Origin of the sequence: Aliivibrio sp. 1S175, from assembly GCF_001690985.1 — a bacterium.
GTDB lineage: Bacteria > Pseudomonadota > Gammaproteobacteria > Enterobacterales > Vibrionaceae > Aliivibrio.
On the sequence record NZ_MAJS01000012.1, the window covers coordinates 1 to 57,671 of the forward strand.

The 57,671-nt window shown below is 37.6% G+C and carries 41 protein-coding genes, 6 tRNA genes and 1 riboswitch (1 of these 48 running past the window's edge); of the genes, 28 read left to right on the plus strand and 19 right to left on the minus strand.

From position 1 onward, the window contains the following. Positions 1-214: 214 nt before the first annotated feature. Both A6E06_RS06095 and A6E06_RS06100 read right to left on the minus strand, forming a co-directional pair. Complete coding sequence (locus A6E06_RS06095; protein WP_065592937.1) at positions 215-2,023, minus strand: DUF3413 domain-containing protein; 1,809 nt, start codon at positions 2,021-2,023, stop codon at positions 215-217. A 19-nt stretch (positions 2,024-2,042) separates the two neighbouring features. Continuing rightward, positions 2,043-2,270, minus strand: a complete 228-nt coding sequence (locus A6E06_RS06100) for a YejL family protein (RefSeq protein WP_065592938.1) — start codon at positions 2,268-2,270, stop codon at positions 2,043-2,045. 76 nt (positions 2,271-2,346) lie between these two features. Between A6E06_RS06100 and yejK the strand changes: the two genes are divergently transcribed. Beyond that, entirely contained in the window at positions 2,347-3,363 is a 1,017-nt protein-coding gene (gene yejK, locus A6E06_RS06105) for a nucleoid-associated protein YejK (RefSeq protein WP_065593002.1), read from the plus strand. 141 nt (positions 3,364-3,504) lie between these two features. Further along, entirely contained in the window at positions 3,505-4,695 is a 1,191-nt protein-coding gene (locus tag A6E06_RS06110; protein ID WP_065592939.1) for a chemotaxis protein, read from the plus strand. Between the two features lie 122 nt (positions 4,696-4,817). Here A6E06_RS06110 and nhaC read toward each other — a convergent pair whose 3' ends face one another. Beyond that, positions 4,818-6,254 carry a Na+/H+ antiporter NhaC gene (gene nhaC / locus A6E06_RS06115; protein ID WP_065593003.1) on the minus strand — a complete coding sequence of 479 codons (1,437 nt, stop codon included), beginning with the start codon at positions 6,252-6,254 and terminating at the stop codon, positions 4,818-4,820. Positions 6,255-6,877: 623 nt separating this feature from the next. Between nhaC and asd the strand changes: the two genes are divergently transcribed. Beyond that, positions 6,878-7,993 (plus strand): aspartate-semialdehyde dehydrogenase, encoded by a 1,116-nt coding sequence (gene asd, locus A6E06_RS06120; RefSeq protein WP_065592940.1) that lies wholly within the window; start codon positions 6,878-6,880, stop codon positions 7,991-7,993. A gap of 105 nt (positions 7,994-8,098) precedes the next feature. Here the strand turns inward: asd and ansA are convergent, their stop codons facing one another. Together ansA and sppA are read right to left on the minus strand one after the other, a co-directional pair. After that, a complete protein-coding gene (ansA, locus tag A6E06_RS06125; protein WP_065592941.1) occupies positions 8,099-9,112 on the minus strand; it encodes an asparaginase in 1,014 nt (337 codons plus the stop codon). 92 nt (positions 9,113-9,204) lie between these two features. Further along, complete coding sequence (gene sppA, locus A6E06_RS06130; RefSeq protein WP_065592942.1) at positions 9,205-11,061, minus strand: signal peptide peptidase SppA; 1,857 nt, start codon at positions 11,059-11,061, stop codon at positions 9,205-9,207. A 220-nt stretch (positions 11,062-11,281) separates the two neighbouring features. Between sppA and A6E06_RS06135 the strand changes: the two genes are divergently transcribed. From A6E06_RS06135 to A6E06_RS06150, 4 genes are all read left to right on the plus strand, one after another. Beyond that, on the plus strand, positions 11,282-13,285 hold the full coding sequence (locus A6E06_RS06135; protein ID WP_065592943.1) for an NADPH-dependent 2,4-dienoyl-CoA reductase: 2,004 nt from the start codon (positions 11,282-11,284) through the stop codon (positions 13,283-13,285). Positions 13,286-13,381: 96 nt separating this feature from the next. Further along, entirely contained in the window at positions 13,382-15,322 is a 1,941-nt protein-coding gene (locus tag A6E06_RS06140; protein WP_065592944.1) for a DNA topoisomerase III, read from the plus strand. Between the two features lie 87 nt (positions 15,323-15,409). Beyond that, entirely contained in the window at positions 15,410-16,234 is an 825-nt protein-coding gene (locus A6E06_RS06145; RefSeq protein ID WP_065592945.1) for a DUF5718 family protein, read from the plus strand. Between the two features lie 124 nt (positions 16,235-16,358). After that, entirely contained in the window at positions 16,359-17,831 is a 1,473-nt protein-coding gene (locus tag A6E06_RS06150) for a sensor domain-containing diguanylate cyclase (protein ID WP_065592946.1), read from the plus strand. 16 nt (positions 17,832-17,847) lie between these two features. On the opposite strand, the gene dusC is transcribed toward A6E06_RS06150, so the two are convergent. Continuing rightward, positions 17,848-18,795, minus strand: a complete 948-nt coding sequence (gene dusC / locus A6E06_RS06155) for a tRNA dihydrouridine(16) synthase DusC (protein ID WP_065592947.1) — start codon at positions 18,793-18,795, stop codon at positions 17,848-17,850. 55 nt (positions 18,796-18,850) lie between these two features. Next, positions 18,851-19,381, minus strand: coding sequence for a type II secretion system protein (locus tag A6E06_RS06160; RefSeq protein ID WP_065592948.1), 531 nt, complete (start codon positions 19,379-19,381; stop codon positions 18,851-18,853). Between the two features lie 102 nt (positions 19,382-19,483). Between A6E06_RS06160 and A6E06_RS06165 the strand changes: the two genes are divergently transcribed. Further along, on the plus strand, positions 19,484-20,098 hold the full coding sequence (locus A6E06_RS06165; RefSeq protein WP_065592949.1) for an SEC-C metal-binding domain-containing protein: 615 nt from the start codon (positions 19,484-19,486) through the stop codon (positions 20,096-20,098). 140 nt (positions 20,099-20,238) lie between these two features. On the opposite strand, the gene dsbB is transcribed toward A6E06_RS06165, so the two are convergent. Continuing rightward, entirely contained in the window at positions 20,239-20,754 is a 516-nt protein-coding gene (gene dsbB, locus A6E06_RS06170; RefSeq protein WP_065592950.1) for a disulfide bond formation protein DsbB, read from the minus strand. Between the two features lie 69 nt (positions 20,755-20,823). After that, positions 20,824-22,419, minus strand: a complete 1,596-nt coding sequence (nhaB, locus tag A6E06_RS06175; protein ID WP_065592951.1) for a Na(+)/H(+) antiporter NhaB — start codon at positions 22,417-22,419, stop codon at positions 20,824-20,826. A gap of 451 nt (positions 22,420-22,870) precedes the next feature. Between nhaB and fadR the strand changes: the two genes are divergently transcribed. Continuing rightward, a complete protein-coding gene (gene fadR / locus A6E06_RS06180; RefSeq protein ID WP_065592952.1) occupies positions 22,871-23,713 on the plus strand; it encodes a fatty acid metabolism transcriptional regulator FadR in 843 nt (280 codons plus the stop codon). A gap of 517 nt (positions 23,714-24,230) precedes the next feature. On the opposite strand, the gene A6E06_RS06185 is transcribed toward fadR, so the two are convergent. Then, entirely contained in the window at positions 24,231-24,635 is a 405-nt protein-coding gene (locus A6E06_RS06185; protein WP_065592953.1) for an H-NS family nucleoid-associated regulatory protein, read from the minus strand. A gap of 244 nt (positions 24,636-24,879) precedes the next feature. Then, positions 24,880-25,062: riboswitch (Lysine riboswitch) on the plus strand. Positions 25,063-25,140: 78 nt separating this feature from the next. On the opposite strand from A6E06_RS06185, the gene A6E06_RS06190 reads away from it, so the two are divergent. The 15 genes from A6E06_RS06190 (at position 25,141) to nspC (ending at position 40,470) form a co-directional block, all read left to right on the plus strand. Further along, positions 25,141-26,727: a Na+/H+ antiporter NhaC family protein gene (locus A6E06_RS06190; RefSeq protein WP_065592954.1), complete on the plus strand. Its 1,587-nt coding sequence runs from the start codon at positions 25,141-25,143 to the stop codon at positions 26,725-26,727. Between the two features lie 107 nt (positions 26,728-26,834). Further along, positions 26,835-27,611 (plus strand): nucleotidyltransferase domain-containing protein, encoded by a 777-nt coding sequence (locus A6E06_RS06195; protein WP_065592955.1) that lies wholly within the window; start codon positions 26,835-26,837, stop codon positions 27,609-27,611. 3 nt (positions 27,612-27,614) lie between these two features. After that, on the plus strand, positions 27,615-29,984 hold the full coding sequence (locus A6E06_RS06200; RefSeq protein WP_065592956.1) for a DNA polymerase II: 2,370 nt from the start codon (positions 27,615-27,617) through the stop codon (positions 29,982-29,984). Between the two features lie 240 nt (positions 29,985-30,224). After that, positions 30,225-30,869, plus strand: coding sequence for a UvrY/SirA/GacA family response regulator transcription factor (gene uvrY / locus A6E06_RS06205; protein ID WP_065592957.1), 645 nt, complete (start codon positions 30,225-30,227; stop codon positions 30,867-30,869). Then, positions 30,869-32,695, plus strand: coding sequence for an excinuclease ABC subunit UvrC (gene uvrC / locus A6E06_RS06210; RefSeq protein ID WP_065592958.1), 1,827 nt, complete (start codon positions 30,869-30,871; stop codon positions 32,693-32,695). Before uvrY ends, uvrC begins: the two co-directional genes overlap by 1 nt. A 45-nt stretch (positions 32,696-32,740) precedes the next feature. Further along, a complete protein-coding gene (pgsA, locus tag A6E06_RS06215) occupies positions 32,741-33,295 on the plus strand; it encodes a CDP-diacylglycerol--glycerol-3-phosphate 3-phosphatidyltransferase (protein WP_065592959.1) in 555 nt (184 codons plus the stop codon). A 316-nt stretch (positions 33,296-33,611) separates the two neighbouring features. Continuing rightward, positions 33,612-33,685: transfer RNA gene (locus A6E06_RS06220), tRNA-Cys, on the plus strand. A gap of 22 nt (positions 33,686-33,707) precedes the next feature. Continuing rightward, positions 33,708-33,783, plus strand: a tRNA-Gly gene (locus A6E06_RS06225). Between the two features lie 110 nt (positions 33,784-33,893). Further along, a tRNA-Leu gene (locus A6E06_RS06230) sits at positions 33,894-33,980 on the plus strand. A 32-nt stretch (positions 33,981-34,012) separates the two neighbouring features. Next, positions 34,013-34,088 (plus strand) — tRNA-Gly (locus A6E06_RS06235). Positions 34,089-34,198: 110 nt separating this feature from the next. Further along, positions 34,199-34,285: transfer RNA gene (locus A6E06_RS06240), tRNA-Leu, on the plus strand. Positions 34,286-34,316: 31 nt separating this feature from the next. Next, a tRNA-Gly gene (locus A6E06_RS06245) sits at positions 34,317-34,392 on the plus strand. A 766-nt stretch (positions 34,393-35,158) separates the two neighbouring features. Then, on the plus strand, positions 35,159-38,047 hold the full coding sequence (locus tag A6E06_RS06250; RefSeq protein WP_065592960.1) for a pyridoxal phosphate-dependent class III aminotransferase: 2,889 nt from the start codon (positions 35,159-35,161) through the stop codon (positions 38,045-38,047). A gap of 13 nt (positions 38,048-38,060) precedes the next feature. Next, complete coding sequence (locus A6E06_RS06255; RefSeq protein WP_065592961.1) at positions 38,061-39,305, plus strand: carboxynorspermidine synthase; 1,245 nt, start codon at positions 38,061-38,063, stop codon at positions 39,303-39,305. A gap of 31 nt (positions 39,306-39,336) precedes the next feature. Continuing rightward, positions 39,337-40,470, plus strand: a complete 1,134-nt coding sequence (gene nspC, locus A6E06_RS06260; protein ID WP_176713274.1) for a carboxynorspermidine decarboxylase — start codon at positions 39,337-39,339, stop codon at positions 40,468-40,470. 41 nt (positions 40,471-40,511) lie between these two features. Here the strand turns inward: nspC and yccS are convergent, their stop codons facing one another. Beyond that, positions 40,512-42,680 carry a YccS family putative transporter gene (yccS, locus tag A6E06_RS06265; RefSeq protein WP_065592963.1) on the minus strand — a complete coding sequence of 723 codons (2,169 nt, stop codon included), beginning with the start codon at positions 42,678-42,680 and terminating at the stop codon, positions 40,512-40,514. Between the two features lie 196 nt (positions 42,681-42,876). Between yccS and helD the strand changes: the two genes are divergently transcribed. Continuing rightward, positions 42,877-44,940 (plus strand): DNA helicase IV, encoded by a 2,064-nt coding sequence (gene helD, locus A6E06_RS06270; protein WP_065592964.1) that lies wholly within the window; start codon positions 42,877-42,879, stop codon positions 44,938-44,940. A gap of 78 nt (positions 44,941-45,018) precedes the next feature. Here helD and A6E06_RS06275 read toward each other — a convergent pair whose 3' ends face one another. Both A6E06_RS06275 and torT read right to left on the minus strand, forming a co-directional pair. Beyond that, entirely contained in the window at positions 45,019-45,474 is a 456-nt protein-coding gene (locus A6E06_RS06275; protein WP_065592965.1) for a methylglyoxal synthase, read from the minus strand. 67 nt (positions 45,475-45,541) lie between these two features. Beyond that, entirely contained in the window at positions 45,542-46,537 is a 996-nt protein-coding gene (gene torT / locus A6E06_RS06280; protein WP_065592966.1) for a TMAO reductase system periplasmic protein TorT, read from the minus strand. Positions 46,538-46,611: 74 nt separating this feature from the next. Here torT and torS point away from each other — a divergent pair, with 74 nt between their 5' ends. Beyond that, on the plus strand, positions 46,612-49,488 hold the full coding sequence (torS, locus tag A6E06_RS06285) for a TMAO reductase system sensor histidine kinase/response regulator TorS (protein WP_065592967.1): 2,877 nt from the start codon (positions 46,612-46,614) through the stop codon (positions 49,486-49,488). 127 nt (positions 49,489-49,615) lie between these two features. After that, on the plus strand, positions 49,616-51,256 hold the full coding sequence (locus A6E06_RS06290) for a methyl-accepting chemotaxis protein (protein ID WP_065592968.1): 1,641 nt from the start codon (positions 49,616-49,618) through the stop codon (positions 51,254-51,256). Positions 51,257-51,336: 80 nt separating this feature from the next. Here A6E06_RS06290 and A6E06_RS06295 read toward each other — a convergent pair whose 3' ends face one another. From A6E06_RS06295 to A6E06_RS06320, 6 genes are all read right to left on the minus strand, one after another. Continuing rightward, entirely contained in the window at positions 51,337-51,969 is a 633-nt protein-coding gene (locus A6E06_RS06295; protein ID WP_061013845.1) for a DUF2057 family protein, read from the minus strand. 72 nt (positions 51,970-52,041) lie between these two features. Further along, positions 52,042-52,632 (minus strand): porin family protein, encoded by a 591-nt coding sequence (locus tag A6E06_RS06300; RefSeq protein WP_065592969.1) that lies wholly within the window; start codon positions 52,630-52,632, stop codon positions 52,042-52,044. A gap of 156 nt (positions 52,633-52,788) precedes the next feature. Continuing rightward, entirely contained in the window at positions 52,789-53,538 is a 750-nt protein-coding gene (pstB, locus tag A6E06_RS06305) for a phosphate ABC transporter ATP-binding protein PstB (protein WP_065592970.1), read from the minus strand. 74 nt (positions 53,539-53,612) lie between these two features. Next, positions 53,613-54,467 carry a phosphate ABC transporter permease PstA gene (gene pstA, locus A6E06_RS06310; protein ID WP_012550648.1) on the minus strand — a complete coding sequence of 285 codons (855 nt, stop codon included), beginning with the start codon at positions 54,465-54,467 and terminating at the stop codon, positions 53,613-53,615. Between the two features lie 4 nt (positions 54,468-54,471). Continuing rightward, positions 54,472-55,398: a phosphate ABC transporter permease subunit PstC gene (gene pstC / locus A6E06_RS06315; RefSeq protein WP_065592971.1), complete on the minus strand. Its 927-nt coding sequence runs from the start codon at positions 55,396-55,398 to the stop codon at positions 54,472-54,474. A 75-nt stretch (positions 55,399-55,473) separates the two neighbouring features. Continuing rightward, positions 55,474-56,295, minus strand: coding sequence for a phosphate ABC transporter substrate-binding protein (locus tag A6E06_RS06320; protein WP_065592972.1), 822 nt, complete (start codon positions 56,293-56,295; stop codon positions 55,474-55,476). 422 nt (positions 56,296-56,717) lie between these two features. On the opposite strand from A6E06_RS06320, the gene A6E06_RS06325 reads away from it, so the two are divergent. Further along, positions 56,718-57,671, plus strand: partial view of a GGDEF domain-containing protein gene (locus A6E06_RS06325; protein WP_065592973.1) — the start only. Its footprint extends 1,164 nt past the window's final position; 954 of the gene's 2,118 nt are visible here — the first part of the coding sequence; the start codon lies at positions 56,718-56,720; its stop codon lies off the right edge, out of view.

Here is a 57,671-nt window from a genome sequence, read left to right on the forward strand (position 1 = left end):
GCCATCCCTCCAATGCCGAGCATAATAGGGGTTTCTGATTTTATTGTAAAGCATAAAATGAAAAATAACGTCTGACTGCACTATTTTTGTTCGTTATGCTTTGTTTTTAACTTATTAAGCTGTTTTTCTATATAAAACAGTGGGTAGTCAGCATCTGATTTTCTTTAATTGCAGATATAAAAAATCCCTTTATAAGAAAGGGATTTTTGATTTATTATTTTTTAGGATGATAAAACCGTTTTAATTCTGAAATGCCTTGCATTAACAAAGACAATTTTGGTTTGTCATCGGCTAGGCGATTATAGTTTTCGTCGTAGACTTTATAATTACCAAAAGTATCGATCACTACCGTATTTTCATTTGTGATTAACGCGATGTTTTTTCTATCGCCAGCGAGTAACCAATTTCGCTCATTATCCTGAGTAAATAGATTCAAACCACTGCTGTAGCTTTCAGATGGCGTAGTGGTACTTAAAAAGGTTTCCATTAGCGTTGGTGCTAAATCTAAATGGCTTGATCGAGTTGTTATTAATTCAGGCTCTACTTCAGGCCAATGGATTAGCATAGGCACGCGTAATTGATACTGGCTAAAGTTAGTGCTTGCTCCCCAACTGTTTGTGTTGGTTTCATCAAACTCCATTCCGTGATTTGAGGTAATAACGACAATCGTTTTTTCCCAATCAGGAGATTGTTTTAATGCCTCTAGTACCATTTTTAATTGTTGATCTGTTTTTTGTACCGCTTTACGGTAATTAATCTCAAACACATCTTCATTTGAATTGGTTGTTGAAATTGGGCTTGTTGCATCATATTCAGACACTGAGGTTAGTTCTAAATAACTAAACCACGGTTGATCTTCTGTTTGCGCGCTAAACCAATCATTCCATGCTGTGATTGCTTTTCCATCATTCATATTCACGTTGGATTCAGCGATTTCACCGTTGGTGAAAATAATTTGTTTATAAAGTGAAGAATTAAAATTATCACCACTGAATAAGCCAAAAGAGTAATTACGATTATGTAATTCAGCTAAAATAGGAGACTCAATATTTGAATTCCTAAAATTATCTACGTAATTTCCAGGAAGACCATAGAAAAGCCCAAATAGGCTGGTTGGGTTATTGCTTGCGCTGTAATGATTATTGTAGTTTAAATTATTTTGCGCAAAGCGGGTTAGATTTGGCGTATCTGTATGGTTCAAGGTATCAGCACGAAGACTATCGATCATGATGATTTGTAAATTATAACCCGTTTGTTTTGCCTTGAATTTAATCGACTCTAACGGATAACGCATTGCTTCTTGAGCTCCGCCTACTCCTTCTTCTTGAATTTGTTTTGCTAAAGCATCACGGTCGATAAAGCCGTGTTTTTCTAAGAATGAACGAGCAGTCATTGGATATGACAGCGGGAAAGTGGCACGTTGAGCTGTTACTGGTCCATAAGCAGATGCATCTGCCCATGTATGAATTAAATGGCTGCCAATGAAGGCAACAGAAAACAGAATAGCAAAAGGGCGACCTACGTGCTTATGAGCTAATTTACGTAGCTTATTCCATACCCATTCAGATAAAGAAAGCTGAAGTAGGAACATCACAGGTACGAGAATGAATAGATATTGCCATTGTGTATTTAAATTCGATTTATCGTTATTCAATAACATATCCCAAACTAAAGGGGTGATATGTAAATGAAGGGTTTGATAAGCGTAGGTATCAAGCAATAATAATGTCATACCAGCGGTTGCTATAATGACACTTAATATCCGCATTAAGCGCTGGGATGGTGTAATAAAGGTTAGGGGAAATAAGACGAGAATATAAAACCCGAAGACTAAAAAACCAAAATGACCTATCCAGTTTAATACTAGATAGGTCTGCCCAAGTAGCGTTTCAGGCCATGGTGATTGCGATATATAACGTGTGCCAATAAGCATTGCAGCAATGATATTGAAAAAGCTGAACCAGTGACCCCAAGTAATTAACTTGGAGACTTTGTCGCCGTAGGTATTTCCGCTATCAACCATGGTAATTGAATTCTCGCTCTTAGTGAGTTTTTGGTAAATCTAATGAGCTAAGCAGTGCTTGAGCAAATTTTTCAGCGATAATTTTACGCTGTTCTGCTGGCACTTCTTGGTTTAGAACATTAGTCGCAATGTTACCAACCAACATTAGAGATAGATCTGCAGGAGAACGATGTTTATCTAATACATCGACCATCTCTGTTAGCATTTGTTCAATTTGTTTGTTGCTGTATTTAGAAGTAATAGCCATAAGTCTTTTCAGTTAATGATAGTGAAAGCGGCTTATGATAACCTACTATGTACGTCAACTAAAAACCTTTTCTATTATGAGTTTAATCCTTTCAAACGTAATTTTACATAAATTAGTAAAAAATGAGCAAGATGAGCTTGAAGTTTGTCTACGAAATCAACTTCTTGAGAATGAAGAATTTACTGAAGCCCTAGTTTCTGAGCTGCACAGAGTGTTTAATTCAAAAGCAGGTAAAGGTTTTGGTATTTTCAAGACTGAAAGTGAATTTGGTCACTGGTTAGGTTCTGTTCGTAAGAATGAAACCCCATTCTTAGAGTTTAGTAATAAATCAGCAGAAAAGCTGAAATCTGAGCTGATCAAATACCCATTTGCTGAAGAAGGTATTTTAGTTATCGCTGAATATCGTTCACTGGCAACGGAATATTTGTTTGTCGCTGTATTACCATCAAACGAAAGTATGAAGGTAACGGATCAACTAGATATTAGCTCTACTGATTACCTTGATATTGCCAAAATGGACATCGCAGCACGCATTGATTTATCAACATGGGAAACAGATTCAGACTCTAATCGATACCTTACTTTTATTAAAGGTCGAGTGGGCCGCAAGGTATCTGATTTCTTCTTAGATTTCTTACAAGCAGATGTTGGTATGGATACGAAGGTTCAAAACCAAGTATTAATGCAAGCAGTTGAAGATTTCTGTGCTGATGAACGGTTAGAGAAAGAAGAAAAACAGCAATACCGTAAGCAAGTATATGATTACTGTAATGGTCAGTTACAAGCTGGTGAAGAGTTAACGGTAAAAGAATTATCAGGTGAACTACCAACATCTGAATCGGGTTCTAATTTCTATCAATTTGCTGAAGAGCAGGGTTATGAGTTAGAAGAATCTTTCCCTGTTGATCGTACGGCATTACGTAAATTAACTAAGTTTGTGGGTGCTGGTGGTGGTTTATCCCTGAACTTTGATGCGATGTTACTGGGAGAGCGTGTTTTCTATGATCCAGAAACAGATACATTAACGATTAAAGGCACTCCGCCGAATTTAAAAGATCAATTAACACGCCGTTTAGGTTCTTCTGAATCATAGATGGTATGTATTTGTTTATGTCATAAATGTGAAAATAGCGGTATTTTTATCGTAGATATTAACTATCTAAGTTAATTTTTTTTTACAAAATGCTACCCTATCTATTCTTAATTATCATAATTTGGCTAGGTAGGGTTGTTTATGAAGCACACCTCAAAATTCTTTTCTATATTTCTATCTTTATTTGTACTTAATGGGTGTTCTTTACTTGAACTTAAAATTGAATCCCAATCGGAGCCTCTCACAACCGCGGAGTTAAATACCCGTATTTTAACTCGTGCATACAGTAAACATTTCTTTAGTGAAGTTGAATCCGCCGCAGACGAAATCTCAGCGATGTATCCGAAAGACGATACCTTGCATCAATCTTATGTCTTGTTGTGGAAAATACACGCAGAAGAGGGGTTACAACATGCAGCGTATCAAGTGTCACCGACTATTTCGTTAATTGATACATGGGTCTTTGCCGCTCAAATGGAGCAATTCTTTTCTGATGATGGAAAGGGGGCTGATGTATTTGAAGGGAATATTGATTTTAAAGCGAGTCAATTACTGCATGTCGACATTGAGGCATTAGCGAAGAAGCTATTACCAAGTTCTGAATTTAATGAAGCAAAAGACTTTATCGCACAATTTGTTGCAGATCACCCATTTGATAGCGTCGCCATGAGAAGAACCCCTGCGCTAAAAGCATGGCTAGCCGATCAAAATATTGATGAGACAGAAGCGGTAGCAACGCTTGGTTCAATGCCTGAAGCGCTTGGTGATGTTTCTGATCAACTTAGTTTAGTCTCTGAGCAAACACCAAAAATCATGACATGGAAAGCTCAGCTTATCGCGATGAACAGCAATCTGAATGGCGATGACATTAATAAAACAATGGAAAGCTTACGAAATACATCGGAGTCATTCCAAGATTTTGTCAATAATAATCCAGAATACATGCAAAATTTAGCAGAACAAATGAGTTTGCAATTACAGCCATTATTGGATGATTTAGACAATAAAACAGATGATAAGTTAAACCAGTTAAGTGCAGAGCGTATCGCTTTGGAAGCCATGGTAGCAAGAGAGCGCCAAGAGCTGGTTAATATGGTAGAGAGAGAACGAAAAGCGATTGCAGTAATTGTCTCTCAAGAGCGAGAGAAGTTCACTCAAGATCTTGACCAAGTCTCACAAGATGTGCTGACGCTTGCGATGGATAAAGTGATTGATTTGATTAAGAGCACGATCATTTACTTTATCTTGTTCATCTTGGCTATTTTCTTTGCGCCTTTAGGCTTAGGTTATTTCTTAGGGAAACGAGCGGCAGTAAAGAAAACAGTGGTATAAAAATCACAATGATGACAAATATCATGCAAAAGTAAATCAGATACAATAGACATAAAAATGCCAGTGGTTGAATTAACAATCACTGGCATTTTTCTATTTAAAACAGAGTCGTTCTATTTTTATTATGCAGTTTTTGTTTCTACTGCAATAACCTCATCTGTTTCTTCTGTGGTAATAATTGGGTCGCATTTATCAACAAACCAGCCCATGTAAGACGTAACAATCGTTACGATAATACATACAAAGCTTAACCACATGAACGGTGCGTAAGACAGTGTCGCAACACCTAAAATACTTGCCATGTAGATACCGTTATCACTCCACGGAACCATACCAGAGGTTAGCGTTCCGCCGAACTCTGCGTTGCGAGATAAGTTTTTACGTTTGTAGCCTAGGCGGTCGTAGTTTTTCGCACAAATCTTTGGTGTAAGGATAAGTGATACGTACATTGCAGAACCAAAGATGTTACCAAAGAAGGCTGTCGCAATCGTACTTGTCGCAAGTGAACCAGGACCTTGAACTCGTTTTTCGAATATTTTAGCAACTGTTTCTAGTACGCCTACTTTATCTAGCAGGCCACCAAAACCTAAACCAAAGATAATCACCGCAACAGAACCTAGCATTGAAGACATGCCACCACGATTTAAAATTGAATCAATGAAACCAACACCTGATTCAATTGAATATGGAGCCCACGCTGTATTAAATGCGGTTAAGAAGTTGATGTCTTGAACCATCACAGCCCAGATAATTCCTAGCAATGAGCCAAAGCTGATCACAGGGAAAGAAGGCATACGCATTGCTAATAGACCAAGAACAATAACCACAGGAACGAATGAGAATGGGGTGATAACGAATTGTTCTTCCATTGCTAAAATTACAGAATCTACTTGGCTCATATCCACATTACCTGCGAAATGGAAACCAAAAGCAGTAAACATAATACCAGTAATGATGTAACTGATAAGGGCAACAGGAAGCATGCCTTTAATATGCTCTACGACTTCAACACCAGACATAGAAGAAGCAAGAATTACAGAATCAGATAGAGGTGACATTTTATCACCGAAGTAACAACCTGAAAGGATAGCACCTGCAGTAATTGGAGCTGGAACACCAAGTCCTTGACCAATCCCCATCATAGCAATACCAGCGGTACCAGCAGCACCCCAAGATGTGCCCGTTGCGAGTGCTGTTAATGAACAGATAATCATCGTTGCAAGAAGGAAGATAGATGGGTGAATGGCTTTTAAACCATAATAAATGATGGTTGGAACAATACCACCAGAAATCCAAGTACCTACTAAAGCACCAACAGCCAAGAGAATTAATACCGCTCCTAGTCCATTGGAGATGCCGTTTAGAGCTGCTTTTTCTAAAGATTTGTAATCATGACCTAACTTGATACCTAATGTAATGATAATGAACCAACCAATATAAAGTGCTAATTGGATAGGTAAATCAAGTTTAGCCGTGAATGAAAAGGCAAGAAGTAGAAATAGCCCTAAAGAAATAATTACCTGCGTTAGCGAAGGTAATTTTGTCGTTGCTTGCTTCATGTATAAAGCCTCTTTTTTGTATGCATGAATAAAATTCATACGATAAGGGATTGTGTTTCCTAAACGAGATGCACTTTACCTTATGATCAACAATAGATCGATTAAGTATGACTTATTTGTGATTTTCATCTCTAGCACTGTTAAGTTACTCACTTTAAAGTGAATAAATGGTTAAATTTTGTAATTTAAATGCAATGTGTTTGAATTTAACGCGATGTTAATCATTTATTTAATGTTAATTTTAAGTCATTTTTGTGGTTATTATTTTTATAATTAGGCTCTTTTTTAGAGTAATCGTTTGCTTTTGTTTTTATCTGTGATGTTTTATGAAGTGTAACGGGATATTTTTATAATCAAATGTTGGTTTTTGAGAGGTTTGTTTTATTTTTTATAGTTAAAGATTAAAAAATAACTTTTATTTGACGGTAATGTGAATGAGATGACTAAGTTAATTTTAAAAGTGTTTATATTTTGCGCGTTAATAGAAGGTAAGGAGTCTCTAATGAGAAGAAATATGATGCATAAAATAAATAAAATACAACAAATAGTGCTTGAGATTTTTTTCTGTTCATCATATAGATGGAGTAAGCACTTTTTATTTTATTAATTACAGGGAGAGTACAATGAGAGTAGGTTTAGTCGGCTGGCGCGGAATGGTGGGTTCAGTATTAATGCAGCGTATGGTTGAAGAGCGTGATTTTGACCATATTGATCCTGTATTTTACACCACATCACAAGTCGGAATTCCAGCACCAAACCTTGGGAAAGATGCCGGTTTACTGCAAGATGCTTTTGATATTCAATCGTTATTAAAATTGGATGCAATTATTACCTGTCAAGGTGGTAGTTATACTGAAAAAGTATACCCAGCACTTCGTCAAGCAGGTTGGAAAGGCTACTGGATTGATGCCGCGTCTACATTACGTATGAAAGATGATGCGATTATTACGCTTGATCCAGTGAACTTTGATCAAATTCAACAAGGTATTCATGCAGGTACTAATACGTATGTTGGTGGTAACTGTACGGTTAGCTTAATGCTAATGGGTCTTGGTGGCTTATATAAAGCGGGTTTAGTTGAGTGGGTGAGTGCAATGACGTATCAAGCAGCTTCTGGTGCTGGTGCGAAAAATATGCGTGAGCTAATTTCTCAAATGGGCGTAGTGAATGATTGCGTGACATCTGAACTCGCAAACCCTTCAAGCTCTATTCTAGATATTGATAGAAAAGTAGCAGAGACAATTCGTTCTGATTCTTTCCCAACCTCAGAGTTTGGTGCTCCATTGGCGGGTTCGTTGATCCCTTGGATTGATGTGAAGCGCGAAAATGGACAGAGTAAAGAAGAATGGAAAGCAACCGTTGAAACCAATAAAATCCTTGGTCTACAAGATTCTCCAATTGCGATTGATGGTACGTGTGTACGTATTGGTGCAATGCGCTGTCACTCACAAGCACTGACTATTAAGCTAAAACAAGATGTACCGATGGATGAGATTGAAGAGATCATCGCAACGCATAATGATTGGGTTAAAGTTATTCCAAATGAGCGTGATATTACTGCTCAAGAGTTAACACCTGCAAAAGTAACAGGTACGCTATCTGTTCCTGTTGGTCGTTTGCGTAAAATGTCGATGGGTAATGATTTCTTAAACGCCTTTACCGTCGGTGACCAATTACTATGGGGTGCAGCAGAGCCACTTCGTCGTACATTGCGTATTATTCTTAACGAAAAGAAATAATCTCTGAGTAGAATTAATAGCATTAGTTTATAGAACAAAAAAGGCTTCCCATGAGAATATCAGGGAAGCCTTTTTATTATAACAAGATAACCTTGTTACAAGATTTTAGTGAGTTAACTCGCCACGTAAACTTTGCTGCATCATGGTACGCATGGTTTCATAAGGCAAATCTTTACTTAGTAGGTAGTGAAGTTTAGCTAGTGCAGCTTCAGGGGTCATATCATAACCGCTGATCACTCCTGCATTAGCAAGCGCACAACCTGTTGCGTAACCGCCCATGTTTACTTTTCCTGATAAACATTGAGTTAAGTTTACAACGACAACGCCACGCTCAGAAGCCTCTTTTAATTGTGCTAAAAGCTCTGGGTTTTGTGGTGCATTACCGACACCAAAAGTCAGTAATATCATGGCATTCACAGGTTGGCGTAATGTATTTTTAATCACTTCCGCTGAGATACCCGGGTACATGGTTACGACGCCGATAGGTTGTGGCGTAATATTATTAACCGTAAATTCACCTTCTGGCTGTTTATTGATTTCTGCACCGTTGATTTGGATATTAATACCCGCCTCAAGTAATGGGGGTAAATTTGGAGAAGAAAAAGCGTCAAAACCATCTGCATGAGATTTTGTACTGCGATTACCACGGATTAATTTGTTATTGAAAAATAAGGTTACTTCATTAATTGGGTAATTAGCCGCAATATGTAATGCGTTTAATAGGTTGCTTTGGCCATCTGAGCGAAGTTCAGCAAGAGGAATTTGAGAACCCGTTACAATCACTGGTTTTCCTAGATTCTCTAGCATGAATGAAAGAGCTGATGCTGTATAGGCCATGGTATCCGTACCATGAAGAATTACAAATCCGTCGTATTTATCGTAGTTAGCACGAATATCATCTGCAATACGTTGCCAATCTTCTGGCGTCATATCAGATGAGTCAATTAATGGCTCATATTCGTGAATGGTGAAAATAGGCATTTCTGCACGGTGAAACTCAGGCATTTGCTTTAATTGGTGCTGCATAAAACCTGATGCTGGAACGTAGCCATGATCATCAGATTTTAACATGCCGATTGTGCCGCCTGTATAGGCGATGTAAATGTGTTTTCTTTCCATAATAACAACGGTACAGAGTTATGGGAGGTGGTGCGATTATACTGGTGATTAGACATAAAGAAAGCCCGACATGTGTCGGGCTCGTCATGCTTTTACAGATTACTGCAATTGAGGCAGAACAGATATTGCCCTTTTGGGTCATTAAAGTTATTTAACGTGTTAACATCTGTTACAACTTTGCTGATGGTTGGTTGCAATGCTTCTGGTGCTAACGAGAAAAGCTCTGTTTTTATATTAGCGCTAAAGCTCATGCTTAGTTCTTCAAGGAATAGCTCCATTGGAGATAACGGCTCTTTAACCCAATATAAATTATATGATTCCATATTAGCGAGTTGAGCGGCTGCTTGAACGGCATCATCAAAGTCACCTAGTTGGTCAACTAATCCATATTTAAGTGCATCTTTGCCGGTCCAAACTCGACCTTGCGCTACTTTATCAACCGCTTCTAGAGACATATCACGATGATCGCTAACCAGTTTAATAAAGCGGTGATACCCATGCTCGATACCCAGTTGCATTACTTGGGCAACATCATCACTTAATGGTCGAGTTAAACCAACACCATTAAACGGAGAAGTAGAAATACCATCGTTATGGATCCCCATTTTATCTAACCCTTTTTCAAAGGTTGTTAAAATACCAAAGATACCAATAGAGCCAGTAATGGTTGTTGGTTGGGCAATGATTTTATCGGCACTTGCAGAGATCCAGTATCCACCAGAGGCAGCAACACTCGACATAGAAATAACAACAGGTTTGCCAGCTTCCTTTAAAGCATCTACTTCATTACGTATTACTTCAGAGGCGAATGCACTACCGCCAGGGCTGTCAACGCGAAGAACAACGGCTTTTACTTTATCATCTCCACGAGCTTGACGAAGTAGGGCCGCTGTTGAGTCTCCACCAACAGTGCCTTGGCGTTGAGTTCCATCCATGATTGGTCCACTTGCCACAACAATAGCGATATCTTGAGCATCAGGGATAATCGTAGGACGCACACTTGAACGGTAATCGTAGTAGCTTATTTGCTTAAAGCTGTCGTATCCATTTGAGCCAAATTCGGCAATCATATCTTTACGAACTTCTTGGCGAGTCGCTAGCTTATCAACTAAACCAAGCTCAACCGTCATTTGTGACAAGTCCCCATTGAGTGTCTTTAATTTTGCAATGAATTGATCCATTGGCATGGTTAACGTTTTAGCATCAATTTGTCGATTAGTTGAGACATCATCTAAATACGCATCCCATAATTGGTTTAACCAAACAGACGTTGATTCTTTTGCAGCATCAGACATGTCATTGCGAAGATAAGGTTCAACAGCCGATTTATAAGTACCCACACGGAAAACATGAGTGGATACGTTTAGCTTCTCTAATAGCTCTTTATAGTAAAGAGTATATGCACCGTAACCACGCAATAAAACGGTACCATCAGGCGCCATAAATACTTTATCTGCATAGCTAGCTAGATAATATTGACTTTGATTGTAGTAATCACCAATCGCATAAACCGGTTTTCCTGCAGCTTTAAAGGTATTAATCGCTTTTGCAATGTAACGAAGCTTGGTTAAGCTAGTTTCATTCATCTCTTTTAAATGAAGAACTAAGCCAGATACATTGTCATCATGAGCAGCAAAACGGATGGTATCGACAATATCAAATAACACATTTTCTTGTGATTTTTGACTGCCTAATAGATCAGACGTTACTCGCTCTAATGGCTCGCGAAATTTACTTTCTTCAACGATTGGTCCTGCTAAATCAAGAATTAAGGCTTTCTTCTCAATCTGCTGAGTTTCAATATTATGTTCATCGTTACTTAAAAAAGTGAACGCAATCAACCCTATGAGGCCGAGAAAAAATAGATTTAAGACCAGTTGACGCGTAAAGGAAAGTAACTTCCATACCGCTTGAAAACATTTTGCTATGAAGTGGAATAACCCTTTCATATTGTTCCTTATTATTAGTTTAAACTCTGTCTATATCCTACTCTAAGAGATAAGGAAAGTAACTAGATGAAAGAGTTCTAAATGAGAATTAGTTTTATTAAGAAAGTATAAGACCAAAAGATTTGATGAATGTTGCATATTTGTGAAAACTTAATTGTAGCAGAAGCCGATAACTATTATTCTGGTCAGACCACAATAATTATAAAAGCGATGGATTGTTATGACGTACCCACACCTTTTTCAGCCGCTAGATTTGGGATTTACTCAGTTAAAAAATCGAGTCTTAATGGGATCGATGCATACTGGATTAGAAGAAAGTAATGATGGATTTAAAAAGCTATCAGCCTTTTATGCTGCACGAGCTAAAGGGGGTGTAGGCCTGATTGTTACTGGTGGATTTGCTCCTAATTTTCGAGGACGTTTAACACCATTTAGTGCTCAATTTAGTTCTTCTGGAGCCGCAGATAAACATAAAGCACTTACAACCGCCGTGCATGATAATGGCGGGAAAATTGCTCTTCAATTGCTCCATGCTGGCCGTTATGCGATGCATCCACTTGCGTTAAGTGCTTCAGACATACGATCCCCTATTGGTATGTTTACACCTTCCCAAATGAGTGAACGTCAAATTAATAAGACGATCCGTGATTTTGCAAATAGCGCATATTATGCCAAACAAGCCAATTATGATGGTATTGAGGTTATGGGGTCAGAAGGGTATCTGATTAATCAGTTTATCTGTGCACGTACCAATATGCGCTATGACGATTGGGGCGGAAATTATCACAATAGAATGCGTTTTCCATTAGAAATAGTCAAAGCAATACGAGACAAAGTTGGAACGGACTTTATTATAATATTTCGTTTATCAATGCTTGATTTAGTAGAACAAGGCAGTACATTTGAAGAAGTCGTTGAGTTAGCTCAAGCCTTAGAGAAAGCCGGTGTAACTATTTTAAATACAGGTATCGGTTGGCATGAAACAAGAATTCCAACGATAGCAACGCAAGTGCCACGTGCCGCATTTAGCTGGGTAACCGAAAAATTGAAAGGTAAGGTATCTATTCCCCTAATTACTTGTAACCGTATTAATACACCTGAAGTTGCTGAGCATATATTGGCATCAGGGCAAGCTGATATGGTGTCGATGGCTCGTCCATTTTTAGCGGATGCAGAGTTTGTTAATAAAGCAGAGCAAGACAAATCAGAATTAATTAATACGTGCATTGGGTGTAATCAGGCGTGTTTGGATCATGTATTTAAAGCGAAGAGGGCGACTTGTTTAGTTAATCCACAAGCCTGTTATGAAACTGAATTAGTTTTAGACCCTGTCAGTTTAAGTAAGTCCATTGCGATTATTGGAGCTGGAATGGCTGGATTATCGTGTGCGACGTCGGCGGCAGAACGTGGTTATCAAGTTACGGTATTTGAGCGTAGTGATCGTATCGGTGGTCAATTTAATTTAGCGATGCAAATCCCAGGCAAAGAAGAATTTAAAGAAACGATTCGTTATTTCTCTAACAAAATTGATCATAAAAATATTATCGTCAAACTGAATTATAACGTTGAGTTGGATGAATTACGTCAGTTTGATGAAGTGGTTGTTGCAACAGGGGTTAAACCAAGAACACCACAATTAGAAGGGAGTGATCACCCAAAAGTGATTGATTATCAAACTTACATTAAAACGCAACCGACATTGGGTCAGAAAGTGGCAGTTATTGGTGCGGGTGGGATTGGGGTTGATGTTGCAACCATGATTACTGAACCAGAGAACACCACTCTTGATGAATGGCTGAAAGATTGGGATATCGATAAAAATATAGAATTTGAAGGTGGCCTCAAACCCCAAGAGAGTTACCAAACAACACGAGAAGTGTGGTTAATGCAACGCAGAAAAGGCAGTGTAGGTAAAGGGCCAGGAAAAACAACCGGTTGGATCCATAAGCGGACGTTAGAAAAACGTGGCGTTCATATGCTGGCCGGTGTTGAATATCTTAAAGTGAATGATGAAGGGTTATACATTCGCCAAAACAATGAAGTTAAATTATTAGATGTTGATCATGTCCTGATGTGTGCAGGGCAAGTCTCTGTAAATGAGTTAGTTGAAATATTAACGTCTGCTGATATTGCTCATCATGTTATTGGTGGTGCTGAGCATTCCGGAGAACTTGATGCGAAACGAGCTATTCGTCAAGGTGTCGAGTTAGCTGCGAAACTTTAAGTCATACCAATTTCAACAAGTTAGATAACAAAACTTGATAACTGTCTATTCATACAGGTATAGTGCTGATGTTATTCACAACATCAGCACTTTTTTATGTCACGATTATTTATTGCAGAAAAACCAAGTTTAGGCCGAGCGATTGCCGCCGGTCTGCCAAAGCCACAGAAGAATCAACAAGGTTACATTGAATGTGGCAATGGGGACATTGTTACGTGGTGTATTGGCCACTTGTTAGAACAAGTAGAGCCTGATGCTTATGATGATAAATATAAATCGTGGCGTATGGAGCATTTACCTATTGTTCCAGAAAAATGGCAACTTCGTCCAAGAAAATCCTCAAGTAAGCAACTTACTGTTATTCGGAAATTACTGAAAACAGCGTCTCAAGTCATTCATGCGGGTGATCCAGATAGGGAAGGTCAGCTATTAGTTGATGAAGTATTAGATTATTTAAAGTTGTCTAAAACTAAAAAAGCAGCCACTCAGCGTTTATTAATCAGTGATTTAAACTTACCTGCGGTGAAACGTGCATTAACGTCAATGCGAAGTAACCAAGAGTTTATTCCTCTCTCTATCTCTGCCTTAGCACGCTCTCGTGCTGATTGGTTGTATGGCATGAACATGACTCGTGCTTACACCTTGTTAGGCCAACGTGGTGGTTATCAAGGTGTCTTATCCGTAGGACGTGTACAAACGCCAGTGTTAGGCTTAGTGACCCGTCGTGATGAAGAGATTGCTAATTTTGTTCCTAAAGCGTATTTCACATTAGAAGCATTAATTCCTTATCAAAACCCTCAGTTGAATGATGGACAAGCGTTTGATATTCGATCGAAGTGGAAACCAAGTGAAGCGTGCCAACAATGGCAAGATGAAGAAGGGCGCGTGCTCAGTCTTAAATTGGTAGAAAATGTAGCTCAGCGAATTGCGAATCAACCAGCAATCGTAACCAAAGCTGAAAATAAAGAAACCAAGCAAAATGCCCCTTTGCCCTATTCTTTATCATCACTGCAAATTGATGCGGCTAAGCGATATAACTTAAGCGCTCAACAAGTATTGGATGCGTGTCAGGCGTTGTATGAAAAGCATAAATTAATCACTTATCCGCGTTCAGATAGCCGTTACCTACCTAAAGACCATTATAAGCAACGTGAGCAAGTGTGTGCCGCCATTGGCAATAACGATACGCAATTATCAAGTGCTGTAACTAAGGCTGATCTGACTCTAAAGTCACGAACTTGGAACGACAGTAAGGTTGATGCACACCATGCAATTATTCCTACTCCGAAATCAAGTGGTTCGGCGGGGCTTTCTGGCTATGAAGAAAAGATTTATCATCTAATTGCTCGTCAGTATCTCATGCAATTTTATCCTGCTGCTGTCTATGCAGAAGCTGAACTTGTGTTTGATATTGGAGGTGGTGTATTTGTGGCGAAAGGCAAGCAAATGTTATTTGCAGGGTGGCGTGTTTTGCTGGGTAAATCTCAAGCACAAAATAGTGATGATGTAGCGCACAAGGTGCCGCCATTAAAAAAAGGGGAAGTACACACCTGTCGTGAAGGTGAAATTAACCACAAAATGACAGAGCCCCCTAAGTATTTTACGGAAGCTACGATATTGCAAGCGATGACAGGAATTGCACGCTTTGTTGAAAATAAAGAACTGAAAAAAATTCTAAGAGAGACTGATGGATTAGGAACTGAAGCAACGAGAGCGGGTATATTAGATACCTTATTTAAACGCCAATTGTTGCTTCGTAATGGAAAAAATATTCATGCCAGTGATGCAGGGAAGGGCCTAATTAATGCTTTACCTAATGAAGCAACTTACCCAGATATGACCGCAAATTGGGAGTTTCAACTGCAAGGAATGACGGAAAAAACCTGTTCTTACCGTCCGTTTATGTCTGAATTGGAAACGAAGGTATTAAACTTTATGCAAGGGGTGCAGCAAGGCCCGGTGCCTGATTCACTAAAAACGCTGAAAAGTTCATCAAAGCCTCAGTTTAAGCGGCGTAGAAAAACAAAGAAATCATAAAATTAGATCCGCATCATCGCATAATATAAAAGAATAAATTAAGGTGCCTTCTTGAATATTACTATTAATAGAATTTAAGAAGGCAATATGACTTTTAAGCATGTAATTGGTTTTGGTGTGGCAGGAAACTTTGCTGGGCATTTAGAGCAAGCGGGAGAAGCAACTGATTTTTTAAATGTTAAAGTTGAAAATGCAATTCAACCTAAAGCTTTATTCCCTTTTTATATCCCTTCGGCAAATGCTGGCTTTTTATCTCAATATCCACTTTCTTCTGATTCAATTATTCCGCCAAATGATGCTGATAATTTACAAATAGAGCCAGAAGTTGCTATCGTTTTTGATATTACATATCAAGATAACAAAGTGGTTGCTTTAACTCCCGTAAAATTTGCAGCGTATAATGATTGTTCTATTAGAAAGCCCAATGCGAAAAAAATCAGTGAGAAGAAAAACTGGGGTGCAAGCACAAAAGGGATCTCTAAAAACTTTATTGAATTATCCTCTTTCACAAAAGGGTGTGAATTAGATACTTACCGTATAGCTAGTTTTCATATTAGAAACGGCCAAGTGAATCGATATGGAGAAGACAGTGCTGCGATTGATTACAGTTATTTTCATGAGCAATTAAATGATTGGATGATTGATCGTATGAATAATCAAAAAGATGAGGGACCAGCTGAAAATCTGGCTCTTTATTTGTCTGATGCTGATTACCCTCAGCAAACGATTATTAGTATTGGAGCGACTCGATATACCCCATTTGGTGAAACTAATTTTTTACAATCAGGCGATGAAAGTATTGTTGTTGTGTATAACGGAGATAAATATAATTCAAAAGATATTGAAGATATGGTGAGTAAGAAACACTTTGCTACACTAGAAATATCAGTATTATCTCAGATAGTTAGATAAGTTAATCGTTCTTATTTTGACGATTATATTCTGTCATATCAATGTAAAAGGTCTTGTTTTTACAAGATCTTTTACAAAAATATAGGTACTATAGTCTGTTCATTTTGTGTTAAAGAATTTATCTATGCCAAAAACAAATTTAAAATATATTTTTATGATCCCGACACTATTTCTAGTGCTGATCTTAAGTATTGTTTTAAATAACCACATTAGCTCGGTTCAAAGACAAGTGAATCGGGAATATGACCGCATTATTGATTCTTTGCAGCGTTCCATAAAAGTAATGGTTTCTCTTGATTATAATTTATCTCAATTATACAAACAGAGTACGGGAAAATTTTATAATCATAATATGAGAGTAGATGAGGATGCTGGATTATGCATTATTCATCCTAATAATGATATTGAAGCGGTTATGGATACTCAAGAGGTCTCTGTTCCTGAAACGAGGTTAGATTATAGCATCGCGGGAATTACAGAATTATGTGATCCTCAATCTGAGCTATATAAATTAGCCTCTAAAAAAGTGACGCTTGCCCCTGTTATTTCTTTTATTCATGATTATGAAAACTATCTTCATGGTATTTATTTTATCTCTAAATATGAATACATTATATCCTCCCCAAGAGTCATCGCAGAGAATTTGTCAAAGCAAAGCCTAGAGACTATCTATTCTCGACCATACTGGAAAAATAGTATGAAAAATGGGAATGCAAAAGATATAACCTTTACTCCTCCTTATACAGATGCTTTTTTTGATGGATTAGAAGTACTGACCTTTTCAACACCTATTTATTACAAAGATTTATTTAAAGGTGTATTAGTTATAGATTTGTCGGTAGATAAATTATTGCATTCAGACAATGAAATTTCAAAACATATTCAACTACTCGACAGTGATCAATATGAACGTTTTGAACAATATAAATTTATGCAACCAATTACGTTGAATGACACGAATTTTACCTATTTTCTATACTATAAAAATTCGATAGAAGAAGAGTTAATCGGTTTTATTTTGCATGATGCAAAGACATTAATTTTAATTTTAGTTACTTATATTCTTGCTGTTTTATCAATGTTTTATTACCAAAGCCGATTATCTCATCGATACTATCGAGACTTAGCAAAACAAGATCCTATGACCGGTCTTTATAATCGACGAGGTTTTGAAATAAGTTTGAAAGATCGTGTCGTTAAGACATTTGTCGGTTTTGCGTTATATGACATCGATGATTTTAAACAAATTAATGATGTATTTGGTCATGATGTTGGTGATGATGCCATTAAATACGTAGCTAAAATTTTGAATAAAAGCGTTCGAGATAGTGATATTGTTTCCCGGTTTGGCGGTGAAGAATTTGTTATTTGTATTAATGCAGACTCGCGGGCAAGTTTAGAAAATATTTGTGAACGAGTGAGAAAATCAATTCAAGATTCATCCGGTAAAGTCGTAACTGGTGGTTTTACTGTATCTGGAGGGGTTGCTATTATCGATTCTCATCAAGATTTCTCGTTTGAAAAAGTGATAAAGAAAGCGGATGATTTACTTTATAAAGCGAAAGAAGACGGAAAAAACCGAGTTTATTTCTCATAAACTCGGAAGTTAACTATTAGCTGACTTTTTCTAATTCTTGATATAAACGAGCAACGATGGGTTCTGGTTTTTTATGGCTTCTAATATCCATAAAAATATCTTTTGCTTCAGAATATTCTTGACGAAGATAAACTAGCCATTGTTTTACTCGATTAGAGTAATATTGACCTTTATCTCCAGCCATTTGTAACTTTGAGTAATGAATCAGCAATGCGATCACTTCTGGCCATGGCATTGGAACATGGTTATGTTTTACGACATTACCCAAATTAGGTACGTTAAAAGCGCCTCGGCATACCATTAATGAATTAATACCAGTTGCTTCAATACAACGTTGACCATCTGCATAATTCCAGATTTCCCCATTGGCAATAATAGGAATATCTACTTTTTGGCGAACTTGGTTGATGTAATCCCACTTAATTTCTTCTGCTTTATAGCCATCGACTTTCGTTCTTGCGTGAATAGTTAGTTCATTTGCACCTGCTTGTTTAATCGCATCTGCAATAGCAAAGCACTCTTCGGGCTTTTCCCAGCCTAATCGGATTTTTGCAGTTACTTTTTTATTACTAGGTACTGCATCTCGACAAGCTTTGACAATTTGATAGATTAATTCAGGATCTTTTAAAAGTGCAGCACCACCACGGCTTTTATTAACCGCTTTGGCTGGACAACCAAAATTTAAATCAAGACCGTCAGAACCAAGATCAATTGCTCGTGCCGCGTTTTCTGCCATCCAATTAGGTTCTTGTCCTAATAATTGCAGACGAATAGGGGTTCCAGATTTAGTTTTACTGTCGTTATGTAATTCTGGACAAATTCGATGGAAAACATGAGGGGGTAAGAGTTGATCAACGATTCGAACAAACTCAGTCACACAGAAATCATAATCATTAATCTCTGTTAATAGCTCACGCATTAGATGATCGAGAACGCCCTCCATAGGGCCTAGTATTACTTGCATATCCCACCTCTTTTATTGGAGGTGGGATTGTAGGGGGAAAGGTAGGGGATGTCACTTATTTTGATTTATTATAAAGTTTCACATATGTTTCCCCTGTACTTGGAGAGTAGAAAAGCTCATTTCCAGTTGACGTTGAATTGTTATAATCACTGACATATGAATAGAAGCACTCATTAGAGGCGGTATACCCATATTGAATGTCAGCTTGAATATTAGTAAAGGTATTATAAGGTTCGATACTTAAATCTTGATTTAATAGAGCATTCCAAAGTTCACCGCAACCTTCCCCCGTAATTATTCCATAATGTGTGGTACCCAATGGAAAGCCTTCATTTGATGGGTAAATAGTTTTGTCAGCGAAAATAACGCCAACCGCTGAACTTGCAGAAGGCTCACCTTGTAAGACCCATGCCTCATTATACAAGTTTACAGCAGCAGTGAAGGCGGAAAATACCCCTGCGGCTCTAGATTCATGAGCATCATCTTGTAGATTTAAAAACTTGGGAGCAGCGGTAACCGCTAAAATCCCCAAAATTACAATAACAACAACTAGCTCAATTAAAGTAAATCCTCGATTTTTTTTCATAGGTTTCTCGACAGCAAAATAAAAAATAATAACGGCACTTAGGCTCTAATAATTATTTACGTTATACTACGCCGAAAACTTAATTTCGGAAGTGAATCAATCATGAAATATCAATTAATTACGTTAGATAGCGTTAATTTAGACTGTTCAAGTCTCTTTCTTGAAGGTGTGGTACTTGCTGCAAATATGGCAACGAAGCCATTAGCTCCAGAAGCATGGTTAGGTGACATAATCGGTGCAGATAACGCGCTTGAAATGATCAAACCGATTTCACAGCAAATTGAGCACCAATATTTATTACTTAAACGTAATGAATACGAAGTGACCGAAATCGTTAATTTTGATGATCTTGAAGCGGTCGCTGACTTTGCTGAAGGTTTCATGACATTATGGCCAACGGTTGAAGAGTTATGGGCTGATCTTAAGGTAGCTGATGGTACGATGCGAATGCTGTCTGCATTACTGACGACTATGATGCTTGCCGTTGACGAAAAAGAAACTCATCGTCAAATGGCAGAAACCGGAATTGATACCCCTCCAACGCTAGAGCAGATGTTACCTAAAATTGATTTTATGATACAAGAAGTAGCAATGGCTGCGGATGAATACCAAATTGGTTATAAAGGCCAAAAGGTAAATCCATATAAAGATGTGGGCCGTAATGATGCTTGCCCGTGTGAAAGCGGTAAGAAATTTAAAAAATGTTGTGGTAAATAGCTACATTTATATTTTTCTTCTTTAAATAGAAAAGCCATCTGGTAATCATTACCAGATGGCTTTTTTGTTACTTCAATATAATACCAATTAACATAAGAACCTGATCATTATGGTTAATATTAATGAGTATAACTTTTTAATTACGCACGTTTCTTATTGAAAAATTGAGCAATAACAAAAATTGTTAAAGCAACAAGGTTACTCGCAAAGATAATGACTAACCATTGCGGCATTGTTAATGTTAAGAATTGCCAAACAATTTTACTGCAATCACCATACGCTTCAAACATCCAAGGGGCCCATTTGTTCAGAGGGGCCCATGATGGAAATGTCACAAATAAATCACAAGTGGCAAAAGGTGATGGGTTCAGTTGAAAATCAACGTGTTGCATGGCTAGTTTTAAACCCCAACCGGCACTTACTCCCCAGGCAATGAATCCACACCAACGAATGACTATATTGTTTGGGTTAAGTAAACCAATAATAGCGGCCCCACCAATTCCCATCATAGCGACACGTTCATAGATACACATAACACAAGGTGGCAATTTCATGACATGTTGAAAAGTAAGAGCCGCGGCTTCAAAAAAGGCAATACATAAAAGCAACAAAAGCCATGATAGGCGAATGCGAGAGAAATAATTAAGGGTTTGCATTTTTATTCCTTGTAAAAATAAAGGCCCCGTATAAACAGAGCCTTTTCTATCAAAAGTGGTTATACCTTATTAATGACCACTAGAAACTGCAGAAGTTGCACTTTCTATTACACCATGTGTAATCCATCCTAGATCGTAGAACATTGCTGTCATCGGTTCAAGGAAGAACATAATACCGAATAAGCCAACAAGTGCTAATACAATAGTATATGGTAAGGCCATCCATACCATACGTCCGTATGATAATTGGATTAATGGTGCAAGTGCTGATGTTAATAAGAATAAGAATGCAGCTTGTCCATTTGGAGTGGCAACAGAAGGTAGGTTTGTACCTGTATTAATCGCGACAGCTAATAAATCAAACTGGTCACGAGTAATTTGGCCATCTAGCAACGCACTTTTCACTTCATTAATATATACAGTACCAACGAATACATTGTCAGAAACCATAGATAGCAAACCATTAGCGACATAGAACAAGGCAAGTTGTGCGCCTTTATCTTCAACAGCGAGTACTGAATCAATAATTGGTTTAAACAACTCTTGGTCAATAATTACAGCAACAATCGCGAAGAAAACAGCCAATAAAGCGGTGAAAGGTAATGCTTCTTCAAATGCTTTACCCATTGAATGTTCTTCGATTACGCCAGTAAATGCCGTAGCTAAGATAATAACGGATAAACCGATAAGTCCAACTGCTGCTAAGTGGAGTGCTAAAGCAACAATTAACCATACAGCGATAATTGCTTGAACAATGAGTTTGGCATTATCAATATTAGTGCGGTTTTTTCGTTCTTCAGATTCATATTCTTCAAGAATATTTCGTACATTAATGGGTAATTTTGTTCCGTAGCCACAGATCCCAAACTTTTCAACGGCAACACAAGTTAGCATGCCACAGATAAAGACAGGAGCGGTGATTGGTAGCATTCGGATAATAAATTCACCAAACATCCAACCTGCTTGGTCTGCGATGATTAAGTTTTGGGGCTCACCAACCATTGTCATTACACCACCAAGAGCCGTACCGACACCTGCGTGCATAAGTAAACTGCGTAAAAAAGAACGGTAGTTTTCTAAGTCATCACGAGATAACTCATCAGTTACGTTAGAGTCACAGGTATGATCGTGTGTGGGTGTACCACCTTGACCTGATGCGACTCGGTGATAAATCGCATAGAAACCAACGGCGACACTGATAACAACAGCGATTACAGTTAGTGCATCAAGAAAAGCAGATAAAAATGCAGCGGTAAAACAAAATGCAGCAGATAACCCTGCCTTTGATTTGATACCAATCAGTATTTTAGTAAATATAAACAGAAGCAATTGCTTCATAAAGTAAATACCGGCAACCATGAAAACAAGCAATAAAAGTACTTCAATATTAGCAACTAATTCATGTTTAACTTGTTCTGCACTTGTCATTCCAATCGCTATAGCTTCAATCGCTAATAAGCCACCAGGCTGGAGTGGATAACATTTTAACGCCATTGCTAAAGTGAAAATAAATTCAACAACTAATAGCCAACCCGCAGTAAATGGGTCTACGAAAAAGAAAACCAGAGGGTTAATGATTAAAAAGGACAGTATTGCAAGTTTGTACCAGTCGGGGGCTTTACCAAGAAAGTTTTTGATAAATGCATTCCCTAGCGAAATAGACATGTGATGCTCTCTACATTATTACGTTGGTTATATAAAATAAGGGCAAGTAGGGAGTTGATAATAATCGTCTAACATATTGTTATTATTTAAAATAAACAACTATTTAGAAAAATAACAAAAAAAACTAAATTTTACTATTTTGCCAAATAACTACCTAAACATACTTAACCCTAAGGTAAACGGTTGAACTTTACTCTTTATAAATCAATAGTCAATATTTGGAAATAGGTAAATTGATCAAAATGTGCCTTTGGTCGGTTTTATGAGTAAAACCGATAGAATAGATAAACAAAAAGGGTTATTTAGTATTGATTTTTCAGAGTGATTAGTTCTTAGAAGTGGAATAAATGTGTATAAAATAGAGAGTTGAATTAATAAGTGGTTAAGAAATTATTGATCTGGTGGTATGATGAGTAAAGTATTTTATATAAAGAACGGATTGTAAACTTGTATGGTTATTAAGGCAAAAAGTCCTGCAGCATTTGCTGAAAAATACATTATTGAAAGTATTTGGAATGGTCGTTTTCCACCTGGTTCAATTTTACCTGCAGAGCGTGAACTTTCAGAATTAATTGGTGTAACTAGAACGACATTACGTGAAGTACTTCAACGTTTAGCTCGGGATGGATGGTTAACAATTCAACATGGTAAACCAACTAAAGTAAATGATTATATGGAGACATCAGGTCTTCATATTTTAGATACATTAATGACGTTAGTTGATGCTAATAATGCGACATCTATTGTTGAAGATCTATTAGCGGCTCGAACTAATATTAGTTGTATTTTCATCAGACAAGCATTTAAAACGGATAAAGAAGGGTCTTTACGCACCCTTGATCGTGTTATTGATTCTTGTGAACAACTTTTAGCTGCTGAAAATTGGAATGCATTTATTGATGCTTCTCCTTTTGGAGCAAAGCTTAAAGCTGAAATCAAAGAAGATAATGAAAAAGATCCAGCGAAACGTGAAGAGATTTTAATTGCGAAAACATTTAATTATTATGATTATATGCTTTTCCAAGGTGTAGCATTTAAATCTGGCAATCAAATATATGGCTTGATTTTTAATGGTCTTAAAAAGCTATATGCTCGAGTGGGTAGTTACTATTTTTCAAACCCAGAAGCTCGTGAACTTGCCTTACAGTTTTACCGTGATTTAAAGCAGATTTGTGAAGAAGAAAGAAAAGATGCGGTTATGCCAAGAATGCGTCAATATGGTCTTGAAGGTAACCTTATTTGGAATGAGATGAAACTAAATCTCCCAAGTAATTTCAGAGAAGATGATCGTTAATCTACTTTTCTAGCAGCACATCAAAAGGCAGGTATCATAACCTGCCTTTTTTACATCTGCAGTTTGTTAATAAGGCAACAATAGACGTAAAAGTACAACTTAATATAGTGCAATGATACATAATTAGTTTACATATATTCGCTATATAAATTCTAAAGCATTGAGGTTGCTAATGGATTCATTGTGGGTACTACGCAGGTTGTTGCATCTAATGTTAAGAGTGACAGTTTATTAATGATTTATCGGCTTATTTACTGATTTAATTTAACGCCAAATGTTATGTTACAGCTGAAATCAGCGATGTGTATTTGAAAGAAAATCCAGAGAATAGTTCAATGACAGAACATACGACAGGTTCAACTGGAAATGTTGGTATAGCATACGTCTTCTAACAAGATAAATAGCAATTACAAGGTGAAAAGATATAATTTATTTGAAATTGCTTTGAATAATAAGTTAAATAAAAAAGGCGATTCTATTAATAGAACCGCCTTTTTATATAGAGCTTGTTTATTGATTAAACTAAAAACTCTTCTAAATCTGCACCAGCATCAAGTTGAGTTTGAAGAGCTGATGGAGTACGGCCTTGACCTGTCCATGTTTTTTCTGCGCCAGCATGATCTAAAAATTTATATTTAGCAGGGCGAGGAGCGCGTTTTTGTTTAGTTTTTACAGTAGTAGAAGACATTGTGTCTAATAGATCTTCTGGAGCTATACCACTTTCGATCATCATTTGACGAAATTCTTCAAGTTTCGCTTGTTTTTCAGCAAGTTGAGAGCGTTCTTCTGCTTCTGATTCTTGACGTTCAGCGACAACTGATTGCAGTTTTTCAAGTGCTTCTTCTAATTGTTCAAGTGTCATTTCACGAGACAATACACGTAGGCTACGTAGGTTTAGTAGTGTTTTAATAGTATCAGACATTTTTGGTCCTATATTTATTTTGATAATAAATTAATTATATAACATTGTAATAATATAACAAATTTTTTAATTAATAAATAAAAACAATCTTAATGACAAGAATATTAAAAGTGTATTTCCTCTTATAGAGAAAGTTGTAATTAAATATTGATAGGCTACCCATTTGAGTGGTCTGGTGTACTAATGTTAAAATACACATATATAGTATTGCAAAATTGTGTTCAACCCGTACAATGGTCGCACCTAAACGGGTAGAGGCGCACTGCCTAAAAGTAAATTGTCATAGGGTGATTCTGATGACGGCAATTGAAAGGAGTCAGTGCCGAAGTTAATTACGTTAATCAAACGTATTAGCTGGGGTTATTTTGAAAAGGAATAACACTGCCATAGTCAATTTATTTTTTAACTATGGAGCGCTACTGTAGGGAAATGTTTTTCTATTCACTTCCTTAGCGGCACCGCCGTATCTGCAGTAGATCTCCAACCAAACTGGTTGCTGTAGATCATGAACTTAGCTGATTTTTCAAATTCTCCGATATCAATATTGCCCCCATTAGTTGCTTTGGGCTTGGCAATTGTTACTCGCCGAGTACTACTTTCTCTTGGTGTGGGTATCGTTTTAGGCGCAATTCTGCTGTCTAATTACTCCATTTCTGGCACTGCGTCTTATACTTTTAGTTCTGTTAAAGGTGTTTTCATCGATGGTGGTTCTATTAATTCTTGGAATATGAGTATTGTTGCTTTCCTTATTTTATTAGGTATGACAACAGCGTTATTGACTCTTTCTGGTGGTACTCGTGCATTCGCTGAATGGGCACAAACAAGAATTAAAAGTAAACGTGGTGCAAAACTACTTGCTGCTTCTCTTGGTGTCTTTATTTTTGTTGATGATTATTTTAATAGCTTAGCTGTTGGTTCAATATCCCGCCCTGTAACTGACCGTTTTTATGTTTCAAGAGCCAAGCTTGCTTATATTCTAGATTCAACTGCCGCTCCAATGTGTGTATTAATGCCAGCTTCAAGTTGGGGTGCTTATATCATTACTATTATTGGTGGTATTTTAGTTTCACACGGCGTGACTGAATATTCGGCATTAGGTGCCTATGTTCGCCTGATCCCTATGAACTTTTATGCTGTGTTTGCACTATTAATGGTATTCGCTGTTGTTTGGTTCCAATTAGATGTTGGCCCAATGCGTGATCATGAAAATGAAGCCGCGCGTGGTAATGGATTTGATGATCAAGCGGTTAATGCGGAATCTAAAGACTTAAATGAAGAATTAAATATTAAGGAAAGTGAAACAGGTAAAGTATCTGATTTGATTTTCCCTATTATCGTACTTATTGTGGCAACTATTTTCTTCATGATATACACGGGTGGACAAGCATTAATTAGTGACGGCAAAGAATTTAATATTCTGGGTGCATTTGAAAATACGAATGTTGGCGCGTCACTATGCTACGGTGGTTTAATTGGTTTAGCCGCTTCATTAGTTACTGTGTTTCGTCAGGATATATCACTAAAAGACATTGGTATGACAATGTGGATTGGTGCGAAATCGATGTTTGGTGCAATCTTAATCCTATTCTTTGCATGGACTATTGGTTCTGTCATTGGTGATATGCAAACTGGTTCTTACCTATCTAGTCTAGCGCAAGGTAGCATTGGTATTCATTGGATCCCAGTAATTCTATTCCTATTATCTGGTCTAATGGCATTTAGTACAGGTACTTCATGGGGTACATTCGGTATTATGCTTCCAATTGCTGGTGATATGGCTGGTGCAACCGACATTACGCTTATCTTACCTATGTTAGGGGCAGTATTGGCGGGCTCTGTATTTGGTGATCACTGTTCACCAATTTCAGATACGACAATTCTATCTTCAACGGGGGCTCGTTGTAGTCATATTGACCACGTTGCAACTCAATTACCTTATGCATTATCAATTGCTGCTGTTTCTGCGGTTGGCTATATTGCGCTTGGTTTTACCGGTTCTGTATTGATGGCATTCCTTGCTTCTACCGCTGCCTTTATCCTTGTTTGTAGTGGTTTAATGGTTCTGTCTAAAAAGCGTACAGTAACAGCGTAAGCGTTTTTTAGTTATAAATTAACCGGTCATCATGGCCGGTTTTTTATTGCTTTTTATTCCTTAAATCGCGATCATAACCCTCTTGTTTACACTGATTGGAGTGCTTTGTGTCTCGTTATACTTTACCTAATATTGATAAACATTCACCCTTTCAAAAAGAATTCGAACCTGCCATTCAAGATCTTATTGTTCATGTCCGCTCAGCTGTGCCTAAATCGATTCATAGTATTTATCTATATGGTAGCGTAGCAAGGCGTGAAGCAATTTCTGGACGATCTAACTTAGATGTAACCTTGATTACAACGGTGCCCTTAACCAATAAAGAACAAACCTTAATTAATACCATTAAAATAAGGTTTCAATCGAAATACCCGCAAATCACAGGGGTTACTTTTACTATTGGTGAAGTAACTGAAGTATTGCAGCTAGAATCAATATTCAGTTGGGGCTTTTGGCTTCGTCATTGTTGTGTTTGTATTTTGGGTGATGATTTATCTACTCGATTTGGTGATTTTGAACCCAGCTGGGAAATCGCAAAAAATATGAATATAGACATACAGGAATGGCTACAGGTATACACAAAAAAAATATCAGTGAGTACCAGCATTAATGTTCAAGTTGAACAACAAAAAACGATAGCCAAAAAATTATTACGAAGTTGCTACTCTTTAGTCATGCATAGAGATAAAGGTTGGTATGATCATCCTGTGCTTTGTGCTCGAAAATTTTTGGAATATTATCCAGAAAAACAAACTGAAATTGAAAGGGTCGTTATGTTATTAAAAGGACGTAAAATCCCTAAACGTTCAACCATTGCCTTATTAGAAGAGTTTGGCGGTTGGGTTGTCAGTGAGTTTAATAAAATTGAAAGAAGAATAGGGTAAGCATTGAATTCATATCAGAGTGGCTTTTTACTTACTCGACAAAATAAAGAGATAAACTCTAATACTTTGATCGACTTATGGGTTAAATGTGATGACCACATCGCACACTTACTGGTTGAGAATGAACAAGCCGTTGCCTTTATTTTACAAGAACGCTTATCTGAATATGAATCTTTATTGAAATCAGAGAATATTCCTTATCTTATTAAGAATATTCAATTAACAACTTTTCACCACCAACCAGTTGTAGGTCTTTACTTTTCAACAACTCAACAAAAACGTCAAATGAGTCAGTTGATTGAACAAGCTGGTTTACCTATTTTTGAAAGTGATATTCGATTAGCTGATCGATATTTAATGGAGCGTTTTATTTGTGGTGGCTTGAATTTTGTAGGCTCCGCGATACAAAAAAGAGGCTATGTTGAATATCGTAACGTTAAAATAAAATCAGCTTCCATTTCACCTCAATTCACAAAAGTGTCGCTTGATATCGAATGTTCTGAAAAAGGTATTTTATATTCAGTAGCGCTGCATAGTGACTTAGATTCTCGAATTATTATGATCGGAGAGCCAGAGCATTCAGATCTATCTATTCAATGGGTTGATAATGAAAAAGCCCTGTTACTCGCTCTTGAGCATTGGTTCCAGACATTTGACCCTGATATTGTGATTGGTTGGAATGTTATTAATTTCGATTTCAGATTATTAATCCAACGAGCGAAATGGCATAACCTAGCTTTTCGAATAGGTAGAGGCAATAGCACGTTATATTGGCGAGATTCAGATAAAAATCGTCAACAAGGTTTTCTTTCTTTTCCAGGAAGAGTGGTGCTAGATGGCATTGATGCACTTAAAACCGCGACGTATCACTTTTCGAGTTGGTCTTTAGAATCAGTAGCGCAAGAGTTACTGAATGAGGGTAAATCGATACATGACCCAAGTGATCGTATGGGGGAAATTAATCGAATGTATCGTGAAGATAAGCAATCACTCGCTAAATATAACCTACAAGATTGTATTTTAGTTACCCGTATCTTTGAATTAACGCATTTGATTGAATTTGTTATTGAACGAACCAAATTAACTGGCGTGGAATTAGACCGTGTAGGAGGATCTGTTGCTGCTTTTACTAATTTGTATTTACCAAGGTTACATCGCTCAGGTTATGTCGCGCCTAACTTGGAAAGTGAAAATTGGATAGCAAGTCCTGGAGGCTATGTTATGAATTCAAAGCCAGGGTTGTATGAGTCAGTACTCGTTCTTGATTTTAAATCACTATATCCCTCAATCATTCGAACATTTAGAATCGATCCTCTTGGATTAATTGAAGGATTAAAGCAAGAGATAGGAAAAGAGCCTGAGCAAGCGATTGAGGGGTTTAGAGGTGGGCGTTTTCATCGAAAAAAACACTTTTTACCTGCATTAATTGAATCTTTATGGTCAGCTAGAGATGAAGCAAAGCGCAATAATGAAAAAGCTTTTTCCCAAGCGATTAAGATAATCATGAACTCTTTTTATGGCGTTTTAGGCTCATCAGGGTGTCGATTCTTTGATCATCGATTAGCATCTTCAATTACGATGCGTGGGCATGAGATCATGAAAACTACTCGAGAGCTAATTGAAGAAAAAGGCTATGAGGTTATTTATGGCGATACGGATTCGACATTTGTTACTTTAGGAAAATCGATATCATCAAAAGAAGCAGATGATATTGGGCAGAGTTTAGTTTCGCATATTAACCAATGGTGGACTCAACATTTAACATCAATTTACAACATTGATTCAGCCTTAGAAATTGAATATGAAACGCATTACCGTACTTTTTTGATGCCAACGATCAGAGGATCGGAAACGGGGTCAAAAAAACGTTATGCAGGATTGATAAGGAATAATGGCAAAGAAGAGATTATTTTTAAAGGATTAGAGACGGTAAGGACTGATTGGACACCTCTGTCACAAACGTTCCAAAAAGTACTATTTGATAAAGTGTTTCATCAACAAGAAGTCAAAGAGTATGTTCGTACTTATGTGGATGATACGAAATCAGGAAAGTTAGATGATCAATTAATTTATAGAAAACGGTTAAGACGAAAGCTAGATGATTATCAAAAAAACGTTCCTCCTCATGTTAAAGCGGCGAGATTAGCTGATTATCATCGTCAAAAAATGGGGAAACCACCTCAATATCAATACGGTGGCTGGATTGAATATATTATTACAACATCAGGACCTGAACCGATAGAATTTCTAAGGAGTCCAATCGATTATGATCACTATGTTGAAAAACAATTAAAACCCATTGCAGATGGGATCCTTCCTTTTATAGGATTAGATTTTACGCAATTATCAGCATCGCAATTAGGTCTATTTTAACGAATCTTTTTATTGTATATTAATATCTGAGAGTGGAAATTTACTTCCTTATTTCATATACTTATTTTTTTTATACGTGATTGGTATAGATAAATAGGACCTAAAGTCAATACTATTTTAATAGTAAAACTTTGCGTCTTAACGCATAATCAATACGAGACAGCCTTATTTTTTAAGGTAAAATAGAGCATAAAATTCACCTCAATCGAGGTAGCGGTAAATTAAGTCGGAGTGTCAGTTGTGATTAGAGTTTTCCTTGTAGATGATCATGAGCTGGTTCGCACAGGGATTAGACGTATTCTTGAAGACGTCCGTGGAATTAAAGTAGTAGGGGAAGCTCACAGCGGTGAAGACGCCGTAAAATGGTGTCGAACAGAACAGGCAGATATTGTTCTAATGGATATGAACATGCCTGGCATTGGTGGCCTAGAAGCCACGAAAAAGATTTTACGATTCAATCCAGATATGAAAGTAATAGTATTAACTATTCATACTGAAAATCCATTTCCAACGAAAGTAATGCAAGCTGGTGCTGCTGGTTATTTAACGAAAGGAGCAGGCCCAGACGAAATGGTTAACGCTATTCGAATGGTGCAAAGTGGACAACGTTACTTGTCTCCTGAAATAGCGCAACAAATGGCATTAAGTCAATTTACGCCTGATTCTGAAAACCCATTTAAAGAGTTGTCAGAACGTGAATTACAAATAATGATTATGATTACTAAGGGCGAGAAAGTAACGGATATTTCCGAACAACTGAATTTAAGCCCAAAAACAGTAAACAGTTATCGTTATCGATTATTCAGTAAATTGAGTATCAGTGGTGATGTAGAATTAACTCATTTAGCTATTCGTCATGGTATTTTAGATGCTGAGACATTGTAGTGTCTTCTTTTGATTCAACTGCTTTCTTAAAATCAGTAACTCATCAGCCTGGTGTTTATCGTATGTATAACACTGAGGCTGACGTTATTTATGTAGGTAAAGCCAAAGATTTAAAAAAACGATTATCTAGTTATTTTCGTAGTAATATCCCTTCAGAAAAAACTAAAGCGCTTGTTACTCATATTGCTCAAATAGATGTAACGGTAACACACTCAGAAACCGAAGCTCTTATACTAGAGCACAATTATATTAAGCAGTATTTACCTAAATATAATGTATTGCTTAGAGACGATAAGTCATATCCTTATATTTTCATTTCGAATCATCAGCATCCTAGGATCTCTATCCATCGCGGAACGAAACGAAAAAAAGGGGAGTATTTTGGTCCTTATCCAGATTCTGGAGCGGTAAGAGAAAGCCTACACCTTATTCAAAAACTTTTTCCTATTCGTCAATGCGAAGATTCTGTCTATGCAAACCGCCATCGACCTTGCTTGATGTATCAAATTGGGCGTTGTTTAGCGCCTTGTGTAAAAGGAATTATCAGCGATGAAGAATACAAAGAGCAAACTGAATTTATTCGTTTATTTTTGCAAGGGAAAGACAGACAAGTTATTCAAACACTAGTAGAACAAATGGAAGACGCAAGTCAGTCATTGAAATTTGAAAAAGCAGCTACGATCCGAGATCAAATTCAAGCGATGAGACGAGTACAAGAACAACAGTATGTATCTGATGATAGTGGTGATGATCTTGATGTTCTTGGTTTTGCTATAGAGAATGGGTTAGCTTGCATTCACTTGTTGATGATTAGACAAGGTAAAATTTTAGGAAGTCGTAGTTTCTTTCCTAAGATCCCGGCTAAAACAGAAAAAGATGAAGTATTTCTAAGCTTTTTGACACAATACTATTTAAACCATTCTCAAGGTCGAACGATACCGAATAGAGTGGTGACAAGCTTCGAATTCAACGGTGATAGTTTAGAAACGGCGCTAACCGAGCTCTCTGGGCGAAAGGTTATTTTTCAGTTAAACCCGAAAGGAATAAAAGGGCGATATTTAAAGCTAGCAGATACGAATGCGTTAACTGCATTGACGAGTAAATCTAATCATAAGCTAACTATTTATCAGAGATTTAAACAGCTTGAAGAGGCATTATCTTTAGCGTCGATCCAAAGGATGGAATGTTTTGATATTAGCCACACAATGGGAGAGAAGACGGTTGCTTCGTGCGTTGTTTTTAATCAGGAAGGACCAGTAAAAGCAGAGTATAGGCGGTATAATATAACTGGAATAACCGGAGGGGATGATTACGCAGCGATGGCTCAAGTACTTGAACGTCGTTACAGTAAACAGCTTGATGTGGATAAAATTCCAGACATTGTCTTTATTGATGGCGGTAAAGGGCAGTTAAACAGAGCTTATGATGTTATCTCTAAGCATTGGGATGATTGGCCAAAACAGCCTCTTTTGCTGGGTATCGCAAAAGGGGTGACACGTAAACACGGGTTGGAGACTTTGGTCAAAACGTCGGGTGAAGAATTTTCAATGCCAAGTGATTCACCTGCTTTGCATTTAATTCAACATATTAGGGATGAAAGTCATAATCACGCGATTAGTGGTCATCGAGCACAACGTGCGAAAGTAAGAAAAACCAGTACGTTACAAAATATCGAAGGGGTTGGTCCGAAACGAAGACAGGCTTTATTGCAATATTTAGGTGGTCTACAAGAATTAAAAAGTGCAAGTGTTGAAGAAATAGCCAAAGTGCCTGGAATTAGTCATTCTTTGGCAGAAAAAATACAGGATGCGTTGAAACACGGGTAAAAAAAGCGCACCATAGGATCAGCCGACCAAAATTTAAGAATTATTATGCGATTAACGATACCAAATATACTTACGTTTATTCGACTAGCACTTATTCCAGTGTTTGTTGTTGTTTTTTACCTACCTTATGAATGGTCAGCGGTTGCTGCTGCAATGGTATTCTGGGTTGCAGGTTTTACAGATTGGTTAGATGGATTATTAGCAAGAAAACTCGGTCAAACTTCTCGTTTTGGTGCTTTTTTAGACCCTGTCGCTGATAAAGTAATGGTCGCAGCGGCTTTAATTTTGATTACAGAGCATTATCATTCTGTTTGGATTACTATTCCTGCAATAACAATGATTGGACGTGAACTTATTATTTCAGCATTGAGAGAGTGGATGGCTGAAATTGGTAAGCGGGCAAGTGTTGCGGTGTCGTGGGTAGGTAAAGTAAAAACGGTTTCTCAAATGTTTGCTTTGTGGGTTTTGATTTGGCGTTATGATGATTGGATGGTGTGGGTTGGCTATGTTGCACTTTATGTAGCGACAATTTTAACCTACTGGTCTATGGTTCAATACCTAGCTGCAGCAAAAGATGATTTGCTTAATGCAGATGATTAGATAGATAATCGAGATGAAAAGCGAACTTTGGTTCGCTTTTTTTATATCTTAAAAATAAACCACGCATAGTGATCTGATATAACAAGCTTTTGTATTAGTATTTTCTTTAACATCAACATCATTTTTTCAATTATCTTGTTCCTTAAGCTGGTTGAAGAGCTTGTTTTCGTTTGTTTTATATTCATTTTGAGTGCATTTTATTCAAACGAAACAAAAACACAAAAATAGTGTTGACTCTAAGTGCTGAATCAGTAAAATGCGTCCTGTACCCAAGAGGAAGGCAGCAAATAAGCCGCTAGATAGCTTGGATTACAACGGCGCCTTGGCAGAGTGGCTATGCAGCGGATTGCAAATCCGTGAACCTCGGTTCGATTCCGGGAGGCGCCTCCATTCTCTTTTAAAGAGAAGACTTGCGACACTAGCTCAGCTGGTAGAGCGCAACCTTGCCAAGGTTGAGGTCACGAGTTCGAGCCTCGTGTGTCGCTCCAAATTTTGTAAAAAGTAGTCAAGTAACATTGGCAGACTGCTTAAAAGATGGTGTCTAACCCGCTTTATTATAAAGCGCATTGGTTGGGAGCATCGCAATAAAGAATTGCGTGCCCTGGTGGTGGAATTGGTAGACACAAGGGATTTAAAATCCCTCGGCGTTCGCGCTGTGCCGGTTCAAGTCCGGCCCGGGGCACCATCTATTAAAGTCTATATCGCAAGATATAGCATGCGACACTAGCTCAGCTGGTAGAGCGCAACCTTGCCAAGGTTGAGGTCACGAGTTCGAGCCTCGTGTGTCGCTCCAAATTTGTAAAAAGTAGTCAAGTAACATTGGCAGACTGCTTAAAAGATGGTGTCTAACCTGCTTTATTATTAAAGCGCATTGGTTGGGAGCATCGCAATAAAGAATTGCGTGCCCTGGTGGTGGAATTGGTAGACACAAGGGATTTAAAATCCCTCGGCGTTCGCGCTGTGCCGGTTCAAGTCCGGCCCGGGGCACCATCTATAAAGTCTATATCGCAAGATATAGCATGCGACACTAGCTCAGCTGGTAGAGCGCAACCTTGCCAAGGTTGAGGTCACGAGTTCGAGCCTCGTGTGTCGCTCCAAATTAAGAAGCCCAATCAGAAATGGTTGGGCTTTTTGACGTTTGTAGCAGAGTAAGAAGAGGCTCGACTCATGACCTCAATAACTATCAATTCAACTGGTAGAGCGCAACCTTGCCAAGGTTGAGGTCACGCCTAGCACCTCGAAGATCGGGAGCCTCGTGTGTCGCTTTAGTTTCTTTAAATAGAAAGTAGAAGCCCAATCAGAAATAGTTGGGCTTTTTGACGTTTGTAGCAAAGTAGAATAACGCTATAGATTGCCTTCAATTAGAATAGCTTATTTGGTAAAGGCCATTATTTATTAATAGTAAGATCTAAATGATACTTCTATTATGGAAAATCATTGCCATGTTATGAACAGATATGTTATTTTCATTCACAATCTCGGAACCGTTCTGGGGGAGACGCGTTTTACTATCAAATGAAATAGTAAATACGTAGGGTAGGTATCAACAAGGTTATTGTTGATAGAAGGGATACTAGTGACAAAATGTCACGTTTATGGGAAACCCAACAGTGAACGAATTTAAATTACACACCACAATCCGCTTTATCTTTCCAATCTGTCCGGTTCTTGAAGCTGGAAGCATTACTGAACCTTGAATCTTTGAAAAATCATAGCCATCACTTGGCTTAATTTCCATAAGCACATTGCTATGGAATGCATTTTTACATCTTAACTTTTCTCACTTTTAGTTTTTGGCATTATTTTGTCAAAAAAAGAGCACGGGTAAGTTAAAGGAATATATGATTTTTCAAGGTTAGAAAAATGAGTACACTTTTTGATGTCAATACTGACATTGTAATACCAAAATTTTCAGTTGAAACTCCTATTGTCGATGAGCTTTATGACTTAACTCCAGATCATAATGTCGTTGAACAGTCTGAAAATGAATCCAAAGTACGATCATATCCTCATCGTTTTCCTATAGCGATACAACAAGCGTGTGGTGCATTGGTTGAGGATACTCGGGGCCAAATTTATTTAGATTGTCTTGCGGGAGCAGGTACACTCGCATTAGGTTATAACCACCCCGAAATTAATCAAGCACTAAAGGATCATCTAGATTCAGGGTTACCGTACCAAACACTAGATATAACCACTCCTGTTAAAAATAAATTTATTCAACGGGTAAAATCATTCTTACCTTCTTATTTCTCAGAGTCCTCGGTTATTCAATTTTGCGGACCTTCCGGTGCCGATGCTGTAGAAGCGGCAATCAAGTTAGCAAAGCAAACGACAGGCCGAAACACTATGTTTGCTTTTCGTGGTGCTTATCATGGTATGACTAATGGCACGATGGGGTTAATGGGGAATCTCGGAACAAAAGCTCGTCGAACGGGATTAATGTCAGAGGTTCATTTTATGCCATTCCCATACGACCTTCGCTGTCCTTTTGGTATCGGTGGTGATGCAGGTGCAGAAGCGAGTATTCGCTATATCGAACGTTTATTAAATGACGATGAAGCTGGAATTATGAAACCTGCAGCCATGATCGTTGAACCAATTCAAGGTGAGGGTGGTGTTATTCCAGCGCCCGCATTTTGGTTAAAAGAATTACGCAGAGTCTGTGACGAACATAATATTCTCTTGATCCTTGATGAAATTCAATGTGGTGTAGCTAAGTCTGGGTACAACTTTGCATTTGAAGAGTCAGGGATCACGCCTGATATTCTTTGTCTATCAAAAGCAATTGGTGGTGGATTGCCAATGTCATTGCTTGTCTTTAACAAGACGATAGATACTTGGAATGCAGGAGAGCACACGGGAACCTTTAGAGGAAACCAGCTTGCTATGGTATCAGGGTCAAAAGCATTAGAGATAATACAACGTGATAGTTTAGTTACTAAGGCACAAGTTGTTGGAGAATATTTTAAAAAAGGATTACAAGCAATTCAACAGCGAGTCAGTTGTATTGCTGAGGTGCGTGGTCGTGGTCTGATGTTGGGTGTCGAGATCCAACAAAGAGACGGAAGTAAAAATAAATTTGGAGAACCAAACAGTGATGGCGAACTCACATTAGCTATTCAACGAGCTTCCTTAGAGCGTGGGCTTATGATTGAAAAAGGAGGCCGAGATGGGTCAGTTCTTCGCTTCTTACCGCCTTTAATTATTAGTCTTGAGCAAATAGATTTTGCGTTAAAAGTACTAGAAGAGGCCATTGTTTCACTCTCGCCTGAAGTTCAAAATGAGCAAGAGCCTCAAGACAGTTGGAAGCCGCATTTTATCCAAACTGGTGAAGGAGGATCTGAGCAATTCCTCACGATGTTAAATCACACCAACAAAGCATTGTCTTCTGTGTTTGAAAAGATAGATAAGCCTTACTCTGGACTTGAACCAGCACAGCTCGAACAAGCAATCCATAACGTTGATTTAGACAGTAAGCCACATAATTTGCGTGATGTTATTGATAGCACAATCGATTTGGTAGTCAAAAACGCCATCATTGTTCAGCATCCTCACTGTATTGCTCACCTTCATACGCCTCCATTATTACCAGCTATAGCTGCAGAGGCGATGATAGCCGCTTTAAACCAATCAATGGATTCTTGGGACCAAGCTTCATCTGCAACTTACGTTGAGCAAAAAGTGATTAATTGGGTTTGTGGGAAATACCAGTTAGGCCATAAGGCAGATGGTGTTTTTACTAGCGGTGGTACACAAAGCAATTTAATGGGATTACTGCTTGCTAGGGATTGGATTGCCGACAAAATAAGTGATCATTCAATTCAACAAATGGGCTTACCTGATTATGCGGATAGATTACGAATTATATGCTCTAAAAAATCACATTTTACTGTCCAAAAATCGGCCTCTTTATTAGGTTTAGGAGAGAGTTCAGTATGCAGTGTTGACGCTAATCATAACGGTACAATTAATATTAATTCATTAGAAAAAACGCTGAATGAATTAAAAGAAAGTGGGCTCATTCCCTTTGTATTAGTAGGAACCGCTGGGACGACGGATCATGGTGCTATTGATGATTTATCCGCTCTTGCAGACTTAGCTCAATCACAAGGTATGTGGTTCCATGTTGATGCCGCTTATGGGGGAGCATTGGTATTAAGTCGTCATAAGAAACGTTTGAATGGTATTGATAAAGCAGATTCGCTCAGCGTTGATTTTCATAAACTATTTTATCAAACCGTTAGCTGTGGTGCGCTATTAGTGAAAGACAAATCACACCTTGGTTATTTATTGCATCATGCAGAGTACTTAAACCGAGAAGAAGATGAAATGCCTAATTTAGTTGATAAATCCATTGCTACAACGAAACGATTTGATGCGCTCAAAGTCTTTATGACAATGCAAAGTGTTGGGCCAGAACAGCTCGGTAAAATGTACGATCATCTGTTAGAACAGACACAAAAAGTCGCTGAATTAATTACTCATCGTGAGGGGTTTGAATTACTGGAAACACCTTCATTATCAACCATATTATTTCGTGTTAAAAACTCAAATATCAAAGATTTAGATAAGTTTAATAAAACATTGAGAGTTGAAGCGTTAATTCGTGGAATCGCAGTATTAGGTGAAACTGTCGTGGGTGAAAAAACAGCGTTGAAATTCACCATATTAAATCCATGTTTAAAGATCAGTGATTTTGAATCTTTATTAGAAAAAATTGAAAATTTAATAATTGAATTAGAAAAATAAGGGTAAAACGATAATGTCTATTCTACAAATTGGCGCCGGTGGCGTTGGATGGGTAATTGCACATAAAGCAGCTCAAAATAATGACACGTTAGGTGATATCACGATTGCTTCTCGTACCATTGCAAAATGTGAAAAGATCATCGAATCGATTAAAGGTAAGAACAACCTGAAAGATACGACGAAAAAACTAGAAGCAAAAGCCGTAAATGCAGATGATATTGACGCACTTGTTGCTCTTATTGAAGATGTTAAGCCTGATCTTGTCATTAATGCCGGCCCTCCATGGGTAAATATGTCAATTATGGAAGCGTGCTATCAAGCACAAGTCTCGTATTTAGACACATCGGTAGCTGTGGATTTATGCTCAGAAGGACAACAAGTGCCTGAAGCCTATGATTGGCAATGGGGTTACCGTGAAAAATTTAAAGACGCCGGCATTACTGGCATTCTAGGTGCAGGTTTTGATCCCGGCGTAGTCAGCGTATTTGCTGCCTATGCCGTTAAGCATCTGTTTGATGAGATCGAAACTATTGATGTAATGGATATCAACAATGGTGATCACGGTAAAAAATTTGCAACCAATTTTGACCCTGAAACTAATATGTTAGAGATCCAAGGAGATTCTTTCTATTGGGAAAATGGAAAATGGAAGCAAGTTCCGTGTCATACACGTATGCTTGAATTTGATTTCCCACATTGTGGTAGCCATAAAGTCTATTCAATGGCACATGATGAAGTACGTTCAATGAAAGAGTTTATCCCTGCAAAACGGATTGAATTTTGGATGGGGTTCGGGGATACCTACTTAAATTATTTTAATTGTATGCGTGATATTGGCTTATTAAGTCCTGATCCACTGACATTGCATGACGGTACGGTTGTTCAGCCTCTACATGTATTAAAAGCGTTATTGCCAGATCCAACGTCCCTTGCTCCTGGTTATACAGGGTTAACTTGTATTGGAACCTGGGTGCAAGGTAAAAAAGACGGAAAAGAGCGCAGTGTGTTTATTTACAATAATGCCGATCATGAAGTGGCATATGAAGACGTAGAGCATCAAGCGATTTCTTATACTACAGGTGTACCTGCAATTACTGCAGCATTACAATTTTTTCATGGTAAATGGGCAGATGCTGGTGTTTTCAATATGGAACAGTTAGATCCTGATCCGTTTCTAGAAACGATGCCAACAATTGGCTTGGATTGGCATGTGCAAGAGCTAGTGCCAGGGCAAGCAAAGATCAACACGTTAAAATAAATCAGTAGAGAACATAATCATGAGAGCTCAATTGAATAAGAATAACTTAAAAACACCTTATTTTATGATTGATGAAAAGAAGTTAGTTGCTAATCTTGAAGTAGCTAAACGATTAAAAGAGCTATCAGGGGTCAAGTTAGTATTGGCATTAAAATGCTTTTCGACGTGGGGCATATTTAGCATCATTAAACCTTATCTTGACGGTACAACAAGCAGTGGTCCTTATGAAGTCAAATTAGGTAATGAGACTTTTGGTGGTGAAACCCATGCTTACAGTGTGGGCTACAGTGAAGATGATGTAAAAGAAGTCGTCGATATTTGCGATAAAATGATCTTTAATTCGCAATCGCAACTTGCAGCTTATCGCCATTTAGTTGAAGGAAAGGCATCAATAGGACTTCGCTTAAATCCCGGAGTCAGTTATGCAGGCCAAGACTTGGCTAACCCTGCTCGTGAATTTTCACGTTTAGGAGTACAAGCTGATCATCTCGATCCTCAAGTGCTTGAAAGTATCAATGGTGTTATGTTCCACATGAATTGTGAAAATAAAGACGTAGATGCATTTTCATCATTATTAGAAGCAATTTCAGATAAATTTGGTGCTTATCTCGATAAGTTAGAGTGGGTAAGTTTAGGGGGTGGTGTGTTCTTTACATGGCCAGACTATGATGTTGAAAAATTAGCATTGGTTTTAAAAACGTTTTCAGAGAGGCATGGAGTACAACTCTATCTTGAGCCAGGCGAAGCGATCATTACAAAAACCGCGGATCTTGTTGTGAGTGTGGTCGATATTGTTGAGAATGGTAAGAAAACAGCCATAGTTGATTCTGCAACAGAAGCACATCGTCTTGATACCTTAATCTATAATGAACCAGCATCAGTATTAGAGTCTTCTGAGAATGGGAAATACAATTATGTGATTGGATCTTGTTCATGTTTAGCGGGAGATCAGTTTTGCGAAACACAATTTGAACAACCATTAGAAATAGGCCAAAAGCTGCACCTATTAGATAGCGCTGGTTATACCATGGTGAAGCTAAACTGGTTTAACGGTTTGAAAATGCCATCTATATACTGTGAGCGAGCCAACGGTCAGATTGAAAAAATGAATGAGTTTAGTTATAACGATTTCAAACGCTCATTATCACAATGGACAGTTAGTTAACTGTAATTAATGCATATAACAATGGCAGTATATTCATACTGCTATTTTTTTTCAGAAACCTGAGTGCCTAATATCGTAGATAAAGAATGCATTTCAGGTAGGATTTGATGCATTAAATGCAGTTGTTGTAATACCATTCTTACAGAGTCCTCATCTTCATCGCGCCATTCAGATAATCGTTTCTCAATGCTTTCTTCTGCCATAATATTTAATTCTTCATTACAGTCAGAATTCGTAAACTGACATTGGATTTGGTTCAGATGTGAATGAATAATACGGTGTGATTCAGCAACCAATTGATGAGTTTCTTCATCTTTTAATCGTGTTCTATGGGCACCAAGTGCAGAAATATAGCTAAGCATCGCATGACATAGGCAAAGAAAACGAAATGATTCGTCTACTGCAGTTTGGTATTTTCCTGGTTCTATAAGCATGTTACTAATGGCAGAACTAAGTGCGGCTTCATTATTATGAGCCTGGCGTCGAGAGAGTCGATATTGGAGGGAATCTTTTTTTCCCGCCCTATATTGAGCAATAATATTTGATAAGTAATCTTGATGGGCATGAACCGTATCAGCCATTACCTTATGTAAGCGCTTGGATTGCCAGTCAGGCAAAATATAAGTGACGGCAACCACAGCCAAAATACAGCCAACAATGGTATCTCCCAAACGAGGAAGAATTACGGCATAACCTTCACCTAATTGGTTAAAGCAAAATAAAACTAAGATTGTGATGAAGGCGGTAGCAAAGCCATAGTTAGCTAGACGAAAAGCAAAGAACAAAACCCCAGCAATAACCATTAAAACTAATTGACTATCCAGAGAAGGAAACAGAACGAGCAGTGCCGTTCCTGCCAACAGTCCGATCAGAGTTCCAGCGACACGAGCAACGAGTTTTTCTTTTGTGGCACTGTAGTTTGGTTGGCAGACAAAAAGCGTGGTCAATAAAATCCAATAGCCGCGATCCAAATCAAATGCTTGAATAATGCCATAACCAGCAGTGAGAGCTAAAGCCATTCGAATAGCGTGGCGAAATAGAACAGAATCAGTGGTTAGATTCGCTCTTAATCGTTGCCACATTGCTTTAGGGGTATGAGCTCCTTGATCAGCCAATACGGTGTCTTCTTCGCTTTCTAAACTTCGTTCAGGATTGCTAATATTGGCAAATTGACGTTCAACCGTCGCGAGGTTGTTAAATAAATATTCAAGCTGAATTACCGATAAGCGCCACTCTGGTCGCTGCTGTTCCTTCAGGGCAATTAAGGATTGTTGTAATTCATCTAATGCAAAAATAGAGGTTTGGGCGTGTTGATAAGGTAAACCAAGTGATAAACAACGAGCGACTTCTTTACAAGCCTCTGATTGGCTATGCAATAAATGCTTAAAGCGAAAGAGAATATCACTTCGGTTAAATGTATTAGCAAGATCTTGATAGCGATAATGGCTAGAGCTGACTCGCTCATGGATGTCTTGAGCAATAAAATATATCTTTAGAAAGCGGTCGCTTGCACCAACAACATGGCCGCCTTTAGCTCTCGTTAATAAAGATGCCTTACTGTTATTCAACGCCGTCACCATTTGTGCGTTATTTTTTGCTTCTTGAAGGCGGTAAGGCTGAGGTACTAGATTTGTGATGGGATGAAATAGCTCACTTTTACTATTTAAGTAAGTCGCCATGGTATCAAAAACGGTAGCTAGGTTTTGTTGTACTGGCTGTAAAGGCCAGAAAATTTGCCAAGTTAATGAGATTGAATAATACCAAGCAGCCCCCCCTAGAAGAAGCATAGGTTGATACCATATGTTAGGGCTTTCTGCTGCGCCTAGCATGGTATAAATAGCGATCAGTAAAGAACCAAATGCGATGCTTGCATAACGAGGGCCTAAGGCTCCAAGCATGATAAACGAAAAAGTAGAGCAAAAAAGACCAATCGCAAATAAGATAGGGGTTTTAAAAAGAAGCTCAATAGAGAAAGCTGCAACGGCAAAGCAAATAAAAGTTAAGAAAAGAGCCTTGAGTCGACCAGATAATTTATCGTCAGTTTCTGCTAATGCAGCGGCAATGATGCCTAAAATTAATGGAGTAATTGCGGTGTTTTGTTCTAAATACCAACAAGGAATAACCGCGCCAACTAGAGCGATTAATACACGAATACTGAAATTAATGGTTTTATTGGACCAATATTGACGAAAAAGTTGGCGATAGCTCACAATAGGTATTATCTAATAATGCAAAAGCCTATCATAACAAAGTCCTATAGGGATGAAAGCAACATAGAGTAGATCATTGTCTTAATACTGATCTGGGACAACAAAAAAAGAACCTGATATCCTATCCCTCTTCCAGTCATCCATGGGTGCTTAAAATATGCCCATAAATATAATTATCCTTAGGTAGTATTGAATCATGCAGATCAAAGCAACCACCTTCGCTCAGTGGTTAGTTCAAGGTGATTATTATCAACTTGAATTAGAGCAAGAGCAGCTGTTGTTTACCTCACATAAGTTCCAAGTATCTGTTCCGTTTGATAAATGGAGTGGAAAGGTTACCTTTCAAAGAGGGTTGATTTGGAGTTCTCTGTGTTTTTATAATCGTAATGAACAAATTGCGTGGCGAGTGTCAGGTTTACCGTGGCAAGAATGCGATGTCATTATTAATACCGTATTAAATGCGTATGCTGATTGGAAAGAATCTAAAATAGTGATGCTTAATCAACTTAAACCACAAATGTTAAATTTGGTTAAAGACTTTAGTGGTCAGCGTCGTTTTTTAAAACAAACAGAAGCATTATTAATGGTTGAAAAATTGTATGATTTGTTTGAACAAACACAATTATCAATTCCACTTGCTGAGCAGCTCCAACCAAATTGTATTGCTCCTGTTCTTAACTGGCTTACCGATCCAGAGTTACAATTAACAGAACTTAATAATGAATGGTTAGAGGAACAAAAAACAGAATGGAAAGATTTCTTTTCTAGATGTGAATCTCAGCCACTTAATGAATCTCAGCAAAGTGCCTTGTTATTAAATGAGGATCATACCTTAGTCTTAGCGGGTGCTGGTTCCGGTAAAACGAGCGTCCTTGTTGCTCGGGTTAATTATTTAATTGAAAGTGGCCAGGCACAGCCTGATGAAGTGTTATTGCTTGCTTTTGGCCGCCAAGCCGCTCAAGAGATGTCAGGCAGAATTATCGAGAAATTGGGGTTTGATGTTGGTCAAAAAGTAAAGGTCGCTACATTTCATCAATTAGGATTAGAAATTATTCGCCATGCGGAATACCAACAGCCTAAACTTTCTTGTCTGGTTACTGATGTAAAAAGCCGTAAAGAATGGTTTGTTCACGTACTTGATTCAGAATGGAAAAATGCGACGGCGATGAATCGTTGGAAAAAACATCTAAAAAAATGGCCAATTGCTTATCTTCGTGGTGATGTCGATTTAAAAGAAGAATCGCATAATGAGAAGCTTCAAGAATGGTTATATAAACAGATCTGCCAACTAAATGCATTGCAATTGGATAAAAAATCAACGTTAGAAAAGATAGAATCACATCTTGATGCTGCACGATTAAAAAGTGAATTAAATATCGTTTGGCCGTTTTTTAAGGCGTATGAACGAACGTTAAAGCATGAAGAGGCGATTGACTACGAGTTGATGATCTCAAAAGCTAAGCAGTATATTAATGATAAAAAATATGCACTGCCTTGGGCGTTTGTGATGGTGGATGAGTATCAAGATATTTCACCACAGCGTTTAGATTTAATTGAAGCGATTTGTCACAACGAAAATACGCATCAAGAAAAAGCAACGCTCTTTGCTGTGGGAGATGATTGGCAAGCGATTTATCGTTTTGCAGGTGCTGATGTATCTTTAACTACCGGTTTTGAAAAGCGTTTTCAATCAACTCAAATTGCATATTTATCTACGACATATCGCTTTAATGATCAAATTGGTGCAGTGGCAAATAGGTTTATCCAAGAAAACCCGATGCAGCTTACAAAAGAGCTGAACAGCTTTACTAAGCAAAAAAGAAAAGCCGTGAAAGTGATAGAGCATAATTCAATTGAAAAAGAATTATTGTCATTATCTAAAAATAGTAAAGATGGCGATAAAGTGTTAATTCTGGGGCGAAACCATAGCCATAAACCAGATGGTTTTGATGAATGGACAAAGTTTTATCCTGGATTAAATTTGGAATATAAAACGTGTCATGCGAGTAAAGGAACTGAAGCCGATTATGTTTTTATTGTTGAAATGACAGACGGTCAATTTCCGATGAAAATCAGATCAGAATCTCTAGATAGCGCATTACTTCCTCATGAAGAGGAGTTTAGTTATGCAGAAGAACGCCGTTTATTTTATGTTGCATTAACCAGAGCCAAGAAAAAGGTCTGGGTAGCATATCATGGCAAACCTTCTCCCTTTGTTCAGGAAATCGTTGATAAAGATTACCCTGTTATTATTGAGTAATATTCTTAAGTTAATAAAAAGCCCTTACTTACTATAAGTAGGGGCTTTTATTTATAAGTAAGCTGTTAGCGAGTTTTATTATACACGTTCAGCTAAATAGGCTGCATAATCAGGAATTTCGATCTCGACTTCTTTTGTCATATTAGGCGAAGTAATCATTAATTTTGCACTTGCGCGGTTCATTGCAACAGGTACATTCCATACTGTCGCTATGCGTAATAAGGCTTTAACATCAGGATCGTGAGGAACTGCGTTTAGTGGATCCCAGAAAAAGATCATCATATCAATCTTACCTTCTGAGATTAAAGCGCCTAATTGCTGGTCTCCGCCCATAGGACCGCTTAATAAACTTTTAATTGCTAACCCGGTTTCTCTGCTAAGAAGATTTCCTGTTGTGCCTGTAGCAAATAGAAAATGACCTTGTAATGCTTCCTTGTTTTCAGTAACCCAACGTAAAAGCTCTGGCTTGTAATGGTCATGAGCCACAAGTGCTATATTCTTATGAGCAGGGATAATCCGTGTTGTTTTTTTCATTAAAGGTTCCTTAATTATAATTTTCTTTAACTTACTACTTTTACATCTCAACTAAATGACACTGCAACTAAGGTTGTGCAGCTACAAAAAACGTAGGGCGGTATTCCGCAGGAGAGAGAGAGTCGAGTAATACCTTTTTTGGTAAATGGTTTGGTGTTAATGCTTCTATTTTTGGCGATAATTTAAAAGGCAATGGTTTATTATTTAAGTACCCAATCGCCTGTTGGACACTTAACTTGCCTTGTAAAACCATTTTATCAGTAGGAGAAAATAACACACGTTTACGTAATAAACCGCGATATACCGCATGACTTAGATAAGTAGACACTAATCCAACTTCATTTTGCATTTTTCTACTAGCAAGTTCGCTGATCGCAACTTCAATTGCAACGGCTCCGCCCACTAAATAATCTAATTTTTCACTTTGAAGTGCATCTTGAATAAGGTTGCGTTGGAGTTCTTTACTGTTATCCCCCCAGTAGGTCGCACTGACCACAATATCACTTTCTTTTATTGCGTCGTTAAACCCTTTAGTTACTGGTTTTGTTCCGCCACGAGTTTTAGGCCCTGGTAGCCACCCAATGTAAGTGATACCTGAGTCTTTAGGGTGTCTCTTGGCTAAAAACTCTCCCGCTTTATAGCCCATGTCGTACCAATCTACTCCGACTTCACCAAGATGAATGGGCGGCAGAGGAGGTAATGAACTCGTTAATTGATTTACAGTAGCGAAAATAGGTATTCCAGAGGTTAATCTTTTTAAGTCACTTTGGTAAACAATAGGATCAACGGTACCTAATAAAATAGCGTCAGCACCAATAGATACGCATTGTTCTATCTGTTCTTTTTGACGGTCAATGTTAGGATAACCACCTGATTCATAGACGGTTAATTCAATATTTTTGCGCTTTGCTTCTTCAACCATGCCGTAATTGACGGAAAGCCAATAAGAGTCTTTTAAGTGTGGGTAAATAGCACACAATTTCCATGATTCTTTTGCGTGTGCAAGAGGGGATAATAAGATGGAAATTAATAAGATAGCTATGGAATGAAAAGTAAGTTTCATGGTCTCTTCGCACTGACTTTAGGTTGGTGATATGATACTCGCATTACTTCATTTTCTAAAGTGTATTCAAGATTATGTTATTTGCTTCTACAGGGATAGGTCGAAAGCTATTTCTTACTTTTATGGTGATGATTGCTCTTATGGCTTTTGGATCTGTTGTTAGTGTTCTTGGTTTCTCTTATGTTGAAAAAACAGAAAGAACAGTAATAGATTCGGCCATTCCTGCGGTAATTGAAGCTCGATATATTTCTGATTTAAGTACAAAAATAATTTCTACTTCTCAATTACTTTCTCAAGTTAATTCAGAAAAAGAACGAAAAAAATACGGCAAAGAATTATTTACCTCGATTGAAAGCTTATATGTCCGGTTGAAAGGGCTGGGGGTTTATCCATTTGATAAAGCGTTACTTACTCGTTTAGATCATCAAGTTCAAGAGATTGTTGATAATTTAGCAACGATGGGAAATAACGTTGGTGAAAAAGTGGTTCTGCACAGTCTTATTCAAAATAAAAGTCAAAAGCTAACCAAAACAGCGCTTCAATTAGAAGAATTAGCTCGTTCGCAAGTTCTTAACTCAAACACGATCACCATTGCTAATGTTGTTAAAATTTATGATCTTGTTGAAAATAAAGATGACGATGCAGTTTATAAAGCATTAGATACATTAGTTGAAATAGATCTTGATTTGGCCGAACGTTTACATGAATTACGTTTGCTCACATTTAAGGTTGTTAATACGATTGATGATGCGAGAAACAGCCACAATATCGTTAATGTTGAAAAATTACGCCAAGATTTCAATCGAGACATGACGATTATTACTCGTCGTGTGCAAGCTGTTGAAGATCCAAGTCGAACAAAGCAAATGTTGGTATTAGCAAATAATCTTACTAAAAGTGAACGTCTTTTTAATGAGCTAATTCAATTAATCAATATAAATCAACAATTGAAATCGTTAAGTGATGAAAATATTCATCAATTCCAAGAATTAAATTTAACGATTGCACAACTCTTAGAGCAAGCGAATGATGTCACGAAACAAGCTGTTGCTGATGTGAACTTTGTACTAAAAGTGGTACAGCAACTACTTATTTCTATTACGTTATTGGGTTTATGTTTAGTTATCTACATTATGTGGCGCTACGTATATGCTCGCGTAATTATGCGACTTAATCAATATGAACAAGCGATTACAAATGTTGCTAATGGGAAGTTAGACATCGAGTTAGATACATCAGGAGATGATGAATTAGCTCAAATGGGACGTTCAATTCTTGTCGCTAGAGATACAGCACAAGAACTTCAAGATTATAAAGACAGTTTAGAGTTGCAAATTGCTCAAAGAACCCAAGAACTAAAGTCGAGTAATGAGCGCTTAAACGTTGAAATAATTAATCATGATAAAGCGCGTGATTTAGCGGAACAAGCCAATCGAGCTAAATCTGCTTTCTTAGCAACGATGAGCCATGAGATCCGAACGCCACTAAATGGTGTTCTTGGGACTGGAGAGTTATTACGCGGAAGTGGCTTAACGGCTTTGCAACAACAATATGTTGATATTATTAATCGCAGTGGTGAAAACTTACTGGATTTACTTAATGATATTTTAGATTACTCAAAAATTGAAGCCGGTCATTTATCTATTCGTAATGTAAATTTTAACGTGCATTCTATGGTTACAGATGTACATCATTTATTTAGTTCAAGGGCTCAACAGAAAGGGATTACTCTTGCGTTTGATGTTCCGGCAGAGATACCTGCGTGGTGGATAGGAGATAGCACCCGAATTAGACAAGTGTTGAATAACTTTGTCGGTAACGCGGTTAAATTTACCCATGTAGGTAGTGTGACAATTCAATTGCACGTTATTTTGGATACGACGTTATTGTTTGAGGTGGTTGATACTGGTGTTGGTATTGCCAAGCATGAAATGGGTAATTTGTTTGAGGCGTTTACTCAAGCAGAAGAAGGGCAAAAAGTTTATGGTGGAACAGGTCTAGGGCTTGCGATTAGCCAGCGCTTAATTGAAGCGATGGACGGTGAAATTGGTGTTGACTCACAAGAGGGGCTAGGGAGTACATTTTGGTTCTCTTTAGAATTAGAGGAGGGGCATTGTATCATTGCCCATAATGAAGAAAGTACCACTCCTGATGTTGCTCCTGCTCATATTCTTCTAGTGGAAGATAATCCGGTTAATCAAATGGTGGCTGTTGGTTTCTTAGAACGCTTGGGTCACAAGGTTACCGCTGTTGATACCGGTATCCTTGCGGAAGAGGCGTTAAAAAAAGACCAATTTGATATGCTATTTTTAGATATTAATCTACCTGATACGGATGGTGTCACTTTACAGAAGCGATTAAGAGAAATAGAACAGAACAAAGAGGGTTATACGCAACATACCCCTATACTTGCTGTTTCGGCTCACGTTTTTAATGAAGATGTTGAAAGCTATTTAGCCGCAGGGTTTGATGGTTTTTTAGGGAAACCTTTAATTGAAAATCAATTAATAAAAATGCTTAATCGTTTTTTAAGCGAGGTTCCTTTAATACAGGAAATAGAGATGGCTCAAGAGGCATTAGCTTTTATTTCTGATAATAATAGCATTGAGGAAGCAGATGTGATTTTAAATGAGAAGGTTCTTCAAAGTGATCTGGCTGTGTTAGGAGAGGTTAGAATGGCCAAGATCATCGATCTATTTAGAGTATCCTCTAAAGATAATTTAGTTCAATTACAACATGCAATTATCAATAGAGATGTGTATCAAGTGAACCAGCTTGCACATAAATTAAAAGGATCTGCCGGTAGTCTTGGTTTAATGCAATTACACGCACTTTGTCATTCTTATGAAGAAAAAGGGAAAAGTGGTGACGTATCTGGTTGCAGTGATATCGAAATTTCTCAGGTTTATGGACAATCAATAGAGGCATTAAATACCTTTTTTGATAAATGAAATTAACTTCATAAATATCAATAATATGAGAGAAATTTATTTGCCAATATGATGGGTTTGGACAATTTATATTTAGCGTTATTTGGTATAGTTCTGTGGAATAATTTTTATTTCATATGGATAGGTTATGAAGTTAGCAGGACGTTTATCAGTAAAAACAAAAATAGCATTGCCAATTGTCGCGATTGTTTCTTTATTCAGTGTTATTTCAACGCTTAATGTAATGAAGCTAAATGAACAAGCGGAAGTTAATTACAAATTAATTGAGCTTGTTCAGCCAGTAAATGAATCATTAGAAGATGCATACCGAGATCTTTATCAAGTCACTGCAGCAGCGCAAGGTTTAATGCTTTCAACAACCAATGCAGAAAGAGATCATCATACGTTTGAATTTCAAGATAACGCTTACAACGCTATTCCTCGTTTAAAAAAGGTTGAAGTGTTATTTCAAGAAAACATTTTGCCTTTAAATACTCAAGTTGAATTAACAACGTTAATTAATGCGGCCGAAAAATGGATTGAACTCTATGAACCCCTGTTCTCTGACCCTAATAATTCTCAAGCTTATTATCAGAAACATCATAATCAGTTAGAAGAACAATTCAAGATCATGCGAAAGCAACTTAAATCAATCAGCAAGTTGATTATGAGTGAGCAAGTAAAGTTAGGGGTACAGAGCCATCATGGGATTAATTCGGGGAAAATTATTTCAGAAATTGGTGCCATTAGTGCTGTGATTTTTGGCTTATTCGCTATTTGGTTATCAATTAATTGGATTGTAAAACCAATTCAATCATTAGAATCGGCGATGTCAGAAGTCGCTTCTGGAGACGGAGATTTAACAAAGCGCATCGCCGTTACCTCAAATGATGAAATTGGTAAACTTGCACAAGCCTTTAATTTGTTTGTATCAAAGATACATACCACGGTTTCAGATGTTATTGCATCGTCTAATACCGTTCGTTCTGAAATGGACAATATCCAAGTATTAACAAAAAATATCGCTAAATTCTCTTCAAGCCAACAACAAGAGAGTGAGGTCGTTGCTGCTGCTGTGCATGAAATGCAAGTAACAAGTAATACGGTGAATGAAAATGCCAATGAAGCAGCAGAAGCAAGCTTAGGTGCCACAGCAGAAGCTGATACGACAGAAGCTATTTTGCAGCAGACCGTAATATCGATTCAAGGATTGGCCAATGAGATAACATTGGCGGGAACTGTAATTCATACTCTAGATAGTGATGTTTCAAATATAGCATCGATTTTAGGTGTAATTAAAGGGATAGCTGACCAAACAAATTTATTAGCATTAAATGCGGCAATAGAAGCTGCGCGAGCTGGTGAGCAAGGACGTGGTTTTGCAGTTGTTGCTGATGAAGTAAGGGCGTTAGCAAGTAAAACGCAATACAGTACTGGTGAGATCGAAAAGATGATTGAGCGTTTACAATCGGGGGCAAAAGAAGCTGTTTTCGCAATGGAATCAAGTACCAAAAGTGGCAAAGAAACGATTGATCTAGCAAGTGAGGCATCAAAGTCATTACAACATATCACAAGAGCGATTGTTGTTATGAACGATATGAATACGCATATCGCCACAGCCGCTAATGAGCAGAGCCATGTTAGTGATGACGTCAACTCGAATGTACAACGTATTGCAGATAATAGTTCAGAAATGGTGCTGATGGTAAGTCGCTCAGAAAGTGCTTGTATTTCACTATCAGAACAGTGCGAGCGTCTTGATGGTTTGGTCTCTCAATTTAAAGTGTAATTTTGACAGTTGGTTTTGATAAATAAAATAGCCCACGATATTCGTGGGCTATTTTATATCTATTGATCTGTATGGGGCGTTTATTTATTTTGTAATAAGTAGGCGGAAAAACGTTCTTGCGTTTCTTTATCTGCTTTTTCATACCAGTAATGCAGCATTTGTTCAGCAGTGTTTTGGCCTTGCTCATTTTTAATTTCTTTATGAGTTACAGTTACCATGCCTTCTTTAAATGCGGCAGGATCATTGGTGCTATTGAATTGCGCTAGTTCAAATTGAATATTTCGGCCAACTTGAACACCATTATGGATAAGTTGTGATTGGGCGTAAGGGATCACTGCATTGTTTTGATCGATAAGTTGCCAATTTAAGTCAGTATTAAAGGCTTCTGCTTTTTCTGGCGAATTATAGGTTGGAAATTTAAAGGTGATCTCTTTATCTGATGCAGAGAATTTAGAAATAATAATATCGCTAGAGACGATGATATTATCTTTACCTTGTTTAAATACTGGGTTGTATCTAAATGCAATTTGGTGCTCGCCGTTTTCTAATTCAAGATTTGATGAAGTAGAGAAGAAAGAACTTTCTAATTCAACTTCTTGATTGTCAACCAGTAGTAGCTCAACATCTCCAGGAATAGTCAGTTGAATTGAGGCATTTGCACTTACTGAAGTAAGAAGACAAATACTGGCAGCAAAGAGAGAATTAATTTTCATTTAAGTACACCTAATCATTATTATTAGATTAAGTGTACTTAGATTCTAGTGATAAATAAACGCCTAACTGAATTAGAAATTATACGTTAACCCAATATAAGTGGTCCCAAAGTCATATCCAATACCATCTATAATAGCACGTGCTATGTTGTGACCTGCTGTCAAAGTGAAATGTTTTGTAAAGTCATATCCAGCTTCAAAACCATAAGATAGACCTAAGGCGCTTCGGCTTTCGGATCCTGTTCCTTTAAAACCTTTATTCCCTTCTTCTAAGTAAAAATCAATATCCATATCTAAGTAGTAATATCCATACCCAAACAGACTGGTAATAAAGAAATCAGACTCCAATATATAAGCTCGGTATTTTAAATTAGCACCGAAAAAATGGGCATCAATATGGCTTCTTGCAAATTCATTATCTTTCTTCCAGTCGTAATCAAAACTGCCCATATTGTTATATTCAAGTTCAACAGACATATAAAATGTATCTGAAATTGGGAAATCATAACCACCTTTAATGTTATAGCCACGATCAAGGTCTGTTTGAACTCCAAGAAAAGTCACTGAAGACTCTTCGAGATTAGTTGTTATGTAATAGCCTGATTTGTCAGCTTGTACAGAAAAAGAAAATAATATAAATGATATGAAACTCAATAACTTCATGTAATTATCCGTAATATCTATGTAGTTATTATTATTCACGTTAACTATAATAAATCAAATAATATAACAAATAAATTACAATTTATAACAAAAAAAGCCCCTAACTAGTAGGGGCAAAGAGTTTCCATCGCTTTTGTTATAATTCAATAATTAGGTTTAACCAAAGTCACCATTTACATAGCCTTGGGTACGGTCATCTTTAGGATTTGAGAAAATAACATGAGTATCGTTATGCTCTACTAATTCGCCCATCAAAAAGAAAGCCGTTTTATCTGAAATACGACGAGCTTGTTGCATAGAGTGAGTAACGATAACAATCGTATAATCTTTTTTCAGTGTTTCCATCAATTCTTCAATTTTGTGTGTTGCAATAGGGTCTAATGCTGACGTTGGTTCGTCCATTAAGATGACATCAGGTTCCATTGCGATAGTACGAGCAATACACAAACGCTGTTGTTGTCCACCAGATAGGCCAAAAGCATGAGATTTTAAGCGATCTTTTACTTCATCCCAAAGAGCAGCACTGCGAAGTGATTTCTCAACAACGGCATCTAGTACTTTTTTGTCTTTTACGCCTTGTGCTTTTAAGCCATAGGCAACGTTTTCATAAATGCTCATTGGAAATGGGTTGGCTTTTTGGAAAACCATCCCAACTTTGATTCGTAAATCGGCAACATCGATATTACTGTAAATGTCATGGTCATCTAAGCTAACAAACCCCGTAATTTTTACGCCAGGGATTAAATCATTCATGCGATTTAAACAACGTAATAACGTTGATTTTCCACAGCCAGAAGGGCCGATCAGTGCAGTTACTTGTTTTGCAGGGATCGGTAAGTTAATGCCTTTTAATGCTTGGTTTTGTCCGTAAAAAAGATCTAGGTTTTCAATATTAAATTTGTTCATTGTGTTTTCCTTACTGATCGCATCTTATACCGTGCAATCAGTCAATAATTAGTGATAGATAATAAATCGATTAATTAAGACGCTTTATTGATTTTTCGAGCCAATAGCTTCGTTAGCGTGTTAATTATTAATACAAGAACAATCAATACTGTCGCTGTTGCGTAAGCTTGATTCCATTCTTCGATAGTAAATAATTCAGTGGTTAATTTGTAAAGATGAACGGTTAATGTTCTGCCTGAATCAAGCAATGAATCAGGAATACGTGCCACCATCCCCGCGGTTAAGAATACCGGCGCAGATTCACCAATAACACGACCAATACTTAAAATAACAGAGGTTAAAATACCTGGCATTGCGCTTGGTAATATTAAGCGCCAAATTGTATAGATTTTTGATGCACCTAAACCATAAGAGCCTTCTCTAAAGGTTTGAGGTACGGCCATTAATGCTTCTTCTGTTGTACGAATAATCACAGGTAAGATTAAAATACTCAGCGTAAGTGCGCCGGATAAAATTGAGAAACCTAATCCTAAAATACCCACAAAGAAAGTCATACCAAATAGACCAAAGATTATCGATGGAATACCAGCTAATGACTCGGTACAGAAGCGAATGACTTTAACGAGTTTACTGCCTACTTTTGCGTATTCGGTTAAATAGATGGCCGTCATTATCCCAAGTGGTGCTGCAACTGCAATTGAAGCTAATACCATGTAGAGGGTGGCCACGATCATTGGGAAGATACCGTGCTCTTCACCAGTACGAGTGTAATTATCAGTAATGAATGACCAGCTTACGTGCTGTAGGCCATTTGATAAGATGTACCACATTATCCAAAAAAGAAAACCGACGGTAATAGATGCAGATAGCCAAATTAATCCTGCGGCAATCTGGTCTTTAATATGACGTTGTTTTTTTAATTTATTCATTGTCTTATCTCGCTGTTTCACGATTTAGATAAAGAAGAATGCCATTTAGAGACATGATAAAGACGAGTAATACTACGCCTGTTGCATATAGAGCACTGGCATGGATGCCACTTGCGTATGACATTTCAATCGCAATGTTTGCGGTTAATGTACGCGCTGAATCTAAGATACCTTCAGGCATTGCAGGGGCATTACCCATTACCATAATGATTGCCATGGTTTCACCTAGCGCACGAGCAATACCTAGGATGACGCCGGTCATAATGCCTGAGCGAGCAGCAGGAAGAAGAATTCGGAAAATAGTAAATATCTTAGATGCCCCAAGTGCTAGGGAACCTTCTTTATAGGTTGCAGGGACGGCTCTGATGGATGTTTCTGATACCGTAATTACGGTAGGTAAAATCATAATACCCAAAACAATAATACCAGCAAGAATGGTGTTACCTGCAGGGACTTGAAATATATCTTGAATTAATGGAACGATGATAACTAGACCGAAGAAGCCATAAACAACTGATGGGATGCCAGCCAGTAATTCAACCGCTGGGCGGATAATATCGGCAAGGCGTTTAGGCGCGATTTCAGCGATAAAAATAGCCGTAAGGATACCGATTGGAACACCGACGAGAACGGCACCAAAGGTAGAAACAACGGATGCGACGATCATGGTGAAAACACCATAAAGAGCGGGTGGCAGCCAGTCTTGGCCAAATACAATGCCGCTTACGCCGACTTGTTGAAATGCAGGGATACTTTCTTTAACAATAAAGTAAGCAATTGTTGCCAGTGAAACAATACCAATAACAGCACAGCTTAAAAATAAGCCATGGAAAATGCGCTCTCTCCAATCCACTCGCTTTTTTTGTCTCAACGGGCTTTTTGAAGGCTTGTCGTTATTTATTGTATTTGGATTATTCATTGCGATGGTCATAATAAATACTCACATGTCGAAAAATTCGAAATGGAAAAAGCCTGACCTTCACAGGTCAGGCAAATAGGGTGGTAATTAGTTAACTGAGATGTAACCTTTCTTTTCTACTAGTTTTTGAGCGGTCTCTGCTGTCATCCAGTCTAGGAATTGTTGAGTTTCAGCTGAAGGCTTACCTTCACGGTACAGAACAAGGAAAGGACGAGATACTTTGTATGTGCCATTTTTAATATCAGCAACGCTTGGTACTACGTTATCGATAGAAAGAGCATGAACTGAGCTATCTACGGTACCTAAAGAGATATAACCAATAGCGTATGGGTTGCTTGCCACCATTGTTTTTAGCGCGCCGTTGCCATTTGCTACTTGAGCTCGTTGAGAGATAGCCGATACTTTCATGCCTGAGATTTTTTTCTTAAGGCTCATGATGTCTTCGAATGCGCCACGAGTGCCTGATGCCGTGTCACGAGTAATTGCAACGATTGGTTTATCTTCGCCACCCACTTCTTTCCAGTTTGTCACTTCACCTTTGTAGATGGCTGTAACTTGCTCTGACGTTAGGCCTTTAAGTGTATTACTTGGGTTAACCACAACAGCGATGCCGTCGTGTGCAACCACTAATTCTTTTAATGTCGCTTCTTTTTCTGATGCTTTTAGATTTCGTGATGACATACCTAAATCCGCAGACCCATTTTTTGCTGCTTTTACACCAGCAGAAGAGCCCGGGCCTTGAACTTCGATATATACATTTGAATGTTCTTTCATGTAAGTTTCAGAAAACACTTCCATAAGAGGGGTCACGCTGCTTGAACCAACGGCAGAAATAGTTTCTTTCGCTGATGCTGGTAATGCTACTACTGAACTCAGAATTGCTAGTGCGCCGATAACTGACTTTTTCATTTTCATTTCCTTTATGAGGCATACGTGCCGGATTAAGTTGACGAGGCCACTTTAGAAAACTTATGTGACAGTAATATTTCAGTTTTCTTAAAAGTGTATGACAGAAGGAAATTTATTTTTTTTGAGATGTCTTTATTTTTGTACTTTAGCCTATTTTTTCAAAGATCAAAGTATTCTAGTTATCTCTTTTTAAGAAGAAGAATCAACGATAAAAAATTTCTTTATGGAAAAATCTTATTTTCTTTATTATCAATAGATTAATGCGTAATTTTTGAATTTTTATAATGTAATTATTTGTTATTTCATTGTTTTTTATTGAGCTGTTTCGCAAATAGAAGAACTAAGTCATTAGTTAATTCGCATATTTTAAGGAAAATATGCATTATTACGTATTAATCCGAATTGAGTGCTGATAAATAAAAATGATTCAGAATCTTGAACTAACCAATACCAAAAATAGGCAGACGTTAGAGCAAAAAATAATTCAATGTAATGATGAAAAAATCATTTCGGATCTTTTGTTTTGGTACTTTTCGTTAAATTTCGAAGTCACTTCAGCGTCTATTATCACTTTCTGTAAAGACAGTTATGACTACCACGAAGAATATACTTATGGTGAGCACCTCCCCTTAGAGAGCGTCCCAATGAGTCTTTGGTCGTGGGCGAATAAATTCATGAGTAGCGACGGTCTTGTTCCTATATCGAGCAATACTATTGGTTGGGATTATCGACAAGTATTAAATCACGGTACTTGTTTGTTTGTACTGGATAGTCATCGGTCCAATAGAACGTATTTAATTGTTGATAATATAAAGCCCCCTCCTGAAGCTCTTATCGAACAAAATAAAGTAGACTTCTTATACATTGCAGCATCTCAATGGCAATGTATAAGAGCCGAAAGGAATACCCATAATGATATTCGTTTAAGGGATATAAGAGCAGCTAAGTACCTAGATGAGATAAAAGAACGAGACGAATTTCTTGATAAAATTAAATTAGTACAAAATTTGTCACTTAGCTTATCGAAATTAGAAACGTTAGATGAATTATTTAAAGCTGCAATAGAAGCGGTTCGAGATGATATGGGGTTTGATCGAAGTGTATTTATGTTATTGGATTATAAGCAAGGATCTTTTAGCAGTACGTATGGAACAAATGAGCGCGGAGAAACGGTTAGAGAGCACCATAAATCATATAATTTGAATCAGTTAGATCCATTTTATCTTGAAGCGTTATACAGTCACTCTGAAACATTAGCCGTCATCGAACCAGCACCGCTTTATACAGCAGGAGAGGTGGTAGGAGAGGGGTGGAATGCAATGCTTATATTAAGAGGGGAAAGTTACCCTGTTGGATGGATTGCATTAGATAATTAT

Coding starts and splice junctions, on each gene's coding strand:
- A6E06_RS06290 (WP_065592968.1), top strand. CDS start 49,616: ATGAAGTTAGCAGGACGTTTATCAGTAAAAACAAAAATAGCATTGCCA.
- A6E06_RS06160 (WP_065592948.1), bottom strand. CDS start 19,381: ATGAAAAAAAATCGAGGATTTACTTTAATTGAGCTAGTTGTTGTTATT.
- A6E06_RS06135 (WP_065592943.1), top strand. CDS start 11,282: ATGACGTACCCACACCTTTTTCAGCCGCTAGATTTGGGATTTACTCAG.
- A6E06_RS06320 (WP_065592972.1), bottom strand. CDS start 56,295: ATGAAAAAGTCAGTTATCGGCGCACTAGCAATTCTGAGTTCAGTAGTA.
- sppA (WP_065592942.1), bottom strand. CDS start 11,061: ATGAAAGGGTTATTCCACTTCATAGCAAAATGTTTTCAAGCGGTATGG.
- A6E06_RS06165 (WP_065592949.1), top strand. CDS start 19,484: ATGAAATATCAATTAATTACGTTAGATAGCGTTAATTTAGACTGTTCA.
- A6E06_RS06190 (WP_065592954.1), top strand. CDS start 25,141: ATGAACTTAGCTGATTTTTCAAATTCTCCGATATCAATATTGCCCCCA.
- A6E06_RS06150 (WP_065592946.1), top strand. CDS start 16,359: ATGCCAAAAACAAATTTAAAATATATTTTTATGATCCCGACACTATTT.
- A6E06_RS06185 (WP_065592953.1), bottom strand. CDS start 24,635: ATGTCTGATACTATTAAAACACTACTAAACCTACGTAGCCTACGTGTA.
- pstA (WP_012550648.1), bottom strand. CDS start 54,467: ATGAATAAATTAAAAAAACAACGTCATATTAAAGACCAGATTGCCGCA.
- A6E06_RS06110 (WP_065592939.1), top strand. CDS start 3,505: ATGAAGCACACCTCAAAATTCTTTTCTATATTTCTATCTTTATTTGTA.
- helD (WP_065592964.1), top strand. CDS start 42,877: ATGCAGATCAAAGCAACCACCTTCGCTCAGTGGTTAGTTCAAGGTGAT.
- nhaB (WP_065592951.1), bottom strand. CDS start 22,419: ATGTCTATTTCGCTAGGGAATGCATTTATCAAAAACTTTCTTGGTAAA.
- A6E06_RS06140 (WP_065592944.1), top strand. CDS start 13,382: ATGTCACGATTATTTATTGCAGAAAAACCAAGTTTAGGCCGAGCGATT.
- A6E06_RS06255 (WP_065592961.1), top strand. CDS start 38,061: ATGTCTATTCTACAAATTGGCGCCGGTGGCGTTGGATGGGTAATTGCA.
- A6E06_RS06100 (WP_065592938.1), bottom strand. CDS start 2,270: ATGGCTATTACTTCTAAATACAGCAACAAACAAATTGAACAAATGCTA.
- asd (WP_065592940.1), top strand. CDS start 6,878: ATGAGAGTAGGTTTAGTCGGCTGGCGCGGAATGGTGGGTTCAGTATTA.
- torT (WP_065592966.1), bottom strand. CDS start 46,537: ATGAAACTTACTTTTCATTCCATAGCTATCTTATTAATTTCCATCTTA.
- yejK (WP_065593002.1), top strand. CDS start 2,347: ATGAGTTTAATCCTTTCAAACGTAATTTTACATAAATTAGTAAAAAAT.
- A6E06_RS06145 (WP_065592945.1), top strand. CDS start 15,410: ATGACTTTTAAGCATGTAATTGGTTTTGGTGTGGCAGGAAACTTTGCT.
- fadR (WP_065592952.1), top strand. CDS start 22,871: ATGGTTATTAAGGCAAAAAGTCCTGCAGCATTTGCTGAAAAATACATT.
- A6E06_RS06095 (WP_065592937.1), bottom strand. CDS start 2,023: ATGGTTGATAGCGGAAATACCTACGGCGACAAAGTCTCCAAGTTAATT.
- pgsA (WP_065592959.1), top strand. CDS start 32,741: ATGCGATTAACGATACCAAATATACTTACGTTTATTCGACTAGCACTT.
- pstC (WP_065592971.1), bottom strand. CDS start 55,398: ATGACCATCGCAATGAATAATCCAAATACAATAAATAACGACAAGCCT.
- nhaC (WP_065593003.1), bottom strand. CDS start 6,254: ATGAAGCAAGCAACGACAAAATTACCTTCGCTAACGCAGGTAATTATT.
- A6E06_RS06295 (WP_061013845.1), bottom strand. CDS start 51,969: ATGAAAATTAATTCTCTCTTTGCTGCCAGTATTTGTCTTCTTACTTCA.
- torS (WP_065592967.1), top strand. CDS start 46,612: ATGTTATTTGCTTCTACAGGGATAGGTCGAAAGCTATTTCTTACTTTT.
- pstB (WP_065592970.1), bottom strand. CDS start 53,538: ATGAACAAATTTAATATTGAAAACCTAGATCTTTTTTACGGACAAAAC.
- dsbB (WP_065592950.1), bottom strand. CDS start 20,754: ATGCAAACCCTTAATTATTTCTCTCGCATTCGCCTATCATGGCTTTTG.
- A6E06_RS06250 (WP_065592960.1), top strand. CDS start 35,159: ATGAGTACACTTTTTGATGTCAATACTGACATTGTAATACCAAAATTT.
- ansA (WP_065592941.1), bottom strand. CDS start 9,112: ATGGAAAGAAAACACATTTACATCGCCTATACAGGCGGCACAATCGGC.
- dusC (WP_065592947.1), bottom strand. CDS start 18,795: ATGCAAGTAATACTAGGCCCTATGGAGGGCGTTCTCGATCATCTAATG.
- A6E06_RS06275 (WP_065592965.1), bottom strand. CDS start 45,474: ATGAAAAAAACAACACGGATTATCCCTGCTCATAAGAATATAGCACTT.
- A6E06_RS06300 (WP_065592969.1), bottom strand. CDS start 52,632: ATGAAGTTATTGAGTTTCATATCATTTATATTATTTTCTTTTTCTGTA.